We start from the raw sequence: 57671 nt of genomic DNA, 5'->3' as shown, positions 1-57671 counted from the left end.
CCGCACTAACCGCGCAAGTGGTGGGTGCGGGCCACAACTGTAGCTGCCGCAATAAAGGTTTCGCGATCGATCTCATGCCCCTCACGGCGCATACCAGAGTGAGTGACGCGCAAGAGGCGTTCAGGCGAGAGATAGCTCGGGCGATGCTGCGGATCCCAGCCACCGGTACCCACCGGCACAAAATCACGATGTTGCTTAGTGCTGAGATAGCAGCCAGCGAGCGCGGTAGCGCTCACGCGACCGAGAATCAGGACGGGACGGTCCTTTCCGCGCCCATCGTTCTCTGCGTAGGGCACCCACGTCCAGACGACCTCGCCGGGATCGGGGTCGCCGTCGCGCTGGGGCGAATACTCGAATCGCAGCGACTCGGCTTCTGCCCGCGTCAGATCACGCGTAATGCTGTCTGCGTCGCCGTCCCGACCAGGAACGAGAGCGTCGTTCGCAGCACCTGCGCTCGGGCGTGGGCTGGGTCCGGGCTTGGCTGATCCGCGCCCGCCCGGCTGTCCCGGGATCGTGCCCGCACTCGTGCGCGCGCCCGGTCGCGACGAAGGCTTCGAAGATCGCCGCTTCTCCCCCGGCAGGAGGATATCGAGGAGCTTCCGAGCGAGATCAGTCCACATGCCGCGAGGCTACGCTTCGATCGTGGCAGCAGTCAGCGCGTTGAGACGCGACTGGCAACGCTGGTACTTCTTGCGATAGCCGCCGTCGATCATTCCGCCGCCGAAGATATTCGTGAGCGGGATACCGGTCGCGCTGATGGGAATCTGCGCATCGTAGACACGGTCAATGAACGCAACGAAGCGCAGTGCAGACGACTGGTCAGTGATCTCGTGCACGTCGCGAATGCCGAGTGCGTCAACGCCAGCAAGCAGACCGACGTAGCTTGAGGGGTGCACGGTCGCGAGGTGCTCGATGAGCTCGCCGAAAACATCGTCAGTCATACGGTTGCCTGAGGCCGCAGCGTCAGCCACAGCGAACTGGTACGCCTCGTCGCTCAACGCAATGGCGTCGCTCTCGAGGTCACGCTGACGGTAGTCCACACCATCGATGCGGATCGTCGCGAAGCGATCAGACATCGCCTGGATCTCACGCATGAAGTCTGCAGCCGCAAAACGCCCCTCGCCGAGGGCGTTGGGTGGGGTGTTTGAGGTGGCAACGATCCGCGAGCCTGACGCGGTGAGATCACCAATCAGGCGGGTCATGAGCATCGTGTCACCCGGATCATCAAGCTCGAACTCATCAATGCAGATGAGCTTCGCCCCACGGAGCACATTGAGCGCGCCCTCGTAGCCAAGCGCGCCGACGAGCGCGGTGAACTGGATGAAGGTGCCGAAGTACTTCCGCCCGGCGGTCGCGTGCCAGGTCGCCGCAAGGAGGTGGGTCTTACCAACGCCGAATCCACCGTCAAGGTAGACGCCGGGCTTCGCGGGCGCAGCCGCCGCTGGCCCCTTGTCTTTCTTGCGGCCGAAACCGAAGAATCCGCCACCACCGCTGCGCGTTGCTGCGGCAGGCTTCGAGAACGCGTCAAGCGTGTCACGCGCTTCCGCCTGCGAGGGGTAGCGATCATCAGGTCGGTACGACTCGAAGGAGGCATGGTCGAACTGCGGGGGCGGAACGAGTGAAGCAACAAGCTCAGTTCCTGAGATTGCTGGGCGTCGATCTACGATCCGGGCAGTGCTGTGCAATTCGTTGGCAGACATCCCTGCAAGTCTAGCGCCGGAGCGCCGCCGAGGACTACCCACGACAGCGCTCCGTTCGCAGCGACTAACCGCGGAATGCGGGGCGCGGCAGCGTTGAGGCAAAGCGGAAGGCCGCGTCCTCCCAGCCGTCACGATCCATGTTCCACAGCCGCACGTGCTTTGCTTTGTCGACGAGACGCAGCTCAACGAGGTCTGAACGCAGCTGCGCAAGGCGTTCCGCGCCGGTGCTCGGCACGTAGCCATCGCCACGGCTCGCCTGAATCATCACCGGCACATCGAGATCGCGGGCAAATCGTTCGGGTACCAGCGACCCAGCGTCCAACCCGTCTTCGACGCCAGACTTCACGACATTGTTACGCAAAAGCTCGAGGCCGATGTCAGCGAGCGGCGCGGGAGCACCAGCTGCACGAGCATGGACTCGCAGCACGTCAGGCCAGTCAAGCGCAGGCGAATCAAGCAGGATGCCGTCGATCACGTCACGGTGCGCACCCCGCTGCATCGCCAGCATGCAGGCTGTACCGCCCATCGACCAGCCAACGAGCGTGACCCGCTCTGCTCCGCGGCGACGCGCTTCTGCGATCGCGGCTTCCACGTCACGGGATTCAGAAACACCGAGCCCAAAGCGCCCATTCGCGCTCGCGGGCGCACCTTCGTCGCCCCGGTACGCAATCACGAGGCTCGTGACGCCGGCACGGGCGAGCGGCAATACGCCGCGCAGTGTTTCGACCGGTTCGGCGCCCCGACCGTGGACGTGTACTGCCCACCGTTTCTTCCGTGGGAACTTCGGGCGGATCACCCACGCTTTCGCTTCACCAAGCTCGGTCGGGTAGCTAATCTCCTCGACGCGCAAACCGAGTTCTCCCGGATCGGCGTACCACCAACCGGTCAGCCTGCCGCGAAGCCCAGGACGGAGCTCACCTCGATCGACGGCAAGCAGCTCGCGAACCACGTTGCCGGATTCGCGCCCTAGCACCTTGCCGACTCGGGCGCGGATCGTGTCCTGCGCCAAAAGTAGCGTGTAATCGCCACGCAGTCCGGCGCCAACTCCGCTCAACACGACGGCTGGAAACCCTTTTGCCTCGCCAACATTTACGACCTCGAGCGGATCTTCGGTGAGCCGCTCTCCTTCCACTGCGCGCCGAGCCAGCACCGTTGCGCCAGCAACGATGCCACCAATGGCGGCAGCACCAACAACACCCGCAGCGACAGCTCCAGCGATGATTCCGCGGCGATTGCCCATACCTGGGACCCACTCTCTAACGTTTCGAACGCGTTCGGCGTGGCAATCCGAACTCTTTCACAGCAAACTCTAGTCTTCCCCTGTGACCCCAACACCCCCAAGTTTCTCGCGAAGGTTTGCTGAGGCAGTTGAACAGCTGCGGCACGCCGACCTGCGCGAAGAGCTGGCGATCCGTGAGACACCAGCGCCAGAGAGCATCGCCCCCGAGTCATTCGCACTCGCGGGCGGCTTGAAGCAGCATGACTTGACCGATGATTCTGCGGCAGTTGAATCTGGCTTTGGGGTGGGGCGCTTGGTGCTCCTGCATGATCCAGACGCCATAGAAGAGTGGGGCGGCGAGTTCCGCGTCATTTGTTACGCGCAGGCCCCGCTCGAGCTTGAGATTGGCGTCGACCCGTTCATCTCCGACGTGGCGTGGTCGTGGTTGCTTGATGCGCTGGCGGCGCGATCCGCCGAGTATACGTTTATTTCTGGGACAGCGACGAAGGTGCTCTCGAGCGGCTTCGGCACGCTTGAGGGGCAGGGCGACGGTGCCCACCTTGAGCTGCGGGCATCGTGGACGCCACTCGGCGACGACTTTGCCGTTCATGCCGAGGCCTGGTCTGAACTACTCTGCCTCCTGGCAGGGCTCCCTCACGAAGAGGGCATCGATTCGATTGCAGCCCACCGGCTGCGGATGCGAGCAGGCGGGCGTGACTAAGACAGACCTGGCAACCTGGACGAACGTTGGCGACAAGTGGTCGCTCGCGACGGCCCTGAAGGAACTTGCAGCGGGAGAAGGCCCGTACGGCATCGACACCGAACGCGCCTCAGGATTCCGATACAGCAATCGCGCATTCCTGGTCCAGGTGTTTCGGCGCGGATCGGGAACATACATCTTCGATCCAACGAAGCTCGACTCGCTCGAACCACTCGCAGAGCTCATTAACCCGGAAGAGTGGATTCTCCACTCGGCTGATCAGGATCTACCGAGCCTCGCAGAACTCGGCCTGAAGCCTGCGCAGCTCTTCGACACCGAGCTTGCATCGCGTTTGCTCGGTTTTGAACGCGTCGGCCTCGGCGCAGTCACTGAGCGACTGCTCGACATCAAGCTCGCAAAGGCACACTCGGCCGTTGATTGGTCGACCCGCCCGCTGCCGATTGAGTGGCTCGAATACGCTGCGCTCGATGTCATCGTGCTTCCGGATCTGCGTGATGCGGTCCACCGGGAACTTGAGGCGAGCAACAAGCTCGAAATTGCGCATCAGGAGTTTGAAGCAGTTCGTACGAAGGCTCCCAAGCCGGCGAATGACGAGCCGTGGCGCAAGCTGGCAGGCGGCGGCAAGCTGCGTGGCCCGCGACAGCTCGCGGTCGCCCGTGAACTGTGGAACTCTCGCGATCGACTCGCTCGCGAAAAAGACGTTGCGCCTGGCCGTCTCGTGCCAGACGCGTCACTCGTCGCGGCAGTCGCAGCAAACCCACGGTCAAAGGGTGAGCTCGCAAAGCTCGAGTCTTTCCGCGGTCGCGCAAGCCGCACCGAGCTGAATCGATGGTGGGACGCAATTCTCGCTGGCAAGACCACGCGCAATGTGCCCGGCCCGAAGCCACGTGATCCCGAGGCGATCCCGCATCACCGCAGCTGGGAGCAAAAGTCGCCAGAGGCTGCGGCACGTCTCGCAGCAGCACGCGCAGGCGTAGAGGCTGAGGCCGAGGCGCAGAGCATGCCGTTCGAGAACCTCATCACGCCGTCACTCGTGCGTCGCGTGGCATGGAATCCCCCGGTCCCTGCAACGCCGGAGAACATCGCCGCGCGACTCGCTGAGCTTGGCGCACGACCCTGGCAGATTGCTAGTGTCGCACCAATTATCTCGGCAGCCTTTGTAGACTTGGGATAAAGCTTGCACGGCGTCTGGCCTCGACTTCGAGTGACCAGGCATATGAGTTCTACCGAACCAGTTCGCGCTTCCTAGGATGTGAAGCACGACCTGGTTCAACACCAAATGGAGGCAAAGTGGCCGCAATGAGAAAAGTCGTATTCGTTGACGGAGTTCGCACTCCCTTCGGACGCGCTGGCGACAAGGGCATGTACGCGGGAACGCGCGCAGACGACCTCGCAGTCAAGGCACTGCAGGGACTCATCGCCCGGAACCCGGGTCTCCCGCTTGATCGCATCGATGATGTCGGTATCGCGGCCACGACTCAGCAGGGCGACCAAGGCCTGACGCTCGGCCGCACCGTGGCCATTCTCGCTGGCCTCCCCCAGACCGTGCCCGGTTTTGCGCTTGATCGCATGTGTGCCGGCGCCATGACCGTCACCTCGCTCCTGAGTTCAGCGATCATTGCTGGCCAGTATGACATCGCGGTCGCTGGCGGCGTCGAGCACATGGGTCGTCACCCGCTCGGGCTCGATGCGGATCCGAACCCCCGCTTCATCGCCGAAAAACTCGTGAGCCCGGATGCCCTGAACATGGGCGTTACCGCCGAACGTCTGCACGACCGTTTCCCGCAGCTCACCAAGGAGCGCGCGGATCGCTTCGGCATGCTCAGCCAGCACAAGGTTCAGGCTGCGTACGATCGCGGTGACATCCAGGCTGACCTCGTTCCTGTTGCCACCCGATCCGCCGCCGGCTGGGGACTCGCCACCGAAGACGAGGGCCGACGCCCCGAGACTTCGATGGAGGGGCTCGCCGGTCTCAAGACACCGTTCCGTCCGCACGGTCGCGTGACCGCTGGCACGTCCTCTCCCCTCACTGACGGCGCGACCATGTCGCTCCTCGCAGGCGCAGATACTGCGAAGCAACTCGGCCTCGCGCCGAAGATGCGCCTGGTCTCGTTCGCCTACGCTGGCGTGCAGCCCGAGGTGATGGGTCTTGGCCCGGTTCCCTCTACCGAGAAAGCGCTCAAGAAGGCCGGTCTCACCATCAACGACATCGGTATTTTCGAACTCAACGAGGCGTTTGCCGTGCAGGTGCTGTCGTTCACCGATCACTTTGGTATTGCTGATGACGATCCGCGCGTCAATCCCTGGGGCGGCGCAATCGCGCTCGGTCACCCGCTCGCGGCTTCGGGCACACGCCTGATGATCCAGCTCGCACGCCAGTTCGAGCAGCGCCCCGATGTGCGTTTCGGCCTCACCGCCATGTGCGTCGGCCTTGGCCAGGGCGGATCAATGATTTGGGAAAACCCCCACTACAACGGCAAGAAGGGCAAGTAAGCGCGATGACTGACTACAGCAAGATCGACTTCTCGCCGATCATCGACGCCTCAGTAGACGAGGTCGTCACCGAATCATTCGTGCGCGACGTGCAGCTCCCATCTGGCGGCACCCTCGCGCTCATCACGCTCGACAACGGCCGCGATCACACGCGCCCGAACACGCTCGGCCCGCGCACCTTGCAGGCGCTCGGCGCCGTGCTCGACGCGCAGCGTTCCCGTGCGACCGCCGGTGAAATCCAGGCTGTCGCAGTGACAGGCAAGCCGTACATCTTCGCAGCTGGCGCGGATCTCTCCAAGGTCTCCACCCTCGCCACGCACGAGAACGCCCTGCTCATGGCGCAGCTTGGTCACCACGTACTCGGCAAGTTCAGCTCGCTCGGTGTTCCTTCGTTCGCGTTCGTGAACGGCCTCGCGCTCGGCGGCGCGATGGAAATCGCACTCAACTGCGACTACCGCACGCTCGATTCGTCGGCGGCCGCGCTTGCTTTCCCTGAGGTCTTCCTCGGCATCATTCCCGGCTGGGGTGGCGCAACCCTCGTGCCCAACCTCATCGGTATTGAGAAGGCGATCGAGGTCATCATCTCGAACCCGCTCAAGAACAACCGCATGCTGAAGCCCGCGCAGGCGCACGAGCTCGGCCTCTTCGATGAGATGTACGGCCCCGGCCGTTTCTTGGAAGAGTCCATCGAGTGGGCGGATCGCGTCATCACCGGCGCAACCAAGGTTGAGCGCCCGAACGCGCCTGGCAAGCTTGAGCGTCTCACCAAGTGGAACGTCGCGATCAAGATCGCTCGCGAGACGCTGAAGGCCAAGATCGGCACCGCAGCGACGTCGCCCTACGTGGCACTCGACCTGCTCGCTGCTGCGCGCGACAACGACCGCGTCCGCGGATTCGAGCGCGAAGACTTCGCCCTCGCCGAGCTTATCTCTGGCGACCAGTTCGCAGCATCGATCTACGCGTTCGATCTCGTGCAGAAGCGCGCGAAGCGTCCCGCTGGCGCTCCCGACAAGGAGCTTGCCCGCCCCGTCCAGAAGGTCGGCGTCATCGGCGCCGGTCTGATGGCGAGCCAGTTTGCGCTGCTGTTTGCGCGCAAGCTGCGCGTTCCCGTGCTCATCACCGACCTCGACCAGTCACGCGTTGATCGCGGTCTCGACTACATTCGCGGTGAGATCGACAAGCTCGCAGCAAAGGGCCGCCTTGGCGCCGATGACGCGAACCAGGTCAAGGCGCTCGTGCAGGGCACGACAGACAAGGCTGACTTCGCCGACTGCGATTGGGTCATCGAGGCTGTCTTCGAAGAGCTCTCGGTCAAGCAGCAAGTCTTCGCGGAGGTGGAACCACACATCTCCCCCGAAGCGATTATCGCGACCAACACTTCGTCGCTCTCGGTCGAAGAGATCGGCGCGAACCTCGCTCACCCCGAACGCCTTGTTGGCTTCCACTTCTTCAACCCGGTCGCGGTCATGCCACTCATCGAGGTCGTTCGCACTCCCGCAACGAACGACGCTTCGCTCTCGACCGCAATGGTCATCGCGCGGAAGCTCGGCAAGAGTGCTGTCATCACCGCCGACCGCCCGGGCTTCGTCGTGAACCGACTGCTCGCAAAGGTCATGGGCGAAGCAGCACGCGCACTCGACGAGGGCACCCCGATGCCGGTGGTCGAGCGTTCACTCGCACCCCTCGGTCTCCCCATGGGCCCGTTCGAACTCATTGACCTCGTCGGTTGGAAGGTTGCTGCCCATGTGCAGGACACCATGGTCGCCGCGTTCCCCGAGCGGTTCTACGCGTCCGAGAACCTACACAAGCTTGCTGATGTGACTGACCCGCTTGTGAAGAGCAAGATCGGCAAGGTCGAAGATCTTTCAAAGACCGGCCGCAAGGCGCTGACGCTTGGCAAGACCGCCGTGACCGAAGAGGTCATTCTGCAGCGCGTCGAGGACGAGCTCGCTGGCGAGATCAAGATCATGCTCGATGAGGGCGTCGTGCATGCCGCGGAAGACATCGACCTGTGCCTCATCTTGGGCGCTGGCTGGCCGTTCCAGGCAGGCGGCTCAACGCCGTACCTCGACCGCGTTGGCGCGAGTGAGCGCGTGTTTGGCGGGACGTTCCACACGCCTCGTATCGCCGGGGCGTAGTCGGCCAGCGCGGCGCCACTTCTCGCTTCGGGGCGGTTTAACCCTCCTCTGCAAATCGACCGTTGGTAAGACGTTTTCTCACGAATTCGTCTTACCAACGGTCGATTTCTGCGTTTAGGTCAAATCTCCGACGTGGGCGGCCTTTGGCACTCGTCGTAGATCTGGTTTCGCGCGTAGATATGCTGTTTGTGGCCTAATTCAGCATATTTACGGCGGAAAGCATATCTACGACAAATGCGAGCGCGGGGCGGGCGCCCCCGTGGGCCTACTCCCCGAGCAGCGCCGCAGCAAACATCGGCCGAGCGGCGTCAACCCCGGGCGGGTGGAACAGCGACGCAGCAGCATCACGGTATAGGCGACTCGCCTCGTGCATCGCGCCAAACCCAGCACCACCGGCACACGCGAGCGCGACCTCCGCATTGCTGCGCGCCACATCGCCCGCGTTGATGCGCGCGTGCACGAGCATCAACGGCCAACGCTCGCCGTGATTGGTGAGTTCGTCGATGTCGCGCGTGTAGGCGTCGAGCTGCGCGGCCACGGGCAGGAGGGCCATGTGGGCGTCTGCGATCCGCGCCCGGAATTCAGGCACCTCGGCGAGCGTGGTGCCGGCCTTTGCTGAGTTGCGGTGTGCCAGGCCTGCCGCAGCAACTTCTAGCGCACGGGCGGCGACACCGGCGTAGACCGAGCCGACGAGCAACTGGAAGTGACTCGCAATCGCAAAGACCAGAACGTCAGCCGTTGGGCCGACCGGGAGTGCGCGGATCACCTGATCGGCTGTCATCACAGCACCGGAAAGTCGGGTCGCACGGCTGTGCGAGGCACGCATACCGAGCACGTCCCAGTTCTCGGCAGCCTGCACGCCCTCATCAGCGCGATCGAGGAAGCCGAAGATGAGCTGCGGCTCCTCCCCTGACTCGTCGCGACCGTGCACGATGAGTTTCGTCCACGCTGGCGTCAGTGAGGTGAAGATTTTGGTGCCGGTAAGCACGTATCCACCACCCGCAGCAGCAGACCGCGGTACCGCCACGGTTTTCGAATCAGCGAGCACGAAGTCGTTGCCGGGCTCACTGATACCGAACGCGAAGATTTCCCCGACAAGCGCCTGCTCGAAAACATAGTCAAGCGAATGATCGCCACGCTCGTACAACGCGCGTGCAACACCAACACACAGCAGGTGCATGTTGATACCCAATGCGGTCGCTGGTGCGGCGCCGGCAAGGCGCTGCTGCAGACGCGACACCTGATTAAGCGTCAACCCTGGCCCGCCAAGCGATGACGGCACGAATGTCGTCAGGTACCCCGAGGCGCGGAGCGCCGCAAGATCCGCTGCAAAGAATTCGTTCGCACGGTCGAGTTCACCCGCGCGCTCCCTGATCGTAGCGATGAGCTCGTCGGGCAAAAATCGCTCGGCAAGTTCGCGATGCTGGGCTTCACGGTCGGTCACGGTGATTCACCTCTCTGGCGGGGACGGGTCCTTGCGCCAGACTACTCCGGTTACTCGGGGCGTGCGATGGGAATTCGCGTGCCGCGCACCTGGTCGATGACGTTGGCTGCGATGCGCTCTGCGGTGAGTCCAGCTTCTTCGAGCAGCTGATCGCGCGTTGCGTGCAGCGGGAACTCATCGGGTGTACCGAGCTCGCTCACAGCGGTGTCGACGGCGCCATCGCGAAGTGCCTGGCGGATCCGCGTCCCAACGCCACCCACACGAATGCCGTCCTCGATACTCACGAGGAGGCGGTGCGAACGAGCCATCTCAACGACCGAGTCAGCGACCGGAACCACCCAGCGCGGATCAATCACCGATGCCGAAATTCCCTCGCGCGCCAAAATTTCGGCCGCATCGAGCGCGACGCGCGCCATCGGGCCGACCGTCACGAACAGCACGTCGGCGGATCCCTGCGCTTCGCGCAACACGTCAACGCCGTCGTGCGTGCGACGGATTGCGGGAAGGTCGGAACCAACCGAGCCCTTCGGGTAGCGGATAACAGTGGGCGCGTCTTCCACCGCGGTTGCCTCGTTGAGGAGTTCGGTGAGCGTGTCAGCGTCGCGCGGCGCCGAGATACGAATGCCGGGAACAATCTGCAACATCGCGAGGTCCCAGACACCATTGTGGCTTGCGCCGTCAGGCCCGGTAATGCCCGAACGGTCGAGCACGAACGTGACTCCTGCGTGATGCAGGGCGACGTCCATGAGCACCTGGTCGAACGCACGGTTCATGAACGTTGCATAGAGTGCGACGACGGGATGCAGTCCGCCGTACGCGAGACCAGCTGCTGAAGTCACAGCGTGCTGCTCGGCAATACCTACGTCGTACACGCGGTTCGGGAAGCGCTCGAGCATGGGCACGAGACCAACCGGCTCGAGCATCGCGGCGGTAATCGCCACGACCTTCTCGTTTTTCGCGGCCACATCAACGATGCTCTCGCCGAAGACCGAGGTCCAGGTGCGCGAGGATCCGTTCGAGATTGGCTCGCCACTGTCACGATCGAACTGACCGATTGCGTGGAACTGATCTCCAACGTGATTCTCGGCCGGCGCGTATCCGCGGCCCTTCTCAGTAATGACGTGCACGAGGGCGGGACGACCATACTCGCGCGCCTGAGTCAGCACGGCTTCAAGCCCGGGCTCATCGTGGCCGTCAACGGGACCGAAGTACTTGATGTCGAGGTTTGAGTACAGGTGGTCGTTGTCGCTCGCGCGGCTTAGGAAACCGTGAAGAGCACCGCGCGTACCACGGTAGAGGGTGCGACCGGGCTTGCCGAGGCGAGAGAAGAAGCGCTCGCTCCCCTCCTGCAGGTCACGGTAGGTCGCGCGGCTACGCACCGAGTTCAGGAAGCGAGCCATGCCACCGATGGTCGGCGCGTACGAGCGACCATTGTCGTTTACGACGATCACCAGGTTGCGATCGTTGTCGTCGGTGATGTTGTTGAGCGCCTCCCAGGTCATTCCGCCTGTGAGGGCACCGTCGCCAACGACCGCCACAACGGTGCGATCCTGCTGGCCTGTGCGAGCGAAGGCGCGTGAGATTCCGTCTGCCCAGCTGAGCGAACTCGACGCGTGTGAACTTTCGACGATGTCATGCTCGGATTCCGCGCGCTGTGGATAGCCGGCTAGGCCATCGCGTTGGCGGAGCTGCGAAAAGTCTTTGCGACCCGTCAGGATTTTGTGCACGTAGCTCTGGTGGCCCGTATCGAAGATGATCGGATCACGCGGAGAATCAAATACCCGGTGCAGTGCAATCGTGAGTTCGACGACGCCAAGGTTCGGACCAAGGTGGCCGCCGGTCTTGGCAACTTCGCTGATCAGGAATTCACGGATCTCTGCCGCAAGCTGAGCGCACTGTTCAGCGCTCAATGATGCAAGGTCTGCAGGGCCTTCGATTTGATCGAGGATCGCCACTCGCCACCCGTCCCTTCTCTCGCCGGCGTGAACGCCGGGCATCCCCACAGTCTACCCGTCAGCAATGAGTGATTCGGCACATGGCACACACAAGAGGGCTCCCCGCGCGATTCGCGCGGGGAGCCCTCTTGTGGTCTCAGAACTCACCGATTATTCATTACCGATCGAGCCGTCGAGCTTTTGCTTGATCTCGTCAATTTTGTCAGCGTGCTCGCCACCCGTGACCTTATTGGCAAAGCCAGCAAGTCCATCAAGTACTTTGTCGCTGACCGACTCGGCTTGTTCACTCTTCAAGGCGTCTTTCACCTTGTCAGCATTTTCAGACAGAAAAGTCTTTGCCTTCTCTGCCGCGTCAGCTGCCTGCTTACCCAGATCTTCGTTCGCCATGCGTTGACCCTTCCAGATACTGCACCGAGCCATTCGGCGCTGTCTGAATTATGCGCCAGTTCGTGAAAGCCTGCAAGCATCCAATGTGTTTACAGTCTGGCAAGTTTCCAACTTTCATCCAGCCAACGTGAAGGTCCAGAAACTCTCGCCACTACACAGAGAGGCGCCCCAGCCAGAATCTCACTGGCTGGGGCACCTCTCTGTGGTCGTTTAACGCGGAATTCTCAGTACAAGATACTCCGAACGAATCACCCGAGACTTAGACGAGTGAACGGAGAACGTACTGCAGGATGCCACCGTTACGGTAGTACTCAGCCTCGCCCGGGGTGTCGATACGAACGACTGCGTCGAACGAAACGACCGAGCCGTCAGCCTTGGTTGCCTCGACTGCGAGAGTCTTCGGCGTGACGCCCTCGTTGAGCTGCTCAATGCCGGTGATCGAGAAGGTCTCGGTGCCGTCAAGGCCGAGGCTGTCTGCGTTCTGACCTGCAGGGAACTGCAGGGGCATAACGCCCATGCCGATGAGGTTCGAGCGGTGAATACGCTCGAAGCTCTCGGTGATGACTGCCTTTACGCCGAGCAGGCTGGTGCCCTTTGCAGCCCAGTCACGCGACGAGCCCGAGCCGTACTCCTTGCCACCGAGAACGACGAGCGGGATACCCGCTGCGCGGTAGTTCTCTGCCGCGTCGTAGATGTATGACTTGGGAGCATCTGCCTGGGTGAAGTCGCGCGTGAAGCCACCCTCGACGTTGTCGAGGAGCTGGTTGCGCAGACGGATGTTCGCGAAGGTACCGCGGATCATGACCTCGTGGTTACCACGGCGTGAGCCGTAGGTGTTGAAGTCCTTCGGCGCGATGCCGTTCTCTACCAGGTAGCGACCAGCGGGGGTCTCTGCCTTGAAGCTACCAGCAGGGCTGATGTGGTCAGTGGTGACCGAGTCGCCAAGCTTTGCAAGAACGCGTGCGCCCTTGATGTCGCTGACGGGCTCAGGCTGGAGCTTCATTCCGTCGAAGTACGGTGCCTTACGGACGTAGGTCGACTTCTCGTCCCACGCGAAGGTGTTGCCATCGGGAGTGGGAAGCGAGTTCCAGTGCTTGTCACCATCGAAGACGGTTGCGTACTTCGAGTTGAACATGTCGCTGTCAATCGAGTTGTCAGCGATCTGCTGAACCTCGACGGGGTCGGGCCAGATGTCACGGAGGAAGACGTCGTTGCCGTCTGCGTCCTGACCAAGCGCCTCGTTGTCGAAGTCGAAGTCCATCGAACCTGCAAGAGCGTACGCAACGACGAGCGGGGGGCTCGCGAGGTAGTTCATCTTGATGTCTGGGTTGATGCGACCCTCGAAGTTACGGTTACCCGAGAGAACTGCGGTGACAGCGAGATCGTTGTCGTTGACAGCCTTCGAGATCTCCTGGTTGAGCGGGCCCGAGTTACCAATGCAGGTCACGCAGCCGTAGCCAACGAGGAAGAAGCCGAGATCTTCGAGCTCAGTCTTGAGGCCCGACTTCTCGTAGTAGTCGGTAACAACCTTCGAGCCGGGAGCAAGCGTGGTCTTAACCCACGGCTTAGCCTTCAGGCCCTTAGCGTTTGCGTTACGTGCAAGCACGCCAGCCGCAAGCATGACCGAGGGGTTCGAGGTGTTGGTGCACGAGGTGATCGACGCGAGGCTGACTGCGCCGTGATCGATCGTGAACTCGCGACCCTGCTCGTCTACGACGGTTGCGGGGTTCGATGCGGGAGCGTAGTTCTTGAGGTCAACCTCGAACTGTTCCTTCGCGCTGGTGAGCTCGATGCGGTCCTGGGGACGCTTCGGGCCGGCGATCGAAGCAACAACGGTCGAGAGGTCGAGCTCGAGGTACTCGCTGAACTCGGGCTCAACTGCGGGGTTGTGCCAGAGGCCCTGCTCCTGGCTGTACGCCTTGATGAGCTCAAGCTGCTCTTCGGTACGGCCGGTGAGGCGCAGGTAGTCGAGGGTGACATCGTCGATGGGGAACATCGCCGCGGTCGAACCGAACTCGGGGCTCATGTTGCCGATGGTTGCACGGTTTGCGAGCGGGACCGAACCAACGCCCTCACCGTAGAACTCAACGAACTTGCCGACAACGCCGTGCTTACGGAGCATCTGCGTGATGGTGAGCACAACGTCGGTCGCGGTAACGCCAGCGGGGATCTGACCCGAGAGCTTGAAACCAACAACGCGCGGGATGAGCATCGAGATGGGCTGACCGAGCATTGCTGCCTCAGCCTCAATGCCGCCAACGCCCCAACCGAGAACGCCGAGGCCGTTCTCCATGGTGGTGTGCGAGTCAGTGCCGACGCAGGTGTCGGGGTATGCCTGGAGCACGCCGCCGACCTCGCGAGCGAAGGTGATGCGTGCGAGGTACTCGATGTTCACCTGGTGAACAATGCCGGTCCCGGGGGGAACAACCTTGAACTCGTCGAAGGCACCCTGGCCCCAACGGAGGAACTGGTAGCGCTCACCGTTACGGACGTACTCAATCTCAACGTTCTTCTCGAACGCTGCAGCGTTGCCGTACGAGTCCGAGATGACCGAGTGGTCGATGACGAGCTCTGCGGGAGCGAGCGGGTTGATCTTGTCGGGGCTGCCGCCGAGATCAACGACTGCCTCACGCATGGTTGCGAGGTCAACGACACAGGGAACACCCGTGAAGTCCTGCATGATCACACGTGCGGGCGTGAACTGGATCTCGGTGTCGGGCTGCGCCGACGGATCCCAGTTGCCGAGCGCCTTGATGTGCTCTTCAGTTACGTTCGCGCCATCCTCGGTGCGAAGCTGGTTCTCAAGCAGCACCTTGAGGCTGAAAGGCAGGCGTGCTGCACCCTCAACCTGGTTGATCTTGAAGATCTCGTAATCTTTCCCACCAACGGTGAGGGTGCTCTGTGCACCAAAGCTGTTTACCGAAGCCATGAGTCCTCCCAAAGTCTCTCGATGTCGAGATACATCTTACACTGTTTATACACGCGACAGAACGCGACGCGCGAGCGCCACTCCCCTGATTTTTCAAGGAAGTTCGACGCAAATTCATCTGATGATTAGTCGGCGGATCGCGACTGCTCCTCATCAGGTTTTGGCAATTTGCGCAGCACGAGCCACGTCACGACGATGCAGGCAGCGAACAACGGGATGCCCATGACGATCCGCGCAACACCGAGCATCTCGACCTGATTGGCCAGATACATCGGGAACTGCACCGCAAGTCGACCGAGGAACAGCAGCAACCAGAGCGTCGTCAGCCAGACGGCAGCGCGGCGAATGAATTTGTCCTTACGCCACCCGGTCATGTCACCGCGCAGGAAGCCAAGGATCAGGCCGATCGCCGGCCAGCCGACGATGATCGAGATCAGCAGGCCGAGTGACCACGCTGCATTGACGATGAATCCAGAAAGGAAGTAGTCAACGCCGCGGCCGGTGATGAGCGTGATCAGCACCGCAATACCAACCCCGAGGGCGCCAGAGAGCGCGGCGACGATCGTCTCGCGCTGCACCAGGCGAACAGCCACGGCAACGATTGCGAGCGCGCCGGAGGCAAGGGCAGCCGTGCGCGCTTCCTTCGTGATCGCAAAGACCACAATGAAGACAAACGCGGGAATGACCGTCTCGGCGATGCCACGCCAGCCACCGATCGTGCGCATCAAGCTTTCGGCGGTGAGCTCCTCACCGCTGGTAGCTGCTGCGACGGCGCGGCCCATCGATCCGCCCACCTGACGCGGCTGACCGGAAGTCGAGGCTTCCTCAGGCGCAGAGTGGTCGTCGCCTGGGATCTGGGCCCCGTCAGCCATGAACGTTACGCCTGCGTCTCGGTAGCGCCAGCCTGGGCGCCAGCGGGAACCTTGAGTGCGAGCATCTCCCCGGGAGGGAGCGGCTGATCACCGCGAATAACCACCGTCTCGCGGAAGAGTTCGATGAGCTGGTCATACGATTCGAGGTCCGACGCACCCTTTCCCATGATGAGCCCGCGGAGCATCCAGCGAGGGCCATCGACGCCGATAAAACGAATCTCGCGTGGCCCGTTCTGGCCAGCAACCGCGGGAGTCGTTACGAGAAGATCAGTACCAAGCGCGCCCTCGAGCTCGAGGACCTTCGCGCCCTGCTGCGTCAGTTGCGCCGCGAGTTCGGCACGAGTCTGGTGCCACAGGCCCGTGGTCTTCGGCGCAGCAAACGCCTGCAGCTGAAGCTGTGATTCTGCATAACCAAGCGTTGCGGCAACGACGCGCTTTGCGCGCTCGTCGACTTCGAGGCGCATCTGCAGCCCCTCGCGCGGTGCAACCTTAATGCCTCCGAGATCAACATACGGCCGCATTGCCGGAACCTCGGTGAAATCGAATGGTCCCGCTGTTTCGCGATCCGCAGGCGCGGACTTGCTGCGATCGATCTCGGCGGCCAGCTGGCCCTCGACAGCCTCTACGGCGCCGCTCTGTTCTGCGTCAGTCATGCGACTTCTCCTTCAATTACTTCAAAACTTTTGAGTCCGGTGAACGGTGAGCCGCAAATACAGCTGCGATCCGCGCCCGTTCATAAGTGGCGTCGTGCGTTACGCACTCACACCAGTCGATCCGAATCCCCCATCGCCGCGCGCACTCTCCGACAGCTCGGACACCGGGGTAAATACCGCCTTGGACACCGGCATGACGATGAGCTGCGCGATGCGATCGCCAGCGACGACCTCAAACGGCTTGTCCTTGTCAGTGTTCAGTAGCACGACCTTGATCTCGCCGCGGTATCCGGCGTCAATCGTGCCTGGCGAGTTCACGACAGTGATGCCGTGCTTTGCAGCTAGGCCACTTCGCGGCACCACAAATGCCGCATACCCCTCGGGCAATGCGATCGAAACGCCGGTGCCGACCATGGCGCGCTCACCGGGGCCAATGACCAGCGACTCAGAGGCGCGCATATCGGCGCCAGCATCATCATGGTGCGCATACGTAGGAGCGGAATCACCGAGCAAGGGAATAGAAACGACATCAGTCACATCGCCAGGTTAGCGGATCTGGCCGTTTATCCGCCGTAACCACTCACATATCAATAGCTGCAACTCGCCATCTCCCAGGTGCGGCAGAGGATAATGGGGCTATGGCCACCTACCGCGAACGTCTTCTGCCCGGAATCGGGATCCTCACCGCGTGCCTGCTGTTCATTCCGGCAACCGCGCTCGTGCTTACCCCAGTGAATTCCAACATCGCATGGCCAGTGGCCTTTGCCCTGTACGCAATCATCGCCATTGCCCTCGTGCTCATGAGTCCGGTGGTGCGGATCGCAGACGGCAAGCTCTACGCGGGCCGGGCCGCAATCTCACTTGCTGACCTTGGTGACATCGAGCTACTCGGCGCAGACGCACTTCGTGACGTCATCGGCCCAAAGTCTGACGCACGCAACTACCTGGTAGTGCGTGGTTGGATCCATCGCGGGGTACGCATTGAGATCGCAGACCCGGCGGACCCGACTCCGAACTGGATCATCACCAGCCGCAAGCCGGCAGCACTCGCCGAGGCATTGCAGGCTGCTCGCGTCGCTGGCTAAGGTGCCGGCTAGCGATGCCGTTGCAGCTGCAGTCACAGCTGTCGCTGTAGCTGCCGTCACAGCTTGACATTAAGCCAGGTTGCATTGTTGCAACTCACATAGCGCGCGTTCCACACAGTTGTGGGGCGCGCGCTTTTTTGTACCCAATTGGCTGATCGGGAGAGCTTTCTTGCCGATTCCGGGCCTCGAGATCTTGCACCAGGGGCATGTAACAATGAGTGATTGTAAACATGTTGAGGGGTAAGTACGTGTGTTGTTGATGCGTCATGCTCTTTGAGTGGGGGCAGGCCTACCCCGCTCCACAGTTCGGCGCTTGAAAGGGGTTTTACGCACCTGCGCTTGGCGCACTACGGTGGGGCTTTGGTGTTACTAAGAAGCGCACACCTAGTGCCCGATGAACTCACATTGCACCCACCACCCCAACAACGGATCGTGAACTCGTGGCGCTTCGCGCCGCCCCTCATTTGAAGCGGTCGCGCTGCGCGCGCCCGCCTTGATCGATACCTCAATTGGCGCGCGTGGGCACCTCATCAGCGACGCCAGAAGTGCGTGGTCCGAGCGCGACTCACAGACCACGCACCGCTCCCCCCAAGCTGCGCTTTCGGTTCCACAGCGGGGGCGACCGGCTCGGCCCGCGTCTCCCCAAAGCGGCCACCAAGGGCGCGGCACAATTGGCCGTAACGAGTGAGGCTGAGCGCCACTTCACCTTACAACCCGGGCTCGAGGGGTAATGTGCGAGGCAAACCCCTCGAGATGGGGCTGTTCTCTCGAAAAGACCTCTTTCAACCCGCAGAAACTATCGTTTTCGGGAGAATGGGCCACTCTCGCGGGGTTGAGTCAGATGCGGGGTTGAGTCAGACCTCGAAAGCTTGAGCGCAATCCGCACTACACCCCCAGAAAGCGCAAAAAGCCCCCGTTCCTGGCACGAAGCCGGGAACGGGGACCCAGTGTTTTACGCTGTGAGGCTTAGATTAGCCAGCGCATTCGGCGCAAATCCAGCCGAATTCGCCCTTTTCTGCCATCTGCGAGCGGTGACGCACAAGGAAGCAGCTGGTGCAGGTGAATTCGTCAGCCTGCTGCGGAAGCACGACAACATCGAGCTCGACGTCAGACAGGTCTGAGCCGCCGAGATCAAAACTCGGGTTATCTGCGTCTTCCGAGTCGATGGAAGATGCGCCCTTAGCCGGACCGCGTTCTTTCAGCGCCTCGATTGAATCAGTCGCTTCTTCGTCACCCTTGCGCGGGGCGTCGTAGTCGGTAGCCATGATCTCCTACGGATTTTGGTCGGAAATTACTCCTATTGAGCGGCCATAGTCTGCCTCATTAACACACCCTGACGCAAACTCAAATGAAACTTTTCGAGTCTGTTCACAGCAAGCGAACACCTCATGACACGGTTTCACACTTGCCGATATCAATACCGCGCGTGTCTATTTCGATATGGCACCCTTTGATGAAGTGTGCCGAAGGGAGCCTCTGAAATGGATGAATTGCGCGTAGTACGCAGCGAAGAGCAAGCGCTCATTGTCGCGGCGGACGACGGTACCGAATTCCGACTTGTAGTCGACGAAGTACTTCTCGCCGAAATTCGCCAGGTCACGAAGCGGGAGCGGCGTAATACCGGCGCTCGCCCGCGTGAGATCCAGTCACTCCTGCGCGCAGGCAAGAGCCGCCTCGAAGTGGCTCGTATTACCGAGCTTGATGAGCAGGACGTCGCCCGCTTTGAGGAGCCTGTGCTCGCTGAGCGGCGCTACATTCTCGATCTCGCAAAGGAGGTCGCCGTCCGTACCGACGGCGAACAGGGTGAACAGAGCGTATTTGGCGACGCCGTTGAGGCCCGCCTTACGACGCTTGGTGCCGACGAAGTTGAGTGGCGCAGCTGGAAGGTTGACGGCGGTTCTTGGCACATCGGTCTCGCGTTTGCGACGAGCGATGCGATCCGCGATGCAGTGTGGGAGTTCGACCACAAGAAGAGCACCCTTCGCCCGCTGAATCCCGACGCAACCCACCTCTCGAAGCAGGGCGATGTCGCGGCACAGCTCATCCCCAAGCTGCGCGCGGTTGATGCGCAGGCTCCCGAGCCGGTCGCGGTACCCGAGCCTGAGTTCGTCGATCACGCCGAGGGCCTCAAGGAGACTCGCGAGATAACCCCCGTGTCCCCCGCCCCTTCCGCGACATCGACCGCAACACACCCAACGGCAGTCATTACCCCGGTGATCCCGCCCGTGGCGCCCGCGTCAACCACCAATCAGACCGGTCCGCAGGACACCCCAGAGAACGATTACGAGCGTCGTCGCGAGATCGAAGACCGGGCGATGAACAAGCCTGGCCGATCCGCGCCTGAAGAGCGCATCGATATGAGCCAAACTGCCGACCTCCTCGACGCGCTCCGTCGTCGTCGTGGCGATCGCGAGCAGAGCGCGCGCGAGGCCGCCCAAAACGAGGCGGCCAACGTTGCCGAGCTCGTGAGCGAGCTGCCTACCGAGCACACGAACGAGAGCGCGGATCAGCCCGAATCACTCCCAGCTCCCCCGGTACTTCGCCCGGTTCCGCCGGCTCCCGAGGCGCCGAGCATTAGTGCTGCGTTCACGGGCCGTCCGGACCCCGCGGAGGAGCGCACCTCGCGCCCGGAACCTGTTCCGAATGACCCGTACCTCGAACTTCCCCCGCCCCTCTTTGAGGATCCCATCGGCGGGCCTGTCGAGCCAACGCCCACTCCTGCCGCTCCAAAGAAGTTGCGCCCTGCAAATATTTGGCAGTCGAAGGGCGTCACTGACGACCCCAACGCTGCAATGGGTGAGCCTGCTGCGCTGCAGAACCTATCGACAGACGAGCCTGAGAAGACCGACCGTGCGACCAAGAAGGGTCGCTCGTCGATCCCGAGCTGGGACGATATCCTCTTCGGCACCCGCAGCGAGGACGATCCCGCGTAGCGGTCAGTGAGGCCTCACAAGAAGGCGGTGAGCACTTGAGAGATCACGTGCTCACCGCCTTCTTGCGTGCACTAGCTCTTATTCGCTGGTAAACCGTGCGGCCGCAACCTTCTCAACGAGCTTCGCAAAGGAGGTTCCCGCGAGCGCGCCAGCGAGAATCAACGGAACACCGCGTTCCTCATCGGTCAGGCCACCGTGCTGACCGACCATTTCGAGCATGGCCGGATCCGCGGCGTCATCAAAGTACGCAACCTGCTTGCGCGCAATGAGCAAGACCTCGCCGAGGCGTTCGGCCACGCCTGGCGCGAGCGTCGGACCGAACATTCCGGTGGCGATGGCTTCGTCTCGCGTGAGCACGAGCGCGCGCTGACCCTCGTGCTCGCGAATGGCGCCTGCCACGGCCACGGGATCAGCCCCTTCACGCAGATACAGCGAGCGGAAGCGTGGCTCACCGCCAATCTCCGTCACTTCAGCAAGCATCTCGTCATCTCGCTGCAGAATGATGCGCTGGTGTGGTTCGATATCAACCATGCCGTGATCGGCCGTGAGCGCGACACCTACGCCCTTTGGCAAGGCGGTCAGGAAGTCATGAAGTGCGCGGTCAAGTTGCTCGAGGCGCCGCGTCCACTGGTCGCCTTGCCAGCCGTCTCGGTGCGCGGCACGGTCGAGTTCGTCGACGTACACGTAGATGAGCGCGGGCGTCTCGTCCCGCAGCAAGTTTCGCGCGGCAACGAAGCGATCCTCAATGCGATCGCCATCGATGTACTCAGCGCCAGAAAGAATCGCCTGGCTGAGTCCGCTGCCTGCGTGCGCGGCGCGACCGACCGTGTAGGTGCGAAGGCCAGCCGTTGCCGCAGCGTGGAAGAGCGGTTCGCTGAGCTGCCACGAGCGATGATCGTCGATCCCGTCCCAGTCACGCAGCGGGCTGAGGAGCCCGAGCTCCGGGTGGCGGATCCGATAGCCAATCATCCCGTGATCACCAGGCAGCGTGCCCGTCGTAAACGAGGTCAGCGCTGCACTTGTCGTCGACGGGGCGACGGTGGTGATGCGGCGCTGCGCGAGCGAGGTCAGCGTCGGCGCGTGGCCGGCGCGAGCCTTGAGATTCGAGCTGCCGAGACCGTCCACAAGCACGACGACGAGCGACTGCAGTGCGGGGGTGAGATCGGCGAGCTGCGCGGAGGCCGCCTGATCCGCGCGTGCGGCGCCGCTCGCACCGAGCGCGGTGGCCGTCATTTCGGCCGTGTCGGCCCCTCGTCCCTTGGCGAGTGCGGCAAGTCCACTTGGGAGAATTGCGGCAAGCCTCGCACCGTTGTCAGTGGCAGTCGGTAGCATGATTTCCATTATGACCGATGCCCCCGTGATCCCTGACACCGCAGGCGTGGCACACGAAGCTGCCAACGAACGGATCGAAGAAATCGACATCTCTCAGGAGATGGAAGGTTCGTTCCTGGAGTACGCCTACTCGGTGATCTATTCGCGCGCGCTCCCCGATGCGCGCGACGGCCTCAAGCCCGTCCAGCGACGCATCCTGTACATGATGACCGACATGGGGCTGCGCCCCGAAAAGGGTCACGTGAAGTCCGCGCGCGTCGTCGGCGAGGTCATGGGCAAGTTGCACCCGCACGGCGACTCGTCAATTTACGATGCGCTCGTGCGCCTGGCGCAGTCGTTCGCAATGCGTTTGCCGCTTGTTGACGGTCACGGCAACTTCGGTTCGCTCGATGACGGCCCGGCCGCATCGCGATACACCGAGGCGCGCCTCGCTGGCGCAGCACTCGCCATGACCGAGTCGCTCGATGAGGACGTCGTAGACTTCGTTCCCAACTACGACAATCAGCTCATGCAGCCCGAGGTCCTTCCTTCGGCAGTTCCGAACCTGCTCGTCAACGGTGCGGCTGGTATCGCGGTCGGTATGGCGACAAACCTTGCACCTCACAACCTCATCGAGGTGGTCGAGGGCGCCAAGCACCTGCTCTTCAACACGAAGGCGACCGTTGAAGAACTCATGGAGTTCATTCCCGGGCCCGACCTCCCCGGTGGCGGCACCATCGTCGGTCTCGACGGCATCACCGAGGCGTACCAGACCGGCCGCGGTGCGTTCCGCACCCGTGCAAAGGTTGCGATTGAGCAGCTGAGTCCCCGCCGCACCGGCCTCATCATCACCGAGTTGCCGTACCTCGTCGGCCCAGAACGCGTGATCGAGAAGATCAAGCAGGGCGTCGACGCAAAGAAGCTTTCCGGCATCACCGATGTGGTCGACCTCACTGATCGCAAGAACGGCCTGAAGCTTGTCATCACGCTGAAGACCGGCTTCTCTCCCGAGGCCGTCCTCGAGCAGCTGTACCGCTACACACCGCTCGAAGATTCGTTCAGCATCAACTCGGTCGCGCTCGTCAACGGTCAGCCACAGACGCTCGGCCTGCTCGAGATGCTTCGCGTCTTCCTCGACCACCGCGTTTCTGTCGTGACCCGCCGCAGCGAGTTCCGCCTGCGCAAGCGTCGCGATCGCTTGCACCTCGTTGAGGGCCTGCTCATTGCGATCGTCGATATTGACGAGGTCATCCAGTTGATCCGCACAAGCGACGACGTTGACGGCGCACGCAAGCGCCTGAAACAGGTCTTTGAGTTGTCAGAAGCCCAGGCCGAGTACATCCTCGAACTACGCCTGCGCCGCCTCACGAAGTTCTCGCGCGTTGAGCTCGAGACCGAGCGCGACCAGCTCAACGCAGAGATCGAAGAACTCCTCTCGATCCTCGGCAGCAAGGTACGCCTACGCAAGGTCGTCGCACAGGAAATGGACGACGCGGCAACCGCCTACGGCACCCCGCGCCGCACGATGCTCACTGGCGCCGTTGCGCGCCCGTCGCGCGCGGCCTCGTCACCTGACGCACTCCAGGTCGCTGATTCGCCCTGCACCGTCATGCTTTCGGCAACCGGTCGCGCCCTGCGCATCGACCGCGACCCCGAAGCGGAAGACCAGACTCGTCGCCCCGCACGTGCCACTAAGCACGGCGCAATCCTGTCGCAGGTCGACACGACCGTGCGCGGCGAACTCGGCGCGATCCTCGATGACGGCTCATTGCACCGGTTCTCCCCCGTTGATTTGCCACTCGTACCCGCTGCGTCCATCGCGTTCTCGGCGGGCGTACGCCTGACCGAGTACCTCGGCCTGCCGAACAAGAAGGCGAAAATCGTCGGAGTTGTTCCCCTTGAAACTGAAGAGCCGATCGGCCTCTTCACTGCCGCTGGCGTCGTCAAGCGCGTGGTACTCAACGAGCTTCCGGCAAAGCCCGACCTCGAGGTCATCACACTGAAGGCAGGTGACCGCCTCGTCATGGCCGCGCCAGCTCCTGACGGTGCCGAGTTTGCCGCGGTAGCCAACAACGCACAGCTACTCCGCTTCCCGACAACCGCGGTTCGCCCACAGGGTCGCCCTGCGGGCGGCATGGCGGGCATGAAGGTCGCAGCTGGCACAGAGATCATCTTCGCGACTGCGGTACCCGAGGGGGCCGACGCTCACGTTGTGACGATCGCTGGCAGCTCGATCGCGCTCGAGGGCACCGAGTCTTCCTCGGCCAAGATTTCTGAGTGGGCAGAGTTCCCGGCAAAGGGTCGCGCGACGGCTGGCGTACGTGCACAGCGTTTCCTCAAGTGGGAAGACCAGCTCACCGCAGCCTGGGTAGGTGTCGGTAACCCGCGCGCACTCGCAGCAGATGGCACCGCACGCGTACTTCCGACCGAGATCGGCAAGCGCGATGGATCAGGCCTGCCACTCGACGGCGCAGCGGCCTGCGTCGGCCTCGCGCCGTAAGCCTTCCAGCGAGCAAAAAGGCCGGGTGCGGATCAGTGATCCGCACCCGGCCTTTCTCGCTGCCACCAGAACGTCGCCAGACGGCCCGCTAGAAGCCGATTAGGACGACACCACCCACAACCACGAGTGCTGCAAGTATGCGCGCCACAGGGCGATCCTGGCCGAATCTGATCACACCGTACAAACTCACGAGGACAACGCTCACCTCGCGTATGGGGGCGACGAGCGAGACCGGAGCCATCGTGTTGGCGGTGAGTACCAAGATGTACGACAGCGGTGAAATGATGCCGAATCCGAGCAGCTGCTTCCAACTGCTCTTGAAGGTCTCACCGAGCTGTTTGTAGCGTTTGTCGCGCAACAACAGCAGCGAGAAGAACGGCAGTTCTGCCACCAGGAAGCCGACCATGTACGGCACCGGCGGCAACGCGAGCTCGTTCACGGAATACGCGTCCCACAGCGAATATGCCGCGATGGCGACACCGGTCAGTAAGCCATACAGTAAGCCTGGATCGATCCGCCGCCGCTTGCTTACCTGCGCAATCGCGGCCTTCGGGCGACCGATCAAGCCGATCGCGACCACGCCAGCGACAATGAGCGCGACCCCACCGAGCGCCAGTCCCGAGGGGCGCTCACCGAACAACACCAGTGCGACGATAACGGTGAGAATCGGGCCCGATCCGCGTGCCGTCGCATACACGGTCGCAAGGTCGCCGGCCGCGTACCCGCGTTGCAACACGAGCATATAGATGACATGGACGACGCCGGAGATTCCGACGCCGAGCAGGAAGTCAGTCCAACTCGCGCCGCGTAAGCCACCCGTGAGCGGAATCACACCGACCCAGATGGTCGATGCAAACACCGCTCCCCACCAGAGGAATGGCAGTCCGGACTTGCTCTTGCCTGCCGCGATGATGTTCCACGCCGCGTGGGCGACGGCAGCACCAAGTACGAGTACAAGAGCAAGTGTGGACATGCGCCCCTCCTGGCGTGCGAACCGCGACACTCGCGGTCAGTGGGAATGCCCGGCACCGAAGCGCCACGACCTCCAGTTAGGCGTCGATGCGATCGCGATCGAGACCGTCAGCGTTCTCGACGATGAACTCCTTGCGCGGAGCAACCTCGTTGCCCATGAGCAATTCGAACACGCGCGAGGCGGCTTGTGCGTCTTCTACACGGACGCGACGCAGCATGCGGTGCTCGCGGTCCATCGTGGTCTCTGCAAGCTGATCTGCATCCATCTCACCGAGGCCCTTGTAGCGCTGGATCGGCTCCTGGTACTTCTTGTTTCGGCGCTTGAGGTCAGCGAGCAATTCCTGGAGCTCGCGCTCGCTGTAGGTGTAGATCACATCGTTGGGCTTGCGGCCAGCATTCTGGACGATCACACGATGCAGCGGCGGCACAGCAGCGTAGACGCGGCCTGCCTCCACCATCGGACGCATGTAACGGAAGAACAGCGTCAGCAGCAGCGTGCGAATATGCGCGCCATCAACATCTGCATCGCTCATGAGAATAACCTTGCCGTAGCGCGCCGACGCGAGGTCGAAGTCACGGCCAGAACCGGCACCTACGACCTTGATGATCGCGCCGCACTCGGCGTTCGAGAGCATCTCGGCGAGCGAGGCTTTCTGCACATTGAGGATCTTGCCTCGGATCGGCAGCAGCGCCTGGAACTCACTGTCACGGGCGGGGCGCGCAGTACCCAGTGCGCTGTCGCCCTCGACGATGAAGAGTTCGGTGCTCTGCACGTCCTTCGAACGGCAATCGATGAGCTTCGCAGGCAGCGAGGAGCTTTCGAGCGAGCTCTTACGGCGCGCGGTGTCACGCTGCGTGCGCATCGCGATGCGCGACTTCATCTCAGACACCATCTTCTCGAGGAGAAGTGCCGTCTCAGCTTTGTCTTGCTTCTTCGTCGACTCAAAGCGCTCGGTCAGCGCGGCGTTCATTGCCTTCGAGACGATGGCGCGGATCGGGGCTGTACCCAGAACTTCCTTCGTCTGGCCCTCGAACTGTGGCTCGGGGAACCGGACGGTTACAACGGCAGTGAGACCGGTGAGGATGTCGTCTTTCTCAGGCTTATCGCTGCCGGCCTTGAGCTTGCGCGAGTTCTGTTCGATCTGCTTTCGGAAGAACTTGGTCAAGCCCTGCTCAAAACCACTCAGGTGGGTTCCACCCTTTGGCGTCGAGATGATGTTCACGAAGCTCTGGATCTCGGTGTCATAGCCGGTGCCCCAACGAAGCGCGACGTCGACCTCGCACTCACGTTCGACCTCGCGGGACACGAGATGACCCGTCTTCTCGTCCATGACGGGAACGGTCTCGGTGAATGTGGCCGTGCTGACGACGCGCCAGGTCTCGGTGACCGGCGCATCCGGCGCAAGGAAGTCTACGAACTCAGAGAGGCCACCCTCGTACTGGAAGCGATGCACAGGCGCCTCGCCAGTCTCGCTCAGCGATTCCGGTCGCTCATCAGTGATATCGAGGGCGAGGCCGGGAACGAGGAACGCAGTCTGGCGTGCGCGTGCAACGAGCGATTCGGGCTCGAAGCGCGCGGTGGGAAGGAAGATCTGCGGATCCGCCCAGTACCGCACACGGGTGCCGCTGACAGATTTCTTGACCTTGCCAACGACCCGCAGTTCAGATGCGTTCTCGTACGGCGTGAACGTGCTGTCGGGGCCTTCGCCGTCGAACACGCCAGGCTCGCCGTGTTTGAACGACATCGCCCAAGTCTTGCCATCGCGATCAATTTCGACGTCGAGGCGGGAGGACAGTGCATTCACCACCGATGCACCAACACCGTGCAGACCACCGGATGAGGCATACCCGCCGCCGCCGAATTTGCCGCCGGCGTGCAGCTTAGTGAACACGAGTTCAACGCCAGTCAGACCACTCTTCGGCTCGATATCAACCGGGATACCACGACCGTTATCGGCCACTGTGACGCTGCCGTCAGCGTGCAACGTGATACCAATCTCATCGCCGTGGCCAGCGAGTGCCTCATCGACAGAGTTGTCGATGATTTCCCAGAGGCAGTGCATGAGGCCGCGTGAATCAGTCGTACCGATGTACATACCGGGACGCTTACGTACCGCCTCGAGACCCTCGAGTACGGTCAAATGCCTCGCGGAGTAACTGGATTCAGCCACGCATAACCTCGTTTCACTTCGAACCTCATCAACTTTAGGCCACCCCTCCGACACTCGACACGATCCAGCGCGGCGATTACGATCTAGGTCCCGATTTGCTACGCGTACAGCGAAACCGAGAGCTCCCAGGGAGACGAGCCTCCGGGAAGGTGGTTGGATAGATGGGAATACACCTATTGAAGGAGGCCACCATGACGACACTTGAGCAGAACCCATCGCTCAATGCCGACGCGACCGCCACTGATTCGGCAGCGGATCGGCCCCTGAGCGCGCTCGATCGTTGCGATAGCTGTGGCGCACAGGCCTACGTCCGCGCCATTCTTGGTGGCAGTGAACTGCTGTTCTGCGGCCACCACGCAAAGCGACATGAAGAGAAGCTCCGCCCGATGGCTGAGGCTTGGCACGACGAGACCTCGCGTCTCTCAGAAACTCGGTGACCCGCACAATGGGACTCGGAGCTCGCCGCCGCCTCAACTACTTTTTTGACCGCGTAAAGGCGGTTGACCTACCCCGCCTCTGGGGTCTCGCAGGGTCGATGTCGAAGGACGCGCGAAAGCCGCGCCTCTTCATCCTTTGCGACATGATGTACAGCTCGGCGCGGTACGAGGTTGCGTTCCAGGACTACCAGGACTGGGACTTCTTCATGCTGACGCGCGCCGAGCGCAGCACCTTCATGACGCACCCGAAGTCGAATCACCTTGCTCAGAAGCTCAACCAGCCTGAGCACCGTGCACGTTTCGCAGACAAGTCGAACTTCAATCGCGAGTTCAATGACTACATCGGTCGCGAGTGGCTCGACCTGCGCGAGTCAACCCCCGAGCAGCTCGAAGAGTTCGTAACCCGCCAGGGCGCGGTCATGGCAAAGGTTCCTGACAGCCTCGGCGGCCAGGGCATCGGACGCCTCGAAGCGTCTGACATCACCGACTACCCGAAGCTGCATGCCGAGTTGCTTGCTGGCCGCCAGTTCCTTGTCGAGCAGGTCATTCCCCAGCATCCCGAGATGTCTCGCCTCTACGACCGAAGCGTCAACACGTTGCGCGTCGTGACCTATTTCGACGGCACTGACGTTCACGTGCTTGCCAGCGTACTCAAGGTTGGCAACGGCGGCGCCGTAGATAACTTCAGTCACGGCGGCATGTACACGATGCTCGATGACAACGGCAAGGCGCACTACGCTGCATTCGATGGCGAGAACCGCACCTTTGAGATCCACCCAATTTCGGGTGTCTCAATCGTTGGGTTCCAAGTACCAGACTTCGACAAGGTTCTGAAGCTCGTTGACCACCTCGCACGTATTGTGCCCGAAATTCCCTACGTTGGCTGGGACATCGCGATCTCTCCTGATCGCCCCGTCGTCATCGAAGGCAATTACAACACCGGCGTCTTCCAGTCGAAGCCGAGCGTCTCGGGCGTTCGCACTGGCCTGCTCCCCCGGTACCGCGAGGCTATCGGGTTCTAGGTTCCCGCAGGTTGCCTCGGCCGCCTAGGTTGCCTCGGCCGCCTAGGCCACCTGCGGGCTCAACCCCGCGAGAATGGCCCTTTCTCTCGAAAACCCCCGTTTCATGCGTATGAAGCGGGGGTTTTCGGCAACAACGGGTCTTTTTACAGGGTTGAGGGCTTGAAAGCTCGAGGACTCGAGGACTCGAGGACTCGACGACGTGCACCGGGCGCCGCACGCAAGTGCTCACGCCTTCAAGATCGACGCTCTCCCCCGAGAACGGCCGTTTCACACGGATGAAACGACCGTTCTCGGCAACAGCTCCCCTTTTCGCGAGGCTGGATGCGCCGTGACACTCTGCACGCAAAAGCCCCCGTTTCACACGTATGAAACGGGGGCTTTTAGCAACAGCTCCCCCGTTCGAGGGGTGCGGCTACTAGCCGATCGTTCAGCTTATGCTTCGCGAATGATGCCCATCGGGGTGCTCTGCGTACCCTGGCCGAGCGGGTTGTCGCCAAGGATCTTGGCAACGAGCAGCTCGTGCTCGGGGGTCGAGTTCGAACCGAGGATATTGCCGCCAAAGTCGTTGATGTCAGCAATCATGACGGTGATGTTCTTACCGAGCTCACGCTGTACCGAACGCGCTGCGTTGTCGGGGTCAAGCGGAACCAGCACGACACGGTTGTCATACGGCGGGATGGTGCCGTTCGTCGGACCATCGATGCCACGTGCCTTCGAGCCAGCAATGCGGTAGAAGTCACCCTTGCGACCGAACGCCTTGGTGATCGCTGCCACGACAGCTGCAAACACAATGCGCGGGGTACCGCACTCGCGAAGCGCCATCTCCATGGTCTCGGGCATGCCGAGGCCAATTCCATAAGCGGTCTTCGTTACGTACTTCGACAGGAACGTCGCCAGCTTCCGCGGCTTGATGTCGTCGAGCTTGTACGAACGACCCTGCATGATCGCAACGATCTTCTCGGTGATGAAGAGGGTGTCCCCATCTTCAACAACGTCCTGAGCGTACTGCTTCACCACCGGAAGAAGCTGGTCATCAGGCATGATGACGTGCGTCTTGATGGGGATGCGCAGGTACTCAGTTCCACCGACAGTCGTCGTGAGCTGCTTGCCTTCATTCGGCTGGATCATAAAAGGTTTCTCGTTTCGCGTAGTGAGATCGCGGCGTTGCGGTCAGCGTCGATGTTGTCGATTTACTCGAGGTAGTCGCGCAGCTGCTGGCTACGCGACGGGTGACGAAGCTTCGCCATCGTCTTCGACTCAATCTGGCGAATACGCTCACGGGTCACACCGAAGGTGTCACCGATCTGGTCGAGCGTCTTCGGCATACCGTCGCCGAGACCGAAGCGCATCTTGATGACGCCTGCCTCGCGCTCCGAGAGCGAGTCAAGGAGCTGCTCAAGCTGCTGCTGCAGCATCGTGTAGCCAACAGCGTCAGCGGGAACAACTGCCTCGGTGTCCTCAATGAGGTCACCGAATTCACTGTCGCCGTCTTCACCAAGCGGCGTGTGGAGCGAAATCGGCTCACGGCCATACTTCTGCACCTCGATGACCTTTTCAGTGGTCATATCGAGCTCGCGGCTCAACTCTTCAGGAGTTGGTTCGCGACCGAGGTCCTGGAGCATCTGACGCTGCACACGTGCAAGCTTGTTGATGACCTCAACCATGTGCACCGGGATACGAATCGTACGTGCCTGGTCCGCCATTGCACGGGTGATCGCCTGGCGGATCCACCAAGTTGCATAGGTCGAGAATTTGAAGCCCTTGGTGTAGTCGAACTTCTCGACCGCACGAATCAGACCCAGGTTGCCTTCCTGAATAAGGTCAAGGAACTGCATACCGCGGCCGGTGTAACGCTTTGCGAGCGAAACAACGAGACGAAGGTTAGCGCCGAGCAGGTGGCTCTTTGCGCGCTGGCCATCGCGAGCAACCCACTTGAGCTCACGGGTGAGCTTCTTGGGCAGGTTGGGCTCGGTAGCGAGCTTCTCCTCAGCAAACAGGCCAGCCTCGATACGCATTGCGAGCTCGACCTCTTCGGCCGCGTTCAGCAGTGCAACCTTGCCGATCTGCTTGAGGTAGTCCTTCACGGGGTCAGCGGTAGCGCCAGGAATCGCGGTCGTGACCGCAGGGACGTCCTCTTCGTCGCCAGCCTTGAGCACAATCGCGCCAGTGGGCAGCGGCTCGATGGTGACCGGCTTGGTCTGGGTGTCCTCTTCGGGGACGTCTGGCGTCGCCTCAGCCTCGGCAACCATTGCGTCTACTTCATTCACCTTGCGGCGACGCACTGGCTTCTTAGCTGCAGGAGCCGTTTCGTCAGCGGCAGCAGCCTTCGTCGCGGTAGCCTTCTTGGCTGCCGGCGCCTTCTTAGCCGCGGTCGTGGTCTTCTTCGCGGCAGCGGTCTTCTTAGCCGCTGCCGTGGAGGTCGAGTTCACCTTGTCGGTCGTCTCAGCGCTCTCAGTAGGGTCAGTGCCCTTCGTGGATGCAGTTGCCACGCAACCCGCCTCTCTCGATGTCGTCTGAGGTCTGCACGTTCTCAATGAGAATGTGCATACAGTTCGAAAACCCATGTCAAGTCCGTGAGCCAATTTCTTGGTCGCGAATCAATGAATGGGTATACGCGTCCTATTATTGCACGTCCCCGGGCGACCCGTCGCCACTGGGTGATTCTGGTGGGTTGTGACCCAGATTCCAGTTTTCCCCCGGCTCGTCATCGGGTCCAGGAATCTGTCCGGCAAGGAACTGTTCGAGTTCACTCGCAAGCTGATCCGCCGTGGGCAGGCCGTCGATATCGTCGCCGGTCACTTCCTCGCCATCAATACTGACTAAGTCAGCGTCTTTCTCAGCGTCACGTACGTACTGGTCGTAACGCTCTTCAAGGTTCTGCACCATCGAAACAGACTCGTCATTTTCGCCGATCTGTTCGTCAACGCGCGTGCGGAACTTCTGAGCTTGTTCGCGTGGCGCCTCCGTGGAGAAGAGTTTTCCCGTCGCTGCCATGAGGTAATCAAGCGCGCCAACGAGTCCGGCCGGGTATTCATTCCCCGCCAAATAGTGAGGAATCAGCAATGTGATTCCCGCCACGCTCTCCCCCATGCCAAAGAGTCGATATTCAAGCAGGTGGACTGCAGTTGCCGCGATGCGGGAAGTTGGCTGCCAAATCGAGTGCTCCTCTATGAGGTCTTCTCTCGATCCGCTGATGGTTGCGCGCAAGTCACGCGTGTGCGGAACCGGCATCGGCAACGCATGCACCCACGCGGTCGTAGAAACTTCAAACTCATCAACAAGGAACAGCATGGTGTCAACCCAGCGCTCCCAACGGAAGTCAGGCTCAAACCCACTCAGAAGCAAGAACGGCTCACCAAGGGCATCGCTCGCGAGACTCAGCGTGAGTGTTTCGGGCTGATAGTCCTCGAAGTGGTCCTTGTTGAAGGTGATTATCGGCCGACGCGCACGGTAGTCAAGAAGCACATCGGTATCGAAGCGGATCACCTCACGGGGCGAACTGTGTTCGTCGAAGTACTCACCTAGTTGACTCACCACACCACCGGCATCGCTCACGCCGGAAAGGACGACAACCATGGGCAGGCCGCGGGGAACGTCCGCGCGCAGCTGCGCGTTGTCCTCAGAAATTACAGACTCGCTCACAGTCCTCATTCTACGGAGGCTTGCCTCAGAACGACCGAGCATCCGCCACCGGCGAACACCCTGCAATCAATCTCCTCCCCGAAGGCACTGCGAGTAGTAGGCTGAGAGGGTGCGCGCTTACCCGGCGCAATCGATACACGAAGATGTAGTACACGAACGCTTTTATAAGGAGTGCCCACGTGACCGAACAGCAATTTGACGTCGTCGTTCTCGGCGGTGGCAGCGCAGGATACGCAACCGCGATCCGCGCACGACAGCTGGGCATGACCGCAGCGGTCATTGAGAAGGACAAGCTTGGTGGCACGTGCCTCCATCGTGGCTGCGTGCCAACGAAGGCTCTCCTCCACTCGGCTGAGATTGCTGATGTGGCTCGCGAAGGCGCGGCATACGGCGTCATTTCGAACGTTGCTGGCATCGATATGGCCGGCGTGAACGCATTCCGCACCAATCTTGTGGCAGGTAAGCACAAGGGCCTGCAGGGTCTCCTCAAGGCAAACGGCGTGACCGTTATTGCCGGCGAGGGGCGCCTGGTTGCGGCGAACACCGTACAGGTGGGCGCGGATCAGATCATCGGCAAGCACGTTGTTCTCGCCACTGGCTCGTACTCGCGTTCACTCCCCGGCCTGGAAATCGGCGGCCGTGTGATCACCAGCGAGCACGCGCTCGAACTCGCCGAGGTCCCCAAGAAGGTCATCGTTCTCGGCGGCGGCGTCATCGGCGTTGAGTTCGCAAGCGTCTGGCGCTCGTTCGGTGCAGAGGTCACCATCATCGAGGGCCTCCCTCGCCTTGCTCCCAACGAGGAGGAGTCGGTATCGAAGCAGCTCGAGCGCGCATTCCGCAAACGCGGTATCGATTTCAAGACCGGCATTCGCTTCCAGTCGGTAACGCAGGACGCTTCGAGCGTCACCGTCACCCTCGAAGACGGCTCGGCAATCTCGGCTGACTACCTACTCGTCGCAGTGGGCCGCGGCCCGGCAACCGCAGGTCTTGGCTTCGAAGAGGTTGGCGTTGCGATGGACCGTGGCTTTGTCCTCACTAACGAGCGCCTCGCGACCAACGTCCCCGGCGTCTACGCAGTTGGCGACATCGTTCCAGGCTTGCAGCTCGCACACCGCGGCTACCAGCAGGGCATCTTCGTTGCAGAAGAAATCGCTGGTTTGAACCCTGTCATCGTTGAAGATGTCAATATCCCGAAGGTCACCTACTGCGACCCCGAGATCGCATCGGTCGGTCTCACCGAAGCAGCAGCGAAAGAAAAGTACGGTGCCGACAAGGTCACCAGCTACGAGTACAACCTTGCGGGCAACGCGAAGAGCTCGATCCTTGGTACTGCCGGCTCGGTCAAGGCAGTCCGTGTCGTTGACGGCCCCGTCGTTGGCGTGCACATGATAGGCGCTCGTGTCGGCGAACTCGTTGGCGAGGCACAGCTCATCGTGAACTGGGAGGCATACCCCGAGGACGTCGCTCCCTTCGTTCACGGTCACCCGACTCAGAACGAGACCATCGGCGAAACCATGCTGAAGCTCGCTGGCAAGCCCCTGCACGCAATCTAAGCGTCGCACCACAAACTTTTACGAAGCATTTTTAGAAACGGAGAATCACGATGAGTGAATCGGTAGTCCTCCCCGCACTGGGCGAGAGTGTCACCGAGGGTACTGTTACCCGTTGGCTCAAGAACGTTGGCGACACTGTTGCAGTTGATGAGCCTTTGCTCGAGGTTTCGACCGACAAGGTCGACACCGAGATTCCTTCGCCCGTCGCTGGCGTAATCGAGGAGATCCTCGTACAGGAAGATGAGACCGCAGAGGTTGGCGCCGTGCTCGTACGCATTGGTGACGGCAGTGGCGCGGCTGCGCCTGCAGCTCCCGCACCGGCCGCAGCAGCACCGGCGGCAGCCCCCGCCCCCGCAGCTCCTGCAACAGCAGCCCCCGCCCCCGCGGCTGCAGCTCCCGCAGCAGCGAGCGCAGATGCACAGGACATCGTGCTCCCCTCGCTCGGCGAGAGCATCACTGAGGGCACTGTCACTCGCTGGCTGAAGGCTGTTGGTGAGACCGTTGCAGTTGATGAGCCACTTCTGGAGGTGTCGACTGACAAGGTCGACACCGAGGTCCCCTCGCCCGTTGCTGGCGTACTCCAGGCAATCCTCGTGGAAGAGGATGAGACCGTTGAGGTTGGCGCAGTGCTCGCACGCGTCGGCAGTGGCGCGCCCGCTCCTGCAGCAGCACCTGCGGCACCCGTAGCAGCGCCTGCTGCACCTGCTGCCGCCGCTCCCGCAGCAGCACCCGCTCCCGCAGTTGCACCCGCGGCCGCAGTCGCACCCGCACCTGCAGCAGCACCTGCACCGGCAGCAGCGGCACCCGCATCGAACCCGAACTACGTAACGCCGATCGTGCGCAAGCTCGCATCTGAGCTCAACGTAAGCCTCGAGCAGGTTACTGGCACTGGCGTTGGCGGCCGCATCCGCAAGGAAGACGTCATCGCTGCCGCGCCCAAGCCCGCTGCAGATACGACTCCTGCAGCAGCTGCCCCCGCCGCGGCACCCGCAGTTCACGAGGTTTCGGAACTTCGCGGCACCCGCCAGAAGATGACCCGCCTCCGTAAGGTGATCGCAGAGCGCGCCGTAGCTTCGCTGCAGGCAACCGCTCAGCTCACCACCATGGTCGAGGTTGACGTGACTCGCGTCGCTCAGCTCCGCCAGGCCAAGAAGGATGAATTCCTGCAGAAGACGGGCAACAAGCTCTCCTTCATGCCGTTCTTCGCCATTGCAGCAGCAGAGGCCCTCCAGACCTTCCCGATCATCAACTCGACCGTTGAAGAGAACGAGATTGTCTACCCCTCGACAGAGAACATTGCGATCGCAGTTGACACCGAGCGTGGTCTCCTGACTCCCGTCCTCCGTGACGCAGGTTCGAAGAACATCTCGGCAATTGCCGCTGATATCGCTGACCTTGCTGCGCGCACCCGCGACAACAAGCTCACCCCGGACGAGCTCAGCGGTGGCACCTTCACCCTGACGAACACCGGTTCGCGCGGCGCACTCTTCGACACCCCGCTCGTCTTCCTCCCCCAGTCGGCCATCCTTGGCACCGGTGCGGTTGTGAAGAAGCCCGGCGTTGTATCGACTCCCGAGGGCGATGCAATCGCGATCCGCTCGATGGTGTACCTCGCACTCTCGTACGATCACCGCACCATCGACGGCGCAGATGCCGCACGCTTCCTCAGCCAGATGAAGCAGCGCCTCGAGGCAGGTAACTTCGAGAACGACCTCGGTATCTAATACCCCCCGTTCTCTCACGTGAGCCCCCTGGAACCCCAGGGGGCTCACGTGTTTTCTCGGGAGACTATGTGCCGCGTGCCTCCTCCCTGCACATGCGGCACGCATACACTCACCCCTTACCAAGTGAGTCGTGAGCACACCTCGTGCGACAGCAACTCAAACAGCCCACAACCGTGCGGCACTCCCCCAGAATCAGCAAGCTCGGAGACGCACACACGCACGCCCTCAAGCAGGAATTCAGTGACGTCGCACTCGTCGTGGATCGCGAGGAACCGTTCAAGTTCTGCAAGCGACACTCCGATAGCCTCACATCCAAGGTCATGCCCCGACCGAATGTGAGCAACACTCATCTGGGTGATCCGCGCCCATCTCCACCAGCCACGCATGCCGGCTGAGGAGTTGTGCTGTAGCAACCGCGTTCCCTCGGCTGCTGCACCCTCGCGCCGGCTCCGCACACTAAACCGCAGCTCGAGACGCGCACCAAGACACTGGTCGCGCTCTGCCGCCGCTGCCGCGAGCCGAAACACCTCGAGAATCAGCCCCGCGTGCCACGCTGCGGCCCCCTCACGCGACTCACCAGCCATGATGCTCTCCCTTCACGAAAGTGCCCAGTTTCGCGAAATTCAAGTCACTTGGCAACGAGTAAAAACCACCCCTGTGGAAAGAACCGACGGCTCGTAGCGAACGTGTCAAATCCGTGCACGAATACGCGGTACTCTAGAAGGTATGGCAAAGGAAAAGCAGCAGAAGGCACCGGGCCGCATCAAGCAAATGGTGCAGGTTTACCAGAACACACGCGTGCATGATCGGGCACTGACGCCCCTCATGATCGTGTCGTTCGTTGGCCCGATCCTCGCAGGCGTGCTTGTCGCACTCCTCCTGCACTCGAACTGGATCGGTTGGATCCTCTGGTGCGTCACCGGCGCGCTCGTTGGTCTACTCGTCGCGATGATCGTGCTCGGTCGCCGTGCAGAAGCAATGGCATACAGCCAGATCGAGGGCCGCGCAGGTGCGGTCGGCGCAATCGTCCAGAGCGCACTTCGTCGCAGCTGGCGCGGTTCTGAGGTGCCCGTCGCTATCAACCGCCAGCAGGACGCGGTCTACCGCGTTGTTGGCCGCGGTGGCGTCGTGCTCATTTCTGAAGGCTCGCTGCAGCGCACCCGCCGCATGGCTCAGGAAGAAGAGCGCAAGATCAAGCGCGCACTCATGAACGTTGAGGTTGTACACCTCTACGTTGGCCCCGATGAGGGTGGCATCCCCCTCGCAAAGCTCTCAAAGACACTCACTAAGCTGAAGCCGAAGCTGAACCGTAACGAGGTCCAGGCAGTCTTCAACCGTCTCTCCTCGCTTCAGGCGTCGCCGGTTGGCATCCCCAAGGGCATGGACCCGAACCGTATTCGTTCCGCAGGCCGTCCCCGCTAAATCGTCGTGGCACAGCAGCAGAAGTTCGGCGACCTCGCACCCAGCACGTGGCCAGGTGAACGGCTCGGTCTTCCCGAGTCGGGCCCCAGGTCAGTTGGGCGCGTAGGTCGCCGTTTGCTTGCAATCTGTATTGACTGGGTGCTCGCAGCAATCCCCGCCTACCTGCTCATCGGTGGCGAGCTAGCAAGCGTATGGAACCTCGTGTTCTTCGCCCTCATCCAGATTGTTTTCATTCCCACAATCGGCGGATCCATCGGCCATCGCCTCACCGGCATGCGCTTGGTTTCGCTCAATGGGACCTGGGTCGGACCGTGGCGCCCCATCGTGCGCACGCTCCTGCTCGTCCTCGTGATTCCCGTCTTGGTTTGGGACTCAGACCAGCGCGGATTCCACGACAAAATCGCGGGCACGGTACTCATCCGCACCGCGTAACTGTAAGCTAGTACCGACGCGTACGTCTTCAGATGCTAAGGAACCACATGTTCAAAACGCCCCAAGAAGTCATCGATTACATTCAGGAAACGGACGTCAAGTTCCTCGACATTCGTTTCACAGATCTCCCGGGCGTGCAGCAGCACTTCAACATCCCCGGCGCAGCTGTTGATGAAGACTTCTTCGAAGTTGGACAGATGTTTGACGGATCGTCGATTCGCGGGTTCGTAAGCATTGCAGAGAGCGACCTGCAGCTGATTCCCGATGTCACCACCTGCTACATCGACCAGTTCCGTGCCGAGCGCACCCTCATCATCCTCTGCGACATTTTCAACCCCCGCACGGGCGAGATCTTCTCGAAGGATCCCCGCCAGGTTGCAAAGAAGGCCGAGCGCTTCCTCGCTTCGACCGGCATTGCAGACACCGCGTTCTTCGCTCCCGAAGCTGAGTTCTACATCCTCGATTCGGTTCGTTACGAAACGAAGCCCAACCGCACGTTCTACGAAATTGACTCGGAAGAGGCGTACTGGAACTCGGCAGCAAAGGTCGAAGGCGGCAACCTCGGAAACACGACCCGACTCAAGGGCGGCTACTTCCCCGTTTCGCCCGTCGACAAGCAGGCTGACCTGCGTGACGACATCTCGGTTCGCCTCATTGAGGCTGGCCTGAAGCTTGAGCGCGCACACCACGAGGTTGGTGCTCCCGGCCAGGCAGAGATCAACTACCGCTTCGATACGATGGTGAACTCGGCAGATGATCTGCTCAAGTTCAAGTACATCGTGAAGAACACAGCAGAGCTCTGGGGCAAGACCGCAACCTTCATGCCGAAGCCCGTCTTCGGCGATGCAGGCTCGGGCATGCACACCCACATGTCACTTTGGAAGGACGGCGAGCCGCTGTTCTTCGACGAAGAAGGCTACGCTGGCCTCTCCGATATCGCTCGTTGGTACATTGGCGGCATCCTGCACCACGCACCGTCGCTCCTCGCGTTCACGAACCCGACTATCAACAGCTACCGCCGTCTGGTGAAGGGCTACGAAGCTCCGATCAACCTTGCGTACTCGGCAGGTAACCGTTCGGCAGCGGTTCGTATCCCGCTCACCGGTTCGAACCCGAAGGCAAAGCGCATCGAGTTCCGCGCACCTGACGCATCGGGTAACCCCTACCTCGCGTTCGCGGCTCAGCTCATGGCTGGTATCGACGGTATCCGCAACCGCATTGAGCCGATCGCTCCGATCGACAAGGATCTCTACGAGCTGCCCCCTGAGGAAGCTCAGAACATCCCCCAGGTACCGCAGAACCTTGAGGCTGCGCTCAGTGCACTCGAGGCAGACAACGCGTACCTCCTCGAGGGTGGCGTGTTCACCGAAGAGCTCATCAAGACTTGGATCGATCTCAAGCGCGAGACCGAGATCGTCCCGATGACCCTCCGCCCCCACCCCTACGAGTTCGAGATGTACTTCGGCTGCTAAGTAGGTAGTAACGAGAAAGCCTCGCGGTTCACGTCACTGTGAACCGCGAGGCTTTCTCGTATGTTGGGAGAGCTTTCGCGCTCAGGCCTCTGCTTCGTCGGCGACCTCATAGTCCGTTTCCGCGAGCAGCGCTTCGAGGATTTGCTGCAGATATTTCATGTTTCCCACAGTATGCCTGGTTCATAGGAAACACCAGAGCTCGACGTGAACTGGTTGGTGAACAGCTCGTGTCTTCTCAGTATGCGGTGTACAGCGGCGGCTCTTCGTAACCAAAGAACTCACGTTCGAATACCACGCGCGCGCGGCGGGACAGCGAGAGCCAACGTTCGCTGAGCTCTGACGTCTGATCTCGGGGATGCCCAAGAATTCCCGCGACGCCGACAAGCTGCCCCCAGTCGACCGGCAGCACGTCACTCGCGCGCCCAGATGAGAGTTTGAGCGCGGATCGCACCGTGCTGGCATACTCCCACGACTCACGTAGGAGGTCGGCATCGCTCGCCTCAATAAACCCGGCGTCAACGGCGGCACTCAGCGCTTCGAGCGTTGCTGAGGTCCGCATTGATGGCGTCGTCGCCCCGTGTTGCAACTGCAGCAACTGTACGAGCCATTCCACGTCAGAAATGCCGCCGGGACCGAGCTTGAGATGCAGCTTCGGGCTTGCGCCTTGTGGCAGGCGCTCGGCCTCAACGCGGGCCTTGATGCGACGCACCTCTCGCACCTGCGCATCGGTGAATGTCGCCGGGTAACGAATCTCATCGGCAAGTTCGATGAAGGCCTGTCCAAGAGCGGCGTCACCAGCTACGGCGCGAGCACGCAACAGCGCCTGGGCTTCCCAGTCAACCGACCAACGCGTGTAATAGCTGCGGTAGGCGCTGAGACTGCGCGCAAGCGGGCCGTTTTTCCCCTCGGGACGCAGATCAAAGTCTAGATCGACTGAGAAGCGCGGATCAGACACCAGCTGCTTCATCTCGGTCACAAGCTTGACCGCTGCGCGCTGAGCTTTGTCGCCAGGCATGCCCTCGGGGGCGCGGTAGACAGCGAGCAAGTCGATGTCTGATGCAAAGCCAAGCTCGCCTCCGCCGTAGCGCCCCATCGCAATGAGCGACACTTCAAGCGATACTGCAGTCTCGTCACTGTGTTCGCGTACAGCAAGCAACAGACTGTCAAGCAAAGCTGTGTGTGCCGCGTCGAGGCCGAGTGAAACCTCCCGCTCGGAGAGCACCCCGACCGTGCGCCCCATCGCGATGCGCAATATCTCTCGACGGTGCACATTGCGCAGCGCGCGCCCTGCATCTTCGAGCGTTGCTCTGCGAGAGGTGAGTGCACGCATCTCGCCGCGCAACTGATCGAGCATGAGTGGCCTGAGCTGGTCATCACGTTCTAGCCAGGCGACGGCGTCTGGTGTGGTTTCGAGGAGATCCGCGATGAATCGTGAGTTAGAAAGAACACCCGTCAGCCGCTCAGCGGCCTCGTAGCCATCACGCAGCAAACGTAGGTACCACTGCTTGTCGGTGTTTGCTTCACTCACTCGCCTAAAGGCAAGGAGGCCGAAGTCAGGGTCGGTGCCGTCTGCGAGCCACTGGAGCAGCACGGGTGCGAGATTCCGATGAATCTTCGCGCGACGCGAGGTCCCGCGCGTGAGCGCGGCAAGGTGCCTGAACGCGCCCTCTGGATCTCGAAAACCGATACTCTGCAGTCGCGCGCGGGCCTCGTCGGAGCCGAGGACGAACTCTTCGTCTGGCAGCTCAGAGACGGCGCTCAACAGCGGCGCATAGAAGATCTTCAGATGCAAACGACGAACGTCGCGCTTGACCTGTTCCCAAGATTCAATCAATGCGTTGGCGCTCTCGGCGAAGCCGCTTGCACGGGCGAGTATGCGCAGCTCATCCTCGTCCCGCGGCATGAGCGCAGTCCGACGCAGGTCGCGCAACTGCAAGCGGTGCTCCAGCACGCGCAAGAACCGGTACGCTTCCACGAGCCGATCGCCGTCGCTGCGGGCGACGTATCCCCCGGCGACGAGCGCGTCGAGTGACTCGAGTGTTCCGCTCAATTGCAGGCGCTCGTCATACTGGCCGTGCACGAGTTGCAGAAGCTGCACACTGAATTCGATGTCGCGTAAACCACCCGGTCCGAGCTTTAACTGGTGGTCAACATCTTCGAGTGCAATGTGCTCAGTGACGCGTTCGCGCATGCGTTGCACCGAGCCAACGAAGTCTTCGCGGCCACCCGACGCCCACACCATTGGCCGCGTGAAATCGACGAACGCTTGGCCGAGTTCTAGGTCGCCTGCGATCGCACGCGCTTTCATGAGCGCCTGGAACTCCCATGCCTTCGCCCAGCGCTCATAGTATGCGCGCATAGAACCGAGCGTGCGCACGAGTGCCCCCTGCCGCCCCTCAGGGCGCAGGTTTGGGTCAATCTCCCACAGGGCTGGTTCGAGTCCCGGGTCATGGATCACTCGCATGAGCTCACTTGCGAGTTTCGTGGCGACGCGGATCAGCGCATCGCCGTCAAGCGTCTCCTCATCGGCCGTCCCCGCGACGTAGATCACGTCAACATCAGACACAACATTGAGCTCGCGCGCTCCGCACTTACCCATGCCGATGACCGCGAGTTGCAGTGTGTCAAGACGCTTCCTTGAGACCGGGGTTCCTGCAGTGCCGACTTCGAGGCCTGCTCGTGCAACGAGCAGGCCGATTTCAATGGCCGACTCAGCCAAAATCGTGAGCCCAGCCGAGGTCGTACTCGATGCTTCGAGTGCGCGACCTGCTGCGCTCTCATGCAGATCCCAGAGCATGAGCTCCGCAAGCAGGGTGCGGTAGGCAACCCGGAGCGCGCTACTCCCCTGTTCACCTGGGAGTATCCCTGCAGCATCGACCACTGCCGGCGAATCGGCTGCGGTGGCAGAGCCCGCTGCGGTGACTGCTGCGCGCAGCTCGGCATTTGCCTGGGCCAGGCTCGGTCGAGCTCCGTCCTGACTCGTCACCCGGGAGATCTGGCTGGGGTTTCGGTAGAGAAATTCGCCAAGCGCCACGGAGGAGCCGGTGAGCATCCACCAGCGGCGCCAGCGATCCGCGTCTGTCCCGAGGCATTCGAGCGCCGCAGGCTGGTCGGCAGCAAGGCGCTGCGTGAGTGCGAGCGCACCATCAGGATCGGCAGCCCATGCTGCACCGTCGAGCAGTGCAGGCACTGCGACCTGCACCGCCTCGGCGACTTCGGTGAGCCGCTCACGCGCCTCGCTCAACCGGTCAAAGCCGACTTTTGCGAGGGCGCCGAGCGTCACTCCGGTGGTGCGTCCACGGGCCGGATCCTGAGTGCTCATCTTGCTTAAATGGTGTCCAGCATGGTCTTGAGCTCGTACTGTGTCACCTGACGACGGTACGCCTCAACTTCTTGCCGACTGTCACGGAGCAGGTACGCGAAGACCTGCTCGCCGAGTGTCTCGGCAACGAGCTCGGAACGCTCCATGACTGCGAGCGCGTGCTCCAGGCTCTGCGGCAGTGGATCAAAGCCCATCACGCGGCGTTCACCCTGGCTCAGCTCCCAGATGTTCTCTTCCGCCTCCGGAGGCAACTCGTACTCCTCGCGAATACCCTTTAGACCTGCCGCGAGCAGCACCGAGAAACCGAGGTAGGGATTCACGGCGGTGTCCATTGCGCGGTATTCGATCCGCGCCGCATTGCCCTTGCCCGGCTTGTACAACGGCACGCGCACGAGTGCGGATCGGTTATTGTGGCCCCAGCTCACGAACGAGGGGGCTTCGTCGCCGCCCCACAGACGCTTGTAGGAGTTCACGTACTGGTTCGTGACCGCCGTAATCTCAGGGGCGTGCTTGAGCAGGCCAGCAACGAAGCGGCGTGCGGTGACCGACATTTGGTACTTGGCACTCGGGTCGAAGAAGGCGTTCGTGTCGCCTTCAAAGAGCGAGAGGTGCGTGTGCATGCCAGAGCCCGGCTGACCGGCGAGCGGCTTCGGCATAAAGGTCGCGTGCACGCCCTGCGCGATCGCTACCTCTTTCACGACTGAGCGGAACGTCATGATGTTGTCGGCTGTCGTGAGCGCATCTGCGTAGCGCAGATCGATTTCGTTCTGGCCGGGTCCAGCCTCGTGGTGGCTGAACTCGACGGAAATGCCAAGCTCCTCGAGCATGTTCACGCTCTCGCGTCGGAAGTCGTGAGCGGTACCACCTGGCACGTTGTCGAAGTAGCCTGCGCGATCGACCGGGACGGGCCCGTCAGGACCAAACTCCTTCGATTTAAAGAGGTAAAACTCGATCTCGGGATGGGTGAAGAATTTGAACCCCATATCGGCCGCGGTCTCGAGCTGCCTCTTGAGCACGTTACGCGGATCCGCCACTGACGGCTCACCATTCGGCGTATGAATATCGCAGAACATACTCGCAGTCGGCTCGGCTTCGCCGCGCCACGGCAACAACTTGAATGTTGACGGGTCAGGAATTGCGATGAGGTCAGACTCATACGCGCGCGTAAGTCCCTCGATAGCTGAGCCATCGAAGCCGATGCCTTCTGTGAAGGCCACCTCGACCTCTGCGGGAGACAGCGCAACTGATTTCAGCGCGCCGGCGACATCGGTAAACCACAGACGCACGAATTTTACGCGTCGTTCTTCGATTGTGCGCAGGACGTAGTCACGCTGCTTGCTCATCTTGATTCCTTGCAGTGTCTCAGTGTGGGGTGCGGATCGCCGCTGCGCGACCCATGAAAACTCTTGGCGGGCGCCTTAGAAGTTGTCTTCCTCTTCTTCAGCTGCCCACTGACGAGCGCGCTCTGCGAGAGTTTCCTTCGCGTGCGCAGCCTCTTCAGCTGACTTGAACGGGCCGACGCGATCGATTCCCATCGACTGCGGTCCGAATTCAACTTCACCAGTCTTGTCGTTGAACCAGTAGGTGTCGCCTGAATCGTCGACGCCCCAGTCTTTCTTGCTCATGACAGTCTCCTCTGAGTCGGTTGTGGATCCTTAACTCCTAGACTAGAGCCATGCCGTTCGATAGTCATGGTCATATTGTCCCCGGCGCGTATCCTGCTCCGCGCACCGTTCCCGCAGATATTCAGCGCCCGCCATACGTTGGCCTGAGGACGCCGCCCGCATACACGGGCGACAACACATACACCGAGGCCGAAATTGACCTCATTCGCGCAGCTGGTCGCATCTCGTCTGGCGCACTTGACGCGGTCGGCGCAGCGATTCGCCCCGGCATCACGACCGCGGAGATCGATCGCATCGCACACGAGTACGTCGTCGCTGCTGGCGCGTATCCGTCGACGCTCGGTTACCGCGGCTACCGCGCTTCGTCGTGCACGTCGGTCAACGAGGTTATCTGCCACGGCATCCCCGATGACACTGTGCTGCGCGAGGGTGACATTGTGAACGTCGATGTGACCTCATACCTCGACGGCTACCACGGCGACACGAACCGCACGTACCGCGTCGGTGAGGTCTCGGAAGAGGTTGACCTGCTCATCGAACGCACCCACGAAGCAATGATGCGCGGCATCAAAGCAGCGCGCCCCGGTCGTGAGGTCAACGTCATCGGTCGCGTCATCGAGACCTACGCGAAGCGTTTTGGTTACGGTGTTGTCCGTGACTTCACCGGCCACGGCGTTGGCTCATCGTTCCACTCTGGCCTCATCATTCCCCACTACGACTCGGCGCCCAGCTACGCAGACATCATCAAGCCGGGCATGGTCTTCACGGTAGAGCCGATGCTCACGCTCGGTACGCACGAGTGGTCCCAGTGGAATGACGGCTGGACCGTCACCACGCGCGACAAATCGCTCACGGCGCAGTTCGAACACACCGTTGTCATCCGCGAAGACGGCTTCGAGCTGCTCACCGTTTCGGAGTAGCTCCCCACCGGCAAGCGAGTACAAAAATAGCGCGGGAGTCGACTTCGGTCGACTTCCGCGCTGTTGTATACCCACGCACCTGGCGCGCACTGCGTGTTCCGGTGCGGATCCGCCACACACGACGAGAAAAGGAATGGGCCGACTATAAGCCGGGTCCTGTACCGCGCCGAAACACGGTGACGGTCATCTCTCTCGACCGGCCGTTGCCGACCGGCTCTAGCAGCCTACCCGTAGACTCAGCGGGACGCCTCATCGCCTACTATCTGGCCTTGCTCCGAACGAGGTTTACCTGGCCGCCCATGTCACCACAGGCGCCGGTGGTCTCTTACACCACCTTTTCACCCTTACCCGAGCTGGCGAACCAGCCCTGGCGGTCTACTCTCTGTTGCACTTTCTCGCGGGTTGCCCCGAGTGGACGTTATCCACCGTTCTTCCCTGCGGAGCCCGGACTTTCCTCGGCATATGATGCACGCACCACATGACGCGACCGCCCGTCGACCCATTCCAGGAGTCAGTTTACTCCACCTGGCGGGCCGAATCGGACGGTCGGTACAGAGTGAGGCTTAGCCTTCGTCGGCGATGCGCACGAGAATCGCACCCGAGCCAGGGCAGAAGATGACATCGTCAACCTGCGCCGCATGCACGTTGCTCATCTCAGCTGGCGAGAGCGCCATGTTGCTGCCCTCGGAAACGTTGCCCCGCAGGCGCGCTGCACCGATACCCACCTGGGCACGAGTCTCTTCGTAGAGTGCAAGGAGGTCGCCCTGCACCTCAGCAGCGAGGCCAGCGCGCGCGTCTTTTGCCTCCGCGAGATCTTCGGCAATCTGCTGCTCGGCTGCGGCGAGTCGCGCCTGTACCGTGGCACGACGCTCATCGATACCGTTGTACGCTTCCTCGGCAGCAGCGAGGGCTGCAGCGGCAGCCTCTGCGGCCTCAGTTGCAGCGAACTCCTGCTCTTCGAGGGCAGCCTGGCGTCGAATCAGCGCATCGATCTCGCTCTGGATCGCGATCGCGTGCTTCGGGTCGGTCGCCTCAGCGAGCAGCTTCTCATCGTGCGCGCGACGCTCTGCAGCAAGCTTGACGTCTGAGGCAAAGCGCGTGAGTTCAAGCGCAACCGTGTCAGACTCGCGTTGCGCTGCGAGGTATGCATCGCGTGCTGCAACACGCTCACCCTCGGTCGCTGCGAGCTCTGCGCGTTCCGGCAGCTGGCCGGGCAGACGATGCAGTCGAGCAAGATTGTGGTCAAGAGCCTGGAGATCGAGCAGCAAGTGCTGCTGACGCGGGAGAGCCTTCATGCTGTCAATCCTACCGCGCCAGCAGCAATTTGCCTGGAAGATTAGCGCGCTGCACCCACCGCGAAGGTCCACGGATCGGTGCGCAGGGTGCTGACCTTGAACTCCACTCCTGGGAGTCGCTCCCCCAAACGCTCGGCGGCTCCAGCGAGCCACAGTGACTCACTCGCCCAGTGAGCAACGTCAATTAATGCCGGGCCGCCAGACACTGCTGCGGCCTCGATAGCTTCTTGCGCCGGGTGGTGCCGCAAGTCGCTCGTCACATACACGTCAGCACCAAGCACCGCGGGGTGACTCAGCAGGCTATCGCCCGCACCGCCACACAGCGCGACACGGCTGATCTTGCGTTCCGGATCCCCAGCGACGCGCACTCCGCTTACGGTCTGAGGCATCACATTGTTCACGCGATCCGCGAACTCACGCAGGTTCACGGGAGCAACGAGATCACCGACACGACCGATACCAGCTGTCGGATCCGCGCCTGGTTCAATCGGAGACGCAGCAAGCAATCCGAGACGCTGGGCAATCACATCAGACACCCCATACTCGGGAGCGTCGGCGTTTGTGTGCGCTGCGATTAACGCGCATTCGGCGCGGATCAGCCGAGCCAGCAGTGCGCCCTTCGCCGTGTCTTCTGCGATGGTATGGATCCCGCGCAGCAACAACGGATGGTGCGTAATGAGCGCGTCAGCGCCCCACGCAATTGCCTCGTCAACGGTCGCCGCGACCGCGTCAACCGCAAGCAACACGCGCTTGATCGGCTGCCCATCGCGACCGGTCACGAGACCGACCTGATCCCACGACTCCGCAGTTGCAACGGGCCAAAAGTCTTCTGCGACCGCGCGCAGATCAGCAAGAACGGGAACCGACATCATTACCTCCGGAGGAGCTTTCGTGCGAGCCAGTTGCCAAGCAACTGCACGACCTGTACGAGCGCAATGATAATCAGAACGGCGGTCCACGTCACCCACGGGTTGAACTGTCGATAGCCGTATTGCAGGGCAAGCTGCCCGAGTCCGCCGCCACCAATTGCGCCAGCCATCGCTGTCATATCAACAATCGCGACGAACGCGAAGGTGTACCCGAGGATGAGCGGGCCAAGGCCCTCAGGAATTAGGACGGTGAAGATAGTGCGGATCGGGCCTGCACCCATTGCGCGAGCAGCCTCGATGACGCCGGGCGACACCGTGAGCAGGTTCTGCTCAACGAGACGCGAGATTCCAAACGTCGCAGCGAACGACAGCACGAAGATGAGCGCCTTGTCACCGATGCCCACACCGACCACCAGGCGCGCAAGCGGCTGGAGCGCCGCAATCAGTACGACGAACGGGATCGGGCGGAAGAAATTCACGAGGAAATTCAGCACCCAGTAGACCAGTCGGTTCTGCAGGAGACCGCCCTGGCGGGTCACCGTCAGGAGCACGCCGAGCAGCAGGCCGAGGAAACCACCAACACCAAGCGCGATCGAGACATACGTCAACGTTTGGACGACAGCCTCGAGGAGCTTGCCGTCAGAAATCAGATCAAGAAGCCGATCCATTAGACAAGCACCTCCAGTTCAGCAACCTGGCCGAGCGCGGCCACAGCGTGTTCGACGCGAACGTCGTCACCAATAAGTTCAAGGGTGAGGCGACCAAAGCTCCGGCCACCAACGTCAGTGATGCCACCATGAATGATGTTCACTCCGACGCCACGATCAGCGAGCGTCTGGAAAACGACGGGCTGATCTACATCGCCATCACGGAACTTCAGTGAGACGATACGGCCGCGGTGCCGTTCTTTCAGCTTGTCGAGGTGCACCTGGTCGGGCAGCGTCGGCAGCGCGGTCGCGACAAAGCGACGTGTTGTCTCAGCCTGCGGGTTTGAGAAGACCTCGTACACCTCGCCCTGCTCAACGGCGACTCCGCCAGACATGACCGTCACCCGGTCGGCAATTTCGCGCACGACTTCCATCTCATGCGTAATGAGGATGATTGTGATGCCAAGTTCAGCGTTCACTCGCTTGAGCAGCGCGAGTACCTCCTGCGAGGTCTGCGGATCGAGCGCGCTGGTCGCCTCGTCAGCGAGCAGCAGGCCGGGACGTGTTGCGAGCGCACGCGCGATACCGACACGCTGCTTCTGGCCGCCTGAGAGCTGATCGGTGTACGAATCAGCTTTGTCTGCCAGACCGACGAAGTCGAGCAACTCTGCGACACGTGCTTGTCGATCGACCTTGGGGACACCGGCAACGATGAGCGGGTACTCAACGTTCTTCGCAACCTTTTTCGAATGGAACAGGTTGAACTGCTGGAAGATCATGCCGATGCCTCCGCGCACATCACGCAGCCTCGACTCCGGTAGGCCAGTAATCTCCTGGCCACCAACCGTGATGCTGCCTGCAGTCGCCCGCTCGAGGCCGTTGACGAGGCGCAACAGCGTACTCTTGCCGGCACCGGAGTAACCAATGATCGCGTGAATCTCACCCGATGCAACGTCAATGGAGACGTTGTCGACGGCGAGAACAGGGTCGGCGTCTTTCGATCCGCGCCCTGGGTATTGCATCGATACATCTGTGAGTGTGACGCGTGTCATTGGCGTCTCCTTTCGTGCGAGCCGCAAACGGCGGAGCGGGGTGCCCGGTTACCCGTGCACCCCGCTAGCCGATATTGCAGCGTTCGTTCGCGATTACTTCTGCGAAGCGCGGACGTCTTCTTCCGCGGTCTTCAGAATTTCCGCAAGCTCAGACTTGGAAAGCTTAACTGCTACCGCGCCCTCGCCGACGTAATCCTTGAGAGCTGCCTGAACATCTGCGTTGTTCTGGTAGATCTCGACGAGCTTGTTGTAGGTCTCGTTGTCGAGATCAGCAGCGCGTGCAGCGAAGATGTTGATGTAGGGCTGAACCGACTCGTCCTCAACGCCGTCAGCGCCGAGCGAATCCTTGAAATCGAGGCCTGCGGGCTCAACGTAGTCGTTGTTGACAACGCCTGCGTCTACGTCGGGCAGCGACGAAGGAATGAGGTCTGCAGCAAGGGTCTGTACCTTGACCTTCGACTTGTCGGCGAGAACGTCGTCAGCGGTCGACGTGTTCGAGCCGCCGTCCTTGAGCTCAATGAGGCCGAACTTCTGAAGCACGAGCAGCGCACGTGCACCGTTCGAGGGGTCATCGGGCACAGCAATCGTTGCGCCAGCGGGGATCTCATCGAGGCTCTTGTACTTGGCCGAGAAGATGTTCATCGGGTAGATGAAGGTCGAGCCAATGATCGAGAGGTCATCGCCCGAAGCAACATTGTGCTCAGCGAGGTACTGGATGTGCTGGAACTGGTTGAGATCGAGCTCGCCCTCGGTGAGTGCGGGGTTGGGCTGAGGGTAATCGTCGAAGTCGACGATCTCCACGTTGATGCCCTCTTCCTTTGCCGCGTCGACGAAGGTGGTCCAGTACGGCTGACCGCCGGGAACAACGCCAATCTTTACCGTTGCGTCTTCAGCCTCGGTCGATGCACAACCTACGAGCGAGGTGGTAACGAGTGCGAGTGCTGCGACAGATGCAGCGAGGAGGCCGCGCTTCTTCAATGACATTGCAGTCCCTTTCGTGAGAATCGTGAAATCAGGGTGGATCAGCAACGAAATTCACTACAACTGTGAGTAGAAATCTGTGTGGAAGATCGGTGTTGTCCATAAGTTTCCCCCGAATACGTAACTTCCGACGAATCGCGGTGTCATATTCCGTCACTCTCTCGTCCGACACATGGGATACTGGAGGGAGACTGATATCAGTATCCGGCGGGGAAAGTGTTTACCTCCGCCAACCCACCCGGGAAGGAACCCCTCGTTCAGATGAATCAGCCCGCAGCTACTCACCTCGAGTCCTGGAACGCGAAGCAGGAGCTCGCCGAACGGATGATCCCGATGATCGGTCAGTTGTACCGCGATCACGATGTGGTCATGTCGGTACACGGCCGCAGCCTCGTCGGCCAGTCGGCAATCGACATCATCCGCGCGCATAGCTTTGCACGCAAGATCGACGTCAATGAGCTCCCCCTCACTGAGACCTTTGCGATCATCGAGACCCTTGCTGCCATCCAGCCCGGTCCCGCATCGATCGACCTCGCACTCCTCGCATCGTCATTCCGCGCAACTGCGTCGGATGACCTCGAGTCGTTCCTCCGCGAGCAGCTCGCAGACAACGCTGACACCGCCCGCGCCGCAGGTAGCGACGTTGTCCTGTACGGCTTTGGCCGCATCGGCCGCCTGCTCGCACGCATCATCATCGACCACTCAGGTAGCGAAAACGGCCTGAACCTCCGCGCGATCGTTGTGCGCAAGGGTTCGGAGAACGACCTCGAGAAGCGCGCAAACCTCCTCCGCCGCGATTCGGTGCACGGTCCCTTCAACGGCACCATCAGCATCATCCCTGAAGAGAACGTCATCCTCGCAAATGGCGTTCGCATCCAGGTGATCTACTCGAACGATCCCGCAAGCGTTGACTACACCGCCTACGGCATCAACAACGCAATCCTCGTTGACAACACCGGTCGCTGGCGCGATGCAGAGGGCCTCGGCCAGCACCTGCAGAACAACGGCATCGCACGCGTGCTCCTCACCGCACCCGGTAAGGGTGACATGCTCAACGTTGTCTACGGCGTAAACAACGACAAGATCACCGATGCTGACACCATCCTCAGCGCAGCTTCGTGCACCACGAACGCAATCACCCCCGTCCTCAAGGTCATCAACGACGAGTACGGCGTCAAGCAGGGTCACGTCGAGACTGTACACGCGTACACGAACGACCAGAACCTCATCGATAATTTCCACAAGGGTGACCGTCGTGGCCGCTCGGCAGCACTGAACATGGTGCTCACCGAGACCGGTGCTGCGAAGGCAGTTGCGAAGGCACTCCCCGAGTTCGAGGGCAAGCTGACCGGCAACGCAATCCGCGTTCCTACCCCCGATGTCTCGATGGCTGTACTCAACCTGCAGCTCGAGAAGGAGACCACCCGCGAGGAGATCAACGAACTCCTCCGCCAGGTATCGCTCACCGGCGCGCTTCGCACGCAGATCGAGTACGTTGAGTCGTCAGAGATCGTTTCGATGGACTTCGTCGGCTCAAACCGCGCTGGCATCGTTGACGGCCTCGCAACCATCGTGACCGGGTCGACCGCCATTCTCTACGTCTGGTATGACAACGAGTACGGCTACAGCTGCCAGGTTGTTCGCATCATCGAGCAGCTCGCAGGTTCGCACCCGGCACAGGTTCCGGCGCGCAACGCCTAATTCCCCACCACTAGACGAAACTTGCACAAGGGAGAGCATTATGTCTGAGAAGTTCCTTATCGGCGTCGACGGATCGGAACAGAGCCGCACCGCACTCGCGTGGGGTCTGTCGCGAGCGAAAGATCGCAACGCATCTGTCGAGCTCCTGCACGTTGCCGACGATTCTTTCCTTTCGGAAAGCGCGGTCTTCCTCTCTGAGGCGCAGGACGCCTCTCAGCAGATGCTCGATATCGAGGCTGCGTACGCACGTAGCATCGGCTTCGAAGGCGAGATCAGCGGCACCGCTGTTGTGGGCCACCCCATCCTTGAGGTAGAAGAAGCCTCGAAGCGTGCCGATCTTCTCGTGCTTGGTGCTCACGAGGGCAGCAAGTTCGCTGGCTCCTTCTTTGGCACCCGTGCAGTGAAGGTTGCAGCAACCGCTCATTGCCCCGTTGCAGTCATCCCTGGCACCGAGGTCGATCCCACCGCGGGCATTGTCGTTGGTGTTGACGGCTCTGAGGCTTCGCAGAAGGCAGTTGACTACGCGGCTGAGATTGCGTCATTCCGTGGCGTGCCCCTCATCGCCGTGTACGCATGGATGCCCCCGCTCACCCCGGGTCTCGAGTATCTCTGGAGCGAAGACCTCGTCAAGGCGCAGCAGGCTGCAGCTGAAGAGGCGATCGCGATTGGTACCGCTGGTCTCGCATCGCGTTACCCTGATCTCACGATTGAGCGACACATCGTCCAGGCACCCCCGGTTGCGGCACTCGTGCAGGCAGCTGAAGGCGCTCAGATGATCGTTGTCGGCAGCCGCGGCCGCGGTGGACTGAGCCGCTTGCTCCTCGGCTCTGTCAGCCATGGCGTGCTCCAGGCACTGCCCGTGCCGACCATCGTCGTAAAGCCGTAAGGTTTCGTCACTCGGCGGGCGGCCCTCAGACGTTCAGTCTGGGGGCCGCCCGCTTTTGTACGCTTTTCCACAGATTCTGAGATCAGGTGCAATTCGTTCCGCAACGGGATACGCTCAAGAGAGAACCTTCGATGGGCGACGAAGGCTGCAACTGACGATTTTCGACAGCACAAGGAGAGATCGCATGAGCGAGGCTCGTATCGAACAGGTCATCACACGTGGGCGGATCGGCGCAGGTCTGCCAGGCCGTCCAGCAGAAGGCTTGGAGCTCGAAAACAACGTGTGGCTTCTGGGCGACGACGCCGAGGTGCTTATCATCGATGCCGGCCATGACGCACAGGCTATTGCCGATGCGGTCGCTGATCGTAACGTGCTCGGAATCCTCCTCACCCACGGCCACGAAGACCACGTGAATGCGGCACTCGAACTCGCAGCGATCGTAGATACGCACATCTACTTGCATCCAGACGACCTCTTCATTTGGGCTGACACGCATGGCGACGCTCTCCCAGATTTCGAGCTCGCCGACGGCGCGCTCTTCGCCGCCGCCGGCCTCGAACTCCTCACGCTGCATACGCCTGGTCACACTCCTGGCTCGGTGAGTTTCGCAGTTCCCGCCCTGAACATCGTCTTCAGTGGCGACACGCTGTTCCACGGTGGTCCTGGCGCCGTTCGGTGGGACTATTCCAGTTGGACACAGATTCTCGATTCGATCGATGAGCGCCTCCTCTCACTCCCGAGCGACACCGCTGTCCTCCCCGGCCATGGCGCACTCACGACCGTCGCAGACGAGGCTCCAAGTATGCCCGCCTGGCGGCTGCACAGCGCGTAAAGCGCGCGTAAGCTCAGGCGATAAGGCGAGCAATCTCGCGTTCGGCGAGTTGCTGTTGTTCGGTCGAAAAGGCTGGCGCCATCGACTTCATTTCGGCCTCAGCGATTCCTACACTCGCTGCGACCTTCTCCCACGTCCGTACGGGTGCGAGCACCTCAGCGAGCGCGTGACCTGCATCGCCTTTTGAAAGCCCGAACGCGTCTTTTGATGCAACCAAGCTCAAGATGCTTCGCTTTCGCGGGTCGTCCTTGGAGTTGATCTGACGCGAAGAAACTGAGCCGATACTTGGCGAAGGGTTCACATCAAATGCGGGACTCAGTCGCCAGCCACATTCTCCACGCAAAAAACCGTGATTTTTCCAGTGGTCATCAATGTTGTTGATGAGTACCGTGAATGCGATCCGTTTGAACAGCTCCCGCAGCTGATTACGGTCACCACCCGTGAGCATGTCGACGCAATCAGCAAAGTCCTCGTATGTTGCCGTGTTGAAGGTGTGATCAGGCAGCTCCATTGCTGTGCGGGCAGAAATGAAGCCAATCCGATTCCCTGACTCCGTGCGATCGAATCGATAAAGCACGAGTGTCGATTTCATGCCCGCCGGTCGACATAGACGTCCAGTCTGCACCTCGAGTCCCGCCTGCTCAGCAAGCTGTATCGCAGTAAATTCCCACGCCTCACCGTCCCGCCCACCGTCACGCGAGGAAGGCAGCTTCAACATCTTCAGCTCGCCACCGACACGAGCGGCGACCTTCGGCCTCGCTCCTCCCGCCGAGGTGCCGGGAGCACCGAGAAGCATGAGATCACGTTCATCGGCTTCGTGCTCTTCAAATCTCGCGGCCGCACCGGTAAAGGCCGCAAGGCCGTTCACTTCAAGCTCGGGCACGGTAACTTCGGATAGCCACGTGCTGCCTCCTACCGAGGCAAAACGGATCGCGCCAAGCCGGCTCTCATCGCTTGCCAACGCAAGGTAATCAAAATCCCCAACAACTGGAGTATTGAGACCGACCTGCCTGTCGCTCGCCAGTTTTGCCCGCATGACCATTCGACCCCAGTCGTCAGGTGTGAGGTCCTGGAACGCAAAGAACAGCGCACGGTCAGGTCCCGAGTACGTGCGGGAGTGGGTTCGCGGAAGATCAGGCGATAGCTCGTACGCCCCAGCAACGGAGAAGTAGTCCTGGTCATACGTGAACCAGCTACCCCCGAGAGAGCGCCCACCAACAAAGGAAGCCCCGAGCCTGCCGGCTCGTACAGTGAGGCCGCCAACCTCTACATATACGTCGAGTTCATCAAATAGCTTCATCGCGGCCTTGGCCCTTCAATGGCAAGCGCGCGGCCTGCGTCCGTGGTGAGTGGATCCAGCGCAGTTACCAGCGTATCCACCACTCCGAGCACGCTGGCGACGGCGAAGAGGGAATCAATGCGAGGCGATCCTGTTCCGTCTTCGATACCTCGCAACGTTTCGCGCGTAATATGCGCGCGACGCGCCAATTCGGAGGCACTCATGCCCTGCAGTTTTCGCCACGAACGCAAGTGCTCCCCCATGCGTACGAGCGCACGAGTACGAGCAGGCGACCTTCGTTGAACCATAACTCCTCCAATTTGGTAGCTATACCTTGCAATTTTACTAATAGTTGCAAGGTATAGCTACCAATACTTGGAATTCGATCTCAGGTACTGTTCCCGCCCGGCCATCCCCAGCTTTCGCCCAAAGCAAACTGAATTTTAGTTTCCACGCAAGGGGTTTACACTAGAGAGCGAACACACTCGTGCTCCGGGGTCGGTGAAATTCCGAGCCGGCGGTCACAGTCCGCGACCCGAGGCCATCTGGCCGAGGCTGAACCAGTGAAATTCTGGTACCGACAGTTACAGTCTGGATGGAAGAAGCACAGGCGTGTGGCCTATTTGGGGTATCGCTATTCTCAGCGCTCCCCCCGCGCCGCACGTTCTCCCTCGGCAGTATCGATCGAGAGGAGAAACGGAATGAACATTTTTCACTGGCTCGTCGAGCTTTTCAATGCGCACTGGCAGCTCCCCGGCGGGCAGTCACTGCTCGTACGCGAAGTCGTAGGCAACGTTTTCGGACTTGCCTCTGCGCTTGGCGGCATGCGCCGCCGCATTTGGGCGTGGCCCGTCGGAATTGTTGGCAATCTGCTGCTGCTCACAGTATTCCTTGGGTCAATCCTCAGCCCTGATCACGAACTTCCGAGTCTGCTTGGCCAGGCGGGGCGTCAGGTCATGTTCATCACCGTCGCTATTTACGGCTGGGTGCGTTGGAAGAACGCGAGCAACAACGGCAACGGCCAGGTGACCCCACGCTGGGCATCGAATTCGACACGTATCGGCCTCGCATTGACGATGGTGCTCGGCACGGTCGCACTCACTCCCCTGTTCCGCGCGCTTGGTTCTTGGGATCCGGTGTGGGCCGACGCATGGACCTTCGTTGGCTCACTGCTCGCAACCTATGGCATGGCGAAGGGTTGGACTGAGTTCTGGCTCATCTGGATCGCGGTCGACCTCGTCGGCGTGCCCCTGCTGTTCAGCTCCGGTTACTACGCCACGGCATTCATGTACGTCTTCTATGGCGCGTTTACGGCAGTCGGCTTCGTGGTGTGGGCACGCGCGAACAAGCACGAGAAACCTTGCATCGATGCGGTGATGCCCGATCCGCGCGTCTCACCGGCTACCAACCTCGAAGTCGATAGCGAGGCGCAGGGAGCCACCGCTGTCATCACGACCACTGCGTCAGCGAACGCAAGCTAGCGCGTACGCAGCGCAACGCAGTGAGGGCCAGCACCTGGAACGATTACTCGCCTCGGTGCCGGCCCTCACTGCGTTGCGGATGCGCGCCTTAGTTGCTCGAGACAGACTCGCCCAACTCGCGGAACTCGCGGTTGTAGTACGCCATCGGCTCGTGGGTGTCGCCCTGCACCGAACCAATGACTTCGGCAATGACAACCACTGATGAGCCGACGGTCTCGGTATGGAGAGCCCGGCAACGCAACGCGGCACGTACGTTGCGCAGATAGGGCTCGCCAGTCTCCAGCTCGGCCCACCCTTGCTCGGCAGTAAATCGCTCTGTACCTGACACCGCAAAAGTGCGCGCGAGGTCCGCATGCCGCGAATCAAGCAGGTGCACGAGGAACGAATCCGCGCGCAGAATGCCACCCGCGCTGCCCGTGGCTCGGGTGACAGAAAACACCAGGGCGGGCGGATCCACACTTACCGACGCGACGCTCGACGCAGTCAGGCCAACAGGGCCTTCTTCGGTCTGTGCCGTGATCAACGACACGCCTGCTGGGTGGTCTCGAAACGCGAGCTTCAGGGCGTCCGCCGTAGCTGCAGTTGATTCAACGACAACGTTCTCCGACTTCGTAGCGCTCATTCCCGATAACTCCTTGCTTCACAATGCTGTTCTTCGTTCACCCTATCCAGGCTTCTCCAAGGAAATCCGAGAGATGTCTCAGTGTGACGCTGCGATACGCTTGCCTCAGCGCTTCGGCACTGCCGAGCTGAGCGCAGAACGACTGAACACAAAGGAGTCAAAGATGGTCCTCGAGGTTGGCACGATCGCACCCGATTTCACCCTGTCCGATCAGAACGGTGAGGAGCTTACCCTCAGCGAGCTCGTCACCGAGTCGCCGGTCGCACTGGTCTTCTTCCCCCTCGCGTTCTCGGGCATCTGCACCGGTGAGCTGTGCGAGCTCCGCGATAACATCGCGATCTTCCAGGACGCAAAGGTTCGCGTCCTCGGCGTCTCCGTTGATTCCGTATACACGCTGAAGGCATGGGCAGACCAGGAAGGCTACAACTTCTCAGTGCTTTCCGACTTCTGGCCGCACGGCGCAGTGTCGCAGGACTACGGCGTCTTCATCGACGAAGCAGGCATCGCAACACGCGCGACTTTCCTCATCGGTGAAGACCGTAAGATTCTCGCTTCGTTCGCAACAGAGCCTGGTCAGGCGCGAGATTTCGCAGCCTACCGTGACGCGGTAGCGAAGCTTTCGTAAGTTTCAGGCGCGTTCGATTCGCTGTCGGGTGTTGATCTGTTCTATAGTTAACAGGTCGCAGTCGACAGCAAGCGCCCTTAGCTCAGTTGGTTAGAGCATCTCGTTTACACCGAGAGGGTCGGGAGTTCGAGTCTCTCAGGGCGCACCATTCACAACCCGGTCAGAAATGACCGGGTTGTTTTGTTTCCGAATCAGCTTCACACGCCACTCCTCGTGTTACGGGTTATAGGACAAAACGTGTGTAAACGGTTGGGCGGGTCATGCCCGTCCTCCCCATCCAGCACGTAGCCAGAGCCCTTCCGCAGCATCGAGTCCTGTGCCGTAGAGCTCTGGCCCATTGTCGGGTT

The 57671-nt window shown here is 61.3% G+C and carries 49 protein-coding genes, 1 tRNA gene, 1 other RNA gene and 1 riboswitch; of the genes, 21 read left to right on the top strand and 30 right to left on the bottom strand.

Annotation, left to right across the window (positions count from 1 at the left end; all coding sequences use genetic code 11):
• Positions 1–5 precede the first annotated feature (5 nt).
• From ICL81_RS11775 to ICL81_RS11765, 3 genes are all read right to left on the bottom strand, one after another.
• Positions 6–620, bottom strand: a complete 615-nt coding sequence (locus tag ICL81_RS11775) for a hypothetical protein (protein WP_188035067.1) — start codon at positions 618–620, stop codon at positions 6–8.
• A gap of 9 nt (positions 621–629) precedes the next feature.
• Positions 630–1700, bottom strand: coding sequence for a cell division protein ZapE (zapE, locus tag ICL81_RS11770; protein WP_188035066.1), 1071 nt, complete (start codon positions 1698–1700; stop codon positions 630–632).
• Between the two features lie 64 nt (positions 1701–1764).
• Positions 1765–2940: an alpha/beta hydrolase gene (locus ICL81_RS11765; RefSeq protein ID WP_188035065.1), complete on the bottom strand. Its 1176-nt coding sequence runs from the start codon at positions 2938–2940 to the stop codon at positions 1765–1767.
• A gap of 82 nt (positions 2941–3022) precedes the next feature.
• Here ICL81_RS11765 and ICL81_RS11760 point away from each other — a divergent pair, with 82 nt between their 5' ends.
• The 4 genes from ICL81_RS11760 (at position 3023) to ICL81_RS11745 (ending at position 8271) form a co-directional block, all read left to right on the top strand.
• Positions 3023–3640: a DUF3000 domain-containing protein gene (locus ICL81_RS11760; RefSeq protein WP_188035064.1), complete on the top strand. Its 618-nt coding sequence runs from the start codon at positions 3023–3025 to the stop codon at positions 3638–3640.
• Positions 3633–4814, top strand: a complete 1182-nt coding sequence (locus tag ICL81_RS11755; protein ID WP_353055524.1) for an HRDC domain-containing protein — start codon at positions 3633–3635, stop codon at positions 4812–4814. Before ICL81_RS11760 ends, ICL81_RS11755 begins: the two co-directional genes overlap by 8 nt.
• Positions 4815–4939: 125 nt before the next feature.
• Positions 4940–6133, top strand: coding sequence for a thiolase family protein (locus ICL81_RS11750; protein WP_223160720.1), 1194 nt, complete (start codon positions 4940–4942; stop codon positions 6131–6133).
• A 5-nt stretch (positions 6134–6138) separates the two neighbouring features.
• Complete coding sequence (locus ICL81_RS11745) at positions 6139–8271, top strand: 3-hydroxyacyl-CoA dehydrogenase NAD-binding domain-containing protein (protein WP_188035061.1); 2133 nt, start codon at positions 6139–6141, stop codon at positions 8269–8271.
• Positions 8272–8536: 265 nt separating this feature from the next.
• Here the strand turns inward: ICL81_RS11745 and ICL81_RS11740 are convergent, their stop codons facing one another.
• From ICL81_RS11740 to dut, 7 genes are all read right to left on the bottom strand, one after another.
• Positions 8537–9715 carry an acyl-CoA dehydrogenase family protein gene (locus ICL81_RS11740; RefSeq protein ID WP_188035060.1) on the bottom strand — a complete coding sequence of 393 codons (1179 nt, stop codon included), beginning with the start codon at positions 9713–9715 and terminating at the stop codon, positions 8537–8539.
• A gap of 50 nt (positions 9716–9765) precedes the next feature.
• A complete protein-coding gene (gene dxs / locus ICL81_RS11735; RefSeq protein ID WP_188035059.1) occupies positions 9766–11670 on the bottom strand; it encodes a 1-deoxy-D-xylulose-5-phosphate synthase in 1905 nt (634 codons plus the stop codon).
• Positions 11671–11820: 150 nt separating this feature from the next.
• Positions 11821–12057: an Rv0909 family putative TA system antitoxin gene (locus tag ICL81_RS11730; protein ID WP_188035058.1), complete on the bottom strand. Its 237-nt coding sequence runs from the start codon at positions 12055–12057 to the stop codon at positions 11821–11823.
• A 259-nt stretch (positions 12058–12316) separates the two neighbouring features.
• A complete protein-coding gene (gene acnA, locus ICL81_RS11725) occupies positions 12317–14986 on the bottom strand; it encodes an aconitate hydratase AcnA (RefSeq protein WP_188035057.1) in 2670 nt (889 codons plus the stop codon).
• Between the two features lie 125 nt (positions 14987–15111).
• Complete coding sequence (locus ICL81_RS11720; RefSeq protein WP_188035056.1) at positions 15112–15858, bottom strand: DUF3159 domain-containing protein; 747 nt, start codon at positions 15856–15858, stop codon at positions 15112–15114.
• 5 nt (positions 15859–15863) lie between these two features.
• Positions 15864–16511: a DUF3710 domain-containing protein gene (locus ICL81_RS11715; RefSeq protein ID WP_188035055.1), complete on the bottom strand. Its 648-nt coding sequence runs from the start codon at positions 16509–16511 to the stop codon at positions 15864–15866.
• A 99-nt stretch (positions 16512–16610) separates the two neighbouring features.
• Complete coding sequence (gene dut, locus ICL81_RS11710; RefSeq protein ID WP_188035054.1) at positions 16611–17048, bottom strand: dUTP diphosphatase; 438 nt, start codon at positions 17046–17048, stop codon at positions 16611–16613.
• Between the two features lie 101 nt (positions 17049–17149).
• On the opposite strand from dut, the gene ICL81_RS11705 reads away from it, so the two are divergent.
• On the top strand, positions 17150–17596 hold the full coding sequence (locus tag ICL81_RS11705; protein ID WP_188035053.1) for a DUF3093 domain-containing protein: 447 nt from the start codon (positions 17150–17152) through the stop codon (positions 17594–17596).
• A gap of 971 nt (positions 17597–18567) precedes the next feature.
• Here ICL81_RS11705 and ICL81_RS11700 read toward each other — a convergent pair.
• Positions 18568–18861, bottom strand: coding sequence for a DUF4193 domain-containing protein (locus ICL81_RS11700; protein WP_188024351.1), 294 nt, complete (start codon positions 18859–18861; stop codon positions 18568–18570).
• 216 nt (positions 18862–19077) lie between these two features.
• Between ICL81_RS11700 and sepH the strand changes: the two genes are divergently transcribed.
• Positions 19078–20529 carry a septation protein SepH gene (gene sepH / locus ICL81_RS11695; protein ID WP_188035052.1) on the top strand — a complete coding sequence of 484 codons (1452 nt, stop codon included), beginning with the start codon at positions 19078–19080 and terminating at the stop codon, positions 20527–20529.
• Between the two features lie 78 nt (positions 20530–20607).
• On the opposite strand, the gene ICL81_RS11690 is transcribed toward sepH, so the two are convergent.
• A complete protein-coding gene (locus ICL81_RS11690) occupies positions 20608–21861 on the bottom strand; it encodes an alkaline phosphatase family protein (protein ID WP_188035051.1) in 1254 nt (417 codons plus the stop codon).
• Between the two features lie 10 nt (positions 21862–21871).
• Between ICL81_RS11690 and ICL81_RS11685 the strand changes: the two genes are divergently transcribed.
• On the top strand, positions 21872–24340 hold the full coding sequence (locus ICL81_RS11685; protein WP_188035050.1) for a DNA topoisomerase (ATP-hydrolyzing) subunit A: 2469 nt from the start codon (positions 21872–21874) through the stop codon (positions 24338–24340).
• A gap of 88 nt (positions 24341–24428) precedes the next feature.
• On the opposite strand, the gene ICL81_RS11680 is transcribed toward ICL81_RS11685, so the two are convergent.
• Together ICL81_RS11680 and ICL81_RS11675 are read right to left on the bottom strand one after the other, a co-directional pair.
• Positions 24429–25313: a hypothetical protein gene (locus ICL81_RS11680; RefSeq protein ID WP_188035049.1), complete on the bottom strand. Its 885-nt coding sequence runs from the start codon at positions 25311–25313 to the stop codon at positions 24429–24431.
• Positions 25314–25389: 76 nt separating this feature from the next.
• Positions 25390–27483: a DNA topoisomerase IV subunit B gene (locus tag ICL81_RS11675; protein ID WP_188035048.1), complete on the bottom strand. Its 2094-nt coding sequence runs from the start codon at positions 27481–27483 to the stop codon at positions 25390–25392.
• 191 nt (positions 27484–27674) lie between these two features.
• Between ICL81_RS11675 and ICL81_RS11670 the strand changes: the two genes are divergently transcribed.
• Positions 27675–27920: a hypothetical protein gene (locus tag ICL81_RS11670; RefSeq protein WP_188024345.1), complete on the top strand. Its 246-nt coding sequence runs from the start codon at positions 27675–27677 to the stop codon at positions 27918–27920.
• Positions 27917–28942, top strand: a complete 1026-nt coding sequence (locus ICL81_RS11665; RefSeq protein WP_215394798.1) for a sugar-transfer associated ATP-grasp domain-containing protein — start codon at positions 27917–27919, stop codon at positions 28940–28942. Before ICL81_RS11670 ends, ICL81_RS11665 begins: the two co-directional genes overlap by 4 nt.
• A gap of 432 nt (positions 28943–29374) precedes the next feature.
• Here ICL81_RS11665 and ICL81_RS11660 read toward each other — a convergent pair whose 3' ends face one another.
• The 3 genes from ICL81_RS11660 to ICL81_RS11650 all read right to left on the bottom strand — a co-directional run bounded on the left by ICL81_RS11660 (position 29375) and on the right by ICL81_RS11650 (position 32584).
• Positions 29375–30070: a coenzyme F420-0:L-glutamate ligase gene (locus ICL81_RS11660; RefSeq protein ID WP_188035047.1), complete on the bottom strand. Its 696-nt coding sequence runs from the start codon at positions 30068–30070 to the stop codon at positions 29375–29377.
• A 62-nt stretch (positions 30071–30132) separates the two neighbouring features.
• Positions 30133–31506 (bottom strand): RNA polymerase sigma factor, encoded by a 1374-nt coding sequence (locus tag ICL81_RS11655; RefSeq protein WP_188024342.1) that lies wholly within the window; start codon positions 31504–31506, stop codon positions 30133–30135.
• A gap of 58 nt (positions 31507–31564) precedes the next feature.
• On the bottom strand, positions 31565–32584 hold the full coding sequence (locus ICL81_RS11650; protein ID WP_353055522.1) for a PAC2 family protein: 1020 nt from the start codon (positions 32582–32584) through the stop codon (positions 31565–31567).
• Positions 32585–32763: 179 nt separating this feature from the next.
• Between ICL81_RS11650 and lpdA the strand changes: the two genes are divergently transcribed.
• Both lpdA and sucB read left to right on the top strand, forming a co-directional pair.
• Complete coding sequence (gene lpdA / locus ICL81_RS11645) at positions 32764–34137, top strand: dihydrolipoyl dehydrogenase (RefSeq protein ID WP_188035045.1); 1374 nt, start codon at positions 32764–32766, stop codon at positions 34135–34137.
• A gap of 50 nt (positions 34138–34187) precedes the next feature.
• Positions 34188–35861 carry a 2-oxoglutarate dehydrogenase, E2 component, dihydrolipoamide succinyltransferase gene (gene sucB, locus ICL81_RS11640; protein WP_188035044.1) on the top strand — a complete coding sequence of 558 codons (1674 nt, stop codon included), beginning with the start codon at positions 34188–34190 and terminating at the stop codon, positions 35859–35861.
• A gap of 116 nt (positions 35862–35977) precedes the next feature.
• Here the strand turns inward: sucB and ICL81_RS11635 are convergent, their stop codons facing one another.
• Positions 35978–36445 (bottom strand): hypothetical protein, encoded by a 468-nt coding sequence (locus ICL81_RS11635; RefSeq protein ID WP_188035043.1) that lies wholly within the window; start codon positions 36443–36445, stop codon positions 35978–35980.
• 142 nt (positions 36446–36587) lie between these two features.
• On the opposite strand from ICL81_RS11635, the gene ICL81_RS11630 reads away from it, so the two are divergent.
• Genes ICL81_RS11630 through glnA (ICL81_RS11620) form a run of 3 tightly spaced genes read left to right on the top strand, consistent with a single transcriptional unit; the run spans position 36588 to position 39187 of the window.
• On the top strand, positions 36588–37283 hold the full coding sequence (locus tag ICL81_RS11630) for a DUF4191 domain-containing protein (RefSeq protein ID WP_188035042.1): 696 nt from the start codon (positions 36588–36590) through the stop codon (positions 37281–37283).
• Positions 37284–37289: 6 nt separating this feature from the next.
• Positions 37290–37715, top strand: coding sequence for an RDD family protein (locus ICL81_RS11625; RefSeq protein ID WP_353055521.1), 426 nt, complete (start codon positions 37290–37292; stop codon positions 37713–37715).
• Between the two features lie 47 nt (positions 37716–37762).
• Positions 37763–39187 (top strand): type I glutamate--ammonia ligase, encoded by a 1425-nt coding sequence (gene glnA / locus ICL81_RS11620; protein WP_188035041.1) that lies wholly within the window; start codon positions 37763–37765, stop codon positions 39185–39187.
• A gap of 235 nt (positions 39188–39422) precedes the next feature.
• On the opposite strand, the gene ICL81_RS11615 is transcribed toward glnA (ICL81_RS11620), so the two are convergent.
• The 3 genes from ICL81_RS11615 to ICL81_RS11605 form a co-directional block, all read right to left on the bottom strand.
• Positions 39423–42509: a bifunctional [glutamine synthetase] adenylyltransferase/[glutamine synthetase]-adenylyl-L-tyrosine phosphorylase gene (locus tag ICL81_RS11615; protein WP_188035040.1), complete on the bottom strand. Its 3087-nt coding sequence runs from the start codon at positions 42507–42509 to the stop codon at positions 39423–39425.
• Between the two features lie 5 nt (positions 42510–42514).
• The gene (gene glnA, locus ICL81_RS11610) at positions 42515–43852 is read right to left on the bottom strand and encodes a type I glutamate--ammonia ligase (protein WP_188035039.1); all 1338 of its coding nucleotides are present in this window, start codon (positions 43850–43852) and stop codon (positions 42515–42517) included.
• A gap of 75 nt (positions 43853–43927) precedes the next feature.
• Positions 43928–44134: a methionine aminopeptidase gene (locus ICL81_RS11605; protein ID WP_188035038.1), complete on the bottom strand. Its 207-nt coding sequence runs from the start codon at positions 44132–44134 to the stop codon at positions 43928–43930.
• Positions 44135–44184: 50 nt separating this feature from the next.
• On the opposite strand from ICL81_RS11605, the gene map reads away from it, so the two are divergent.
• The gene (map, locus tag ICL81_RS11600) at positions 44185–45054 is read left to right on the top strand and encodes a type I methionyl aminopeptidase (RefSeq protein ID WP_188035037.1); all 870 of its coding nucleotides are present in this window, start codon (positions 44185–44187) and stop codon (positions 45052–45054) included.
• 129 nt (positions 45055–45183) lie between these two features.
• Here the strand turns inward: map and rnpB are convergent.
• The 6 genes from rnpB to ICL81_RS11570 all read right to left on the bottom strand — a co-directional run bounded on the left by rnpB (position 45184) and on the right by ICL81_RS11570 (position 49901).
• Positions 45184–45557: RNase P RNA component class A (gene rnpB / locus ICL81_RS11595), an RNA gene on the bottom strand.
• A gap of 60 nt (positions 45558–45617) precedes the next feature.
• On the bottom strand, positions 45618–46349 hold the full coding sequence (locus ICL81_RS11590) for a zinc ribbon domain-containing protein (RefSeq protein ID WP_188035036.1): 732 nt from the start codon (positions 46347–46349) through the stop codon (positions 45618–45620).
• Between the two features lie 41 nt (positions 46350–46390).
• Complete coding sequence (locus ICL81_RS11585) at positions 46391–47221, bottom strand: Nif3-like dinuclear metal center hexameric protein (RefSeq protein ID WP_370566885.1); 831 nt, start codon at positions 47219–47221, stop codon at positions 46391–46393.
• Positions 47221–47886 carry a methionine ABC transporter permease gene (locus tag ICL81_RS11580; RefSeq protein ID WP_188035034.1) on the bottom strand — a complete coding sequence of 222 codons (666 nt, stop codon included), beginning with the start codon at positions 47884–47886 and terminating at the stop codon, positions 47221–47223. Before ICL81_RS11580 ends, ICL81_RS11585 begins: the two co-directional genes overlap by 1 nt.
• Entirely contained in the window at positions 47886–48917 is a 1032-nt protein-coding gene (locus ICL81_RS11575) for a methionine ABC transporter ATP-binding protein (protein ID WP_188035033.1), read from the bottom strand. Before ICL81_RS11575 ends, ICL81_RS11580 begins: the two co-directional genes overlap by 1 nt.
• A gap of 93 nt (positions 48918–49010) precedes the next feature.
• Complete coding sequence (locus ICL81_RS11570; RefSeq protein WP_188035032.1) at positions 49011–49901, bottom strand: MetQ/NlpA family ABC transporter substrate-binding protein; 891 nt, start codon at positions 49899–49901, stop codon at positions 49011–49013.
• 258 nt (positions 49902–50159) lie between these two features.
• On the opposite strand from ICL81_RS11570, the gene ICL81_RS11565 reads away from it, so the two are divergent.
• The 3 genes from ICL81_RS11565 (at position 50160) to ICL81_RS11555 (ending at position 53317) form a co-directional block, all read left to right on the top strand.
• Positions 50160–51599, top strand: coding sequence for a glyceraldehyde-3-phosphate dehydrogenase (locus ICL81_RS11565; protein ID WP_188035031.1), 1440 nt, complete (start codon positions 50160–50162; stop codon positions 51597–51599).
• Between the two features lie 40 nt (positions 51600–51639).
• Positions 51640–52485: a universal stress protein gene (locus ICL81_RS11560; protein ID WP_188035030.1), complete on the top strand. Its 846-nt coding sequence runs from the start codon at positions 51640–51642 to the stop codon at positions 52483–52485.
• Between the two features lie 184 nt (positions 52486–52669).
• Entirely contained in the window at positions 52670–53317 is a 648-nt protein-coding gene (locus tag ICL81_RS11555; RefSeq protein ID WP_188035029.1) for an MBL fold metallo-hydrolase, read from the top strand.
• A gap of 13 nt (positions 53318–53330) precedes the next feature.
• On the opposite strand, the gene ICL81_RS11550 is transcribed toward ICL81_RS11555, so the two are convergent.
• Positions 53331–54617, bottom strand: coding sequence for a type II toxin-antitoxin system HipA family toxin (locus ICL81_RS11550; protein ID WP_188035028.1), 1287 nt, complete (start codon positions 54615–54617; stop codon positions 53331–53333).
• Positions 54614–54859 carry a helix-turn-helix domain-containing protein gene (locus ICL81_RS11545; RefSeq protein WP_255498858.1) on the bottom strand — a complete coding sequence of 82 codons (246 nt, stop codon included), beginning with the start codon at positions 54857–54859 and terminating at the stop codon, positions 54614–54616. The genes ICL81_RS11550 and ICL81_RS11545 overlap by 4 nt, the downstream gene beginning before the upstream one ends.
• A 220-nt stretch (positions 54860–55079) precedes the next feature.
• A riboswitch (FMN riboswitch) is annotated at positions 55080–55208 on the top strand.
• An 89-nt stretch (positions 55209–55297) separates the two neighbouring features.
• Here ICL81_RS11545 and pnuC point away from each other — a divergent pair.
• Positions 55298–56077 carry a nicotinamide riboside transporter PnuC gene (pnuC, locus tag ICL81_RS11540; protein ID WP_188035027.1) on the top strand — a complete coding sequence of 260 codons (780 nt, stop codon included), beginning with the start codon at positions 55298–55300 and terminating at the stop codon, positions 56075–56077.
• An 88-nt stretch (positions 56078–56165) separates the two neighbouring features.
• Here pnuC and ICL81_RS11535 read toward each other — a convergent pair whose 3' ends face one another.
• Positions 56166–56699, bottom strand: a complete 534-nt coding sequence (locus tag ICL81_RS11535; RefSeq protein WP_188035026.1) for a flavin reductase family protein — start codon at positions 56697–56699, stop codon at positions 56166–56168.
• A gap of 163 nt (positions 56700–56862) precedes the next feature.
• Here ICL81_RS11535 and ICL81_RS11530 point away from each other — a divergent pair, with 163 nt between their 5' ends.
• Positions 56863–57324, top strand: coding sequence for a peroxiredoxin (locus ICL81_RS11530; protein WP_188035025.1), 462 nt, complete (start codon positions 56863–56865; stop codon positions 57322–57324).
• Positions 57325–57395: 71 nt separating this feature from the next.
• Positions 57396–57472 (top strand) — tRNA-Val (locus ICL81_RS11525).
• Positions 57473–57671: the final 199 nt, after the last annotated feature.

Source organism: Leucobacter sp. cx-328, from assembly GCF_014530035.1.
Taxonomy (GTDB): domain Bacteria; phylum Actinomycetota; class Actinomycetes; order Actinomycetales; family Microbacteriaceae; genus Leucobacter.
Note: the sequence above shows the minus strand (reverse complement) of the source record. Positions and strands in the feature narration are given on the sequence as shown.

Excerpts from the sequence above, each read along its gene's own strand:
- pnuC (WP_188035027.1), top strand. The coding sequence starts at position 55,298 with ATGAACATTTTTCACTGGCTCGTCGAGCTTTTCAATGCGCACTGGCAG.
- ICL81_RS11560 (WP_188035030.1), top strand. The coding sequence starts at position 51,640 with ATGTCTGAGAAGTTCCTTATCGGCGTCGACGGATCGGAACAGAGCCGC.
- ICL81_RS11680 (WP_188035049.1), bottom strand. The coding sequence starts at position 25,313 with ATGTCCACACTTGCTCTTGTACTCGTACTTGGTGCTGCCGTCGCCCAC.
- ICL81_RS11730 (WP_188035058.1), bottom strand. The coding sequence starts at position 12,057 with ATGGCGAACGAAGATCTGGGTAAGCAGGCAGCTGACGCGGCAGAGAAG.
- ICL81_RS11530 (WP_188035025.1), top strand. The coding sequence starts at position 56,863 with ATGGTCCTCGAGGTTGGCACGATCGCACCCGATTTCACCCTGTCCGAT.
- ICL81_RS11700 (WP_188024351.1), bottom strand. The coding sequence starts at position 18,861 with ATGGCTACCGACTACGACGCCCCGCGCAAGGGTGACGAAGAAGCGACT.
- glnA (WP_188035041.1), top strand. The coding sequence starts at position 37,763 with ATGTTCAAAACGCCCCAAGAAGTCATCGATTACATTCAGGAAACGGAC.
- ICL81_RS11570 (WP_188035032.1), bottom strand. The coding sequence starts at position 49,901 with ATGTCATTGAAGAAGCGCGGCCTCCTCGCTGCATCTGTCGCAGCACTC.
- ICL81_RS11545 (WP_255498858.1), bottom strand. The coding sequence starts at position 54,859 with ATGGGGGAGCACTTGCGTTCGTGGCGAAAACTGCAGGGCATGAGTGCC.
- ICL81_RS11565 (WP_188035031.1), top strand. The coding sequence starts at position 50,160 with ATGAATCAGCCCGCAGCTACTCACCTCGAGTCCTGGAACGCGAAGCAG.
- ICL81_RS11590 (WP_188035036.1), bottom strand. The coding sequence starts at position 46,349 with ATGAAGGCTCTCCCGCGTCAGCAGCACTTGCTGCTCGATCTCCAGGCT.
- sucB (WP_188035044.1), top strand. The coding sequence starts at position 34,188 with ATGAGTGAATCGGTAGTCCTCCCCGCACTGGGCGAGAGTGTCACCGAG.
- ICL81_RS11585 (WP_370566885.1), bottom strand. The coding sequence starts at position 47,221 with ATGATGTCGGTTCCCGTTCTTGCTGATCTGCGCGCGGTCGCAGAAGAC.
- zapE (WP_188035066.1), bottom strand. The coding sequence starts at position 1,700 with ATGTCTGCCAACGAATTGCACAGCACTGCCCGGATCGTAGATCGACGC.
- ICL81_RS11750 (WP_223160720.1), top strand. The coding sequence starts at position 4,940 with ATGAGAAAAGTCGTATTCGTTGACGGAGTTCGCACTCCCTTCGGACGC.
- ICL81_RS11555 (WP_188035029.1), top strand. The coding sequence starts at position 52,670 with ATGAGCGAGGCTCGTATCGAACAGGTCATCACACGTGGGCGGATCGGC.
- ICL81_RS11685 (WP_188035050.1), top strand. The coding sequence starts at position 21,872 with ATGACCGATGCCCCCGTGATCCCTGACACCGCAGGCGTGGCACACGAA.
- ICL81_RS11580 (WP_188035034.1), bottom strand. The coding sequence starts at position 47,886 with ATGGATCGGCTTCTTGATCTGATTTCTGACGGCAAGCTCCTCGAGGCT.
- map (WP_188035037.1), top strand. The coding sequence starts at position 44,185 with ATGCCGTTCGATAGTCATGGTCATATTGTCCCCGGCGCGTATCCTGCT.
- ICL81_RS11745 (WP_188035061.1), top strand. The coding sequence starts at position 6,139 with ATGACTGACTACAGCAAGATCGACTTCTCGCCGATCATCGACGCCTCA.
- ICL81_RS11670 (WP_188024345.1), top strand. The coding sequence starts at position 27,675 with ATGACGACACTTGAGCAGAACCCATCGCTCAATGCCGACGCGACCGCC.
- ICL81_RS11775 (WP_188035067.1), bottom strand. The coding sequence starts at position 620 with ATGTGGACTGATCTCGCTCGGAAGCTCCTCGATATCCTCCTGCCGGGG.
- ICL81_RS11705 (WP_188035053.1), top strand. The coding sequence starts at position 17,150 with ATGGCCACCTACCGCGAACGTCTTCTGCCCGGAATCGGGATCCTCACC.
- ICL81_RS11655 (WP_188024342.1), bottom strand. The coding sequence starts at position 31,506 with ATGGGTTTTCGAACTGTATGCACATTCTCATTGAGAACGTGCAGACCT.
- ICL81_RS11690 (WP_188035051.1), bottom strand. The coding sequence starts at position 21,861 with ATGCTACCGACTGCCACTGACAACGGTGCGAGGCTTGCCGCAATTCTC.
- ICL81_RS11575 (WP_188035033.1), bottom strand. The coding sequence starts at position 48,917 with ATGACACGCGTCACACTCACAGATGTATCGATGCAATACCCAGGGCGC.
- glnA (WP_188035039.1), bottom strand. The coding sequence starts at position 43,852 with ATGAGCAAGCAGCGTGACTACGTCCTGCGCACAATCGAAGAACGACGC.
- acnA (WP_188035057.1), bottom strand. The coding sequence starts at position 14,986 with ATGGCTTCGGTAAACAGCTTTGGTGCACAGAGCACCCTCACCGTTGGT.
- ICL81_RS11765 (WP_188035065.1), bottom strand. The coding sequence starts at position 2,940 with ATGGGCAATCGCCGCGGAATCATCGCTGGAGCTGTCGCTGCGGGTGTT.
- ICL81_RS11660 (WP_188035047.1), bottom strand. The coding sequence starts at position 30,070 with ATGATCCAGCCGAATGAAGGCAAGCAGCTCACGACGACTGTCGGTGGA.
- ICL81_RS11615 (WP_188035040.1), bottom strand. The coding sequence starts at position 42,509 with ATGAGCACTCAGGATCCGGCCCGTGGACGCACCACCGGAGTGACGCTC.
- ICL81_RS11630 (WP_188035042.1), top strand. The coding sequence starts at position 36,588 with ATGGCAAAGGAAAAGCAGCAGAAGGCACCGGGCCGCATCAAGCAAATG.
- ICL81_RS11605 (WP_188035038.1), bottom strand. The coding sequence starts at position 44,134 with ATGAGCAAGAAAGACTGGGGCGTCGACGATTCAGGCGACACCTACTGG.
- ICL81_RS11720 (WP_188035056.1), bottom strand. The coding sequence starts at position 15,858 with ATGGCTGACGGGGCCCAGATCCCAGGCGACGACCACTCTGCGCCTGAG.
- ICL81_RS11535 (WP_188035026.1), bottom strand. The coding sequence starts at position 56,699 with ATGAGCGCTACGAAGTCGGAGAACGTTGTCGTTGAATCAACTGCAGCT.
- ICL81_RS11550 (WP_188035028.1), bottom strand. The coding sequence starts at position 54,617 with ATGAAGCTATTTGATGAACTCGACGTATATGTAGAGGTTGGCGGCCTC.
- ICL81_RS11635 (WP_188035043.1), bottom strand. The coding sequence starts at position 36,445 with ATGGCTGGTGAGTCGCGTGAGGGGGCCGCAGCGTGGCACGCGGGGCTG.
- sepH (WP_188035052.1), top strand. The coding sequence starts at position 19,078 with ATGGATGAATTGCGCGTAGTACGCAGCGAAGAGCAAGCGCTCATTGTC.
- ICL81_RS11715 (WP_188035055.1), bottom strand. The coding sequence starts at position 16,511 with ATGACTGACGCAGAACAGAGCGGCGCCGTAGAGGCTGTCGAGGGCCAG.